Below are 42330 nucleotides of genomic sequence, written 5' to 3'. Positions count from 1 at the left end.
GGCGCTCGGTGGAAGAGCTCGTTCGCGAGAAGGACACGCTGCTGCGCGAACTCCAGCATCGGGTGAAGAACAACCTCCAGATGATCACGGCGTTGGCTTGCATGGGCGCGAATGCCGGTCCCGCCGCAGCGGCCAGCAGGAAGCTCCTCCGCGATATCGGGGCTTCACCAGACTTGCGTCTCCATGGGGCTCTCGCTCGCCAAGTAGTTAGCGGCGAGGCCGTGGCGGCAACACTGTCCAGAATAAACGCCAGGCGCCCCCAAACGATTGGTTGCCATGTCGCATTCAGCGCCATTGCTGGGAGCATCCCGGCTGCGGCAAGAATGCCGGAAGGGCTTTCCGTAAACCGCGGCAGCCATCCCACTGGTTCTGTTTCGAGCACCGTGCCGAAGGCGAGTTTTTTCTGTAGACGGCAATTGTCCGCTATGTCACCGTTTCGCCGTGTCAGAATCCCGCTCGTCGCGTCTGAGGAACTCGGTGGTGACCGTGCCGAGTCTGTTTTCCAGCCAATCAGCCATCGCCTCTTCTTCGCGCAGGTTCTCTTTGCACGCGCTTTGGGTTTCGGAATCGCCGACCTCGCCGGCTGCGGCAATGAGCATTTTATAGCTGGCGATTTCCATATGCTCGAACGTGTAGCTGGCCAGCGATCCTTTCATCACCTCGTCGCCTGCAAAAATGCCGCTGATGTTCTGTCCGAAGGCGATTAGCTTACCGCCGGCATCCTTCAGCGTCGAAGATCCGTCGCCAATCCGGTCGAGGCATTGTTCGAGACGTTTTGCCTGTTGTCTCGTTTCTTCGAGATGCGTGTTCATCCGGTCGCAAATCTCGGGATAGTTTTCCAGACGCTCGATTTGGCCGCTCAAAATGGTCTCGGCCTGTTCTTCCATGGCGTGAGCGTCGCGCAGCCACTGCACCAGACGTTCCTTGGGCTCTGTCATGTCCGTCTCCGTTGGTCAGCATAGTTTTGCTGCCATCGCAACGTCGCCGCAGACCGTTAGTTCCGTCGAGTGGATCGTGCCAAACACGATAATGAGCGCGCAATGATCCGGGCCGGCCGGCCGTTCTAGAGACTGCAGGAGAAGCCTTAAAGCTTCGGCCTTAGATCGCGGCGCAAGAGACGCGCTTCTCTCAGGATCGAGGCACGATCGACGCCGATGAGCGATGCAATGTCGCCTTACCTTTGGGCAGGATTCCGATGGTCGCTCCCAAGCGTCAGCGCCCATTGTGCGTGGCTGGCGGTCTCACATTGTACCGACTTGCATAGATGTTAGCCAGCTGGAAGCGTCTTCGCAGCCGTGAATGCCCTAGCCATCGAACTCGCCAAAGCTACGGGAACGGAATCGTCAGCAGGTTTCTCGACAAAAGTCCCGGCCTTGAAGGCCTCACATCGGCCCTCGATGTCCGTGGCGCTATAAATTATCAAAGGGGATATTGCGGGCCACGAGTTCTTCAGCAACCGAAGAGCTGACGCAGTCGCGCAAGAGCACGTCCAGGATAGGCGTGGGCGATCGCGAGCTGCGCCTCTCTCGGCGCGTCCAGCCGTCTCTAGCATGCAATCGACCATCGCTTGAAAGCTAGGCTCCATCGCCTCCTGACAGTTGAAGCTGGGCGAAATCGCGGGCGAACCAAGTATCGCGTAGGGGTGCCGGCACATCGCTCATTACCCGAACTCACCCCCAGGCGATTACTCGTGCAGAGGCAACTCAAAATTTGCGGCTCAAGTACGACGAGCCTGCCAGTCCGAACCGCCTCTCGAGATCGACAGCCTTGGAGATGCCGATCCGGCGTCCCGTCAAGATGGAACTGGCTCTCGCCTCTGGCGGCTGCTTGAACTGGAACGGAAGCTCGTCCAATGGCAGCCCGTCATAAGATGCATCGACAGCAAGCGCCTGGCAAAGGCGACCGGGTCCCGAACAAAGAAATCGAAGGTCATCAACGCCCCGATTGGCCCGCATCAGGTCGAGCTTTGATTGCGGTTCGATTGCGCGCACAAGGACAGCACTACCGGGAAGGCAGACGGCATTCAGGCACCAATGCAGACCATAGGAGCGATAGACGTATGCGCTCCCTGGGGCGCCGAACATTGCGCTGTTTCGCGAAGTCCGACCACAAAAACTATGTGAGGCGGGGTCATCGGCGCGATAGGCCTCCGTTTCGACGACGATCCCGCCCACGCCGTGCACAAGAAGCGTGGCGCCAATCATATCGCGAGCGACAACGCAGGCGTCCCGGGCAAAGAACTGGTGGTTCGTGATCAAAGCCTGCACCAGATCTCGACCGCGCCGAAACGTGGGGCGAACAAGAACATTCCCGCTCTGGGCGCAAAAGGCCAATCCACCAAGGCCAAACTCGCGATCATCAGCATCGCGGCGCTTCCTGCTGAACTCGGATAGGTCTGATCGCCTATGTATGAGGGTCGATTGGCTATTCAACAGCGCCTAGCCCAAGCGGTCGAAGTGATTGGAAGGTCGAAGTTCGCTGCCGGCGTAGAAAAGACAGAGCCGGAAGACCCTGCCTGCTGCCGCGTTTGCGATGCCGCGATGCGTTAGTGGCCCGTAGAAAATCCTCGTGCGCTGCTCGGGAGCAATACCACGAAGGAACGTGACAGGCTCTGCGACCGTTGAAAACTTTTGATCGAGCCATATCATGCCATCGACCTCGATACGAGAAATGGCCTACGATCCCGACAGCAGAATCCTCTCGGTATGGTTCGTCGCCAGCGGCAAACGATATGAGTTTGAGGACGTGCCGCCGGATACCTTTGCCGCGTTCAAAGCCGCCTTTGCCAAGGGCCGCTACTTCAACGAGCACATCCGAAATCACTTCCGGTATCGTCAGGTTGCGGCCGGCAACGACGCGGGATGACGGCAAGCTGTTGAGACATTCCAACTGCCGGTTGGTGGACGCAGCTCAGCCGGCGCGTAGGATTTTCTTACGATCCCCGCCCGCCCTGTGCAAACGACTGATAGCCCGCCGTGCCGAAAGGTGCGGCGGGCTTTTTTGTTGTCTGGGGGGAACACGATCTGGCGACAATCGTTCGGGCGCCAACAAAAGCGCCGTACAAGATCGAGGTACAACAATGCGGGAAAGGCAAGGCTTAACCGATAAAGAAAAATACGACCGACAGGAGCGCACGTCGGATGCTGCGCGGGCATTAACAGACATTGAGCGCGTCGCACGAGACGCAAAGACGGCTCGGCTGCGGGAGCAACGACTTAAAGCCGAGACTGCTCTCCCTGCTGCATCGGCACCGAAACCGAAGAGGAATTCGAAGACCAAGAAGTCGTAGATGGCACGCTGCACCTGCGCCCTACAATCAGCCGCGGTCCTCTCCGCAGGCCGCGTGAATCGACGGCCGATGTGCAAAGGTCGAGCGTGGAATGCTGTGCGATTTGGGGTGCGGGATTTTAGGCGCTTGATTACTGCTCAGCGTATCGTCTGCGGCAATGCGATCCAACAGCTTACGGGTGCCAGTATTAGGCGGCGGGTATCGTTTATCGTCTGGCGAAGATCATCGATATCTGCTCGCGCGCGACCCTCATTCAATCGAGCCGCTTCTATTCAAAATTGTCCCATATGGATAGCATTGTGAATGCTCCTAAGAGTCCGGCGGCTTCAGCCGGCTTTTCAGTAGCCGAGCTTCCCGAAGCAGTGATGCCCGATCGGTGCCGATCAACTCGATCAGCTCGCGCGCTTGAGCTTCAGTTATTCCGGCTTCCTTGGCGAGGAACTGCGCCTGGAAATCCGTCATTCGGTCGCGGTCGGACTTTTCTTCCTCGCCCATGGTGAGCCTTTTGCACTTGGATTGAACCGGAACGCCGGCGGGAGGGCTTTGTTGCGATCAATGGCGAAAACTTTCCAGGCATATTTCGCTTTCTCTGGAACACATGCTTGAGATGAATGTTCGGGAAGTGCAGCAATCTTGTTCCCTCCCAACGATGGGCTGCAGATCGGAGATGCACCGATCGGCCCGCGTCCTTTCCTCGTGGGGCGCGGGCTTTATTGTTCGCACTGAACACCAGGCGCATGCGTTTCGCCGGCATGAAGGCAACTGCTCAGCGAAATGGCCGCTTTTGCAGATCACGGTTGTTCTGGTTCCCCATGCCTCGCCGTCGCACTGCTTGTCTTTCAACGGTGATTGTCGTCGTTTCCCGGGCAGCATGGAACCGACGGGCGGAAACCTTCAGGCGCTATTTTCAAGACGCTACGCGCCGATCGGCGTAATGTGTTCTCATCGGCGATAGACAACGGGCATCGCTGGATGTGAGCGACCACCGCGCTTCCGCCCCAAATGGGAGCAAAGACATATGGTCAGCCTTAAGACTGCAAAGAGTGGCATTGCCTTTCCTAGTGACCTGACTTTGTTGAAGCAGGTCTTTGATCGTGTTCGCGTTGAGGAAGGTATTCCCGTCGGTAGCGAGCAGGCGGAGCGCCTGAGCGTGATCGCAATGGAACTTTTCTCAGATGGCGAATTTGACGAGGCAGTTCTTTACGAACGCCTTCGACTATATGCCCGATTGTAGCGCGGAAAGAAAAGCACATGACTTCCCACCATCAGGAAGTCCTGACGAGCCTTGTCGCTCGGTATGAAATCCTCGTGTCGATCCAAGACAGGATCGTTGAGCACGACCGGCGGTTCGGCCTGGCTTCCGAAGTGGACGAAGGCCTTTTAGAGCGGCTGTTCGACTCGCTGGGGAAGGCCCGCATCGCCGCGAGGTCGGCTAAAAGCCCGGTCTTCCGTTCACTGCACAGCTACTAGCGTCTGGTGTTCCGGCTCCGCATTGTTCACCCGCGACGTCGAGGTTCATCTTTGTTGGATGTCGGCGAGACGGCATTTACTCAAAAGGTTCGATCACCAGCGACAGGCTAAGCCTCAGAACCTTTCTGCCACTCTCGTCTCTGATATCCATGATGAGTTGCTGCCCATCGGGACCTTTCAGTTCGTCCTTTGCCAGCTCAGTCAATCCTTCGACGGCTGCATTGCGCGCTGCCTCAATCCCCTCGCATTCCAGACCCGTGTTGTCTTCCACGAGATGCTGGCTATCGCCGCTATCAAAGAAATATCTTGGCATATTGGCTTCCGTCATCAGAATGCCACGTCCGGGTGCTTCAGGTGCAGGTAAGTCGGATCGAAGTCCCCTGCCCGGACCAAACCCGGCCAATCGAGAGCACGCAACTTTGTACCTGACATGGCGATCAGCCCGTCACCTCGTAGCGCCTGAAGCGTGCGGTTCACGTGAACCGCGGACAAACCCACCGCATCACCAAATGCTGCCTGGGTGATCGGCAGATCCGCGACGTGGTCCTCAACGCGTCCAGCAAACCGCAACCGCACAATGAGTTCGCATAACATGTGGGCCGTACGAGCGTAGGCGTCCCGTCTCCCGACGTTGGTGACCCATTCCCGATAGATCGCAGCGTCAATCAGGGTCGATCGCCAGAACGCGGCTGCAACGCGCGGGCGCTGTTCGCAAATCGAGCGAAGAGCGCTGTGGCGGATTAAGCCCAATCTGCCCGGCGTCATGCTGGAGAAGCTGCAATCCATGACTGTGAGATGGATGCCGTGCAGATCCGGGAGATCGCCGGCGACAAAGAAGCTGGTGATCTGCCGCTTTCCCTCACCTGTGTGCTTGTATGAACATACTACGCCGTCCAAGACGACAAATGAGTTGGTTGGCCGATCGCCTTCTATGAGGATATCCCTGTTAGCCGGAACATCCTTCTCCTGAATCGTGAGGCCTCCTAAGGCTGCGGCGTCATCATCGCTGATATCAGCGATGCCACGCAGCTTGCGGATGAGCACGTCCGAGGAGAAAGCTGGACACAAGGACTTGGTTACCTCCGTGGGTGTTACCGGCCGAACTTGCATTCGCCTCAGATGTTCCACGCTGCTGATGCGGATAAGAGGTGGACACGCCCGAGATGAAGCTGCGCATCTGGCATCTGCGCGGCGATCGCGCTACTAGGCAGGCACCTCAACGCAACTAGCCTCGCGAGGCACGCCTGCCCTGCCTCCACAGCCTCCACCCGCCGACCAACATCAGCGCACCCCAAAGCAGGAAACCCAAATCCCAGTAGATCCATTGCTCCCGCGGGACGGTCTCGTTGACATGGTGGATGCCGAGGATCTGGTGATCCACCAGCCCTTCGACGAGGTTGAATAAGCCAAATCCGATGAGCATTGTGCCGACCAGCATCTTTCCCGACCACCAAAGCTGCGATTGATGCGCGGCGCGCCAGAGCAGGAGCAGCCCAAGCACAACGAACAGATAGGTGGCGGCGTGGAACAGACCATCGAGGAGCGTGTTGAATCGTAGGTTTTCGACGCTCTCTGCGGGATAGCCGGCGCTGGTTACCATGTGGTGCCACTGGAGCAGCTGATGAAAGACGATGCCGTCGAAAAAGCCGCCCAAACCAAGGCCAAACAGAATGCCTGCGAGCGTGGGAAACTGGCGGGGCTTCGCATCTAGGCTTGGCACAAGTTATTTCCTCCTCGGGCGAACAAGCGCAACGCCGACGACCAACTTTCGTTGCCGCGGCCGAGCGGAACCCGTTCCGTTCACTCTGGCTAATGTAGGCCGATCGCCGAGAATCGAATAAGAACACGAACAGGGCAAGGCCGCATTCGCCTTGCTGGCGGAGCCAGGCACGCAAAAGTATGTCGGTTCGGCCTTCATCACCCTGGGCCGCGACATGCGTGACCGACTATGGAAACGTGTCCAGGAACACGCCGATCCACCCCCCAAAGAGTTGAAGAAGCGGCCGGTTCCGTGCTGGGTATCAGCGACGAATAGGAGCCAAGGACGGAGTATTGGCGGGCTGAAAGGTGTGGTGGCTCTACATACGTCCTTGGCCCATGCACTTCACGTGTTCGGCGGCCGCTGCCGATGGCGCTCGGCTTCGGCCGTATGCCATTCTCGGTCCATGGAGCCTTCCTCAGCCTTGTGGAAGTACTGAGAGCATGCAAGCCAGCCTTTGAGCGGTCTTAGCAATGCAACACACGCGCCAACGGTGAGGGGTAAGGTTGTGATCACATGCATCCAATAGGACGGCTCATACGTGAGCTGAAACCATAGCGCGAAAGCCATCGCCGGGAATGCCACAATCGACATGGAAAAGAAGGCCGGGCCATCAGCCGGATCGGCGAACGAGAAATCCAATCCGCATACATCGCAATTCTGCGCCAGCTTGAGATAGCTGCTGAACAGATGCCCCTGTTGGCAGCGTGGGCAACGCCCCTTGATACCGGTTAGGACGGGGTTGGTCGTTTCATTGTAGTAGGTAGGCATCCTGCAAAACCACATCGTCCCGGCATTAGTTCCGAGGCAGGTTGCGTCCTTGTAGGATTTCGGCGACGAGGAGTAACGGTTTGCTCGCGCCAATGTCGCGTAGATAGCGCAAGCTTGAGGGAGCTACAGAACCCCTAGGTCCGCTCGCCGAACTCTGCCCCGTTTCCAGGCGTCGGGCGACGATCGTCGGGTGGAATCTGGATGACCTCCGCGTCAATGCGGCCAAACTCCCGGCCGATTTGAAATGCCGCATACAGCGCGCCAAGACCGATTAGGAATCGAAGCATTTGAGATCTCCTTCGGCGGTAGAACTACACGGTCGGCAGTTAGTTCCACAGGGGTGGAACCACAACGTTCAACATTCGTTGCGACTGACTGCGGGCGAAGGAGGACGCAACAGATGGCGGACAAGAGGACGAGCGACACGAGCCGAGTTAAGAAGGGTGCAGAACTCGAAGGTGAGCACCTGGCGGAGGTAACAGACGTAACGCCCAAACAGGCGCGGGCACTGCTTCGCAAGCACGGCGCAAACTGGCAGCGGCTGAAGGACGAAGCTGAAGTGAAGAAAGACGAATAGTCGGGTTGTCGATCTCCGGCCGGCGCGAGCGCCAGCTTTGCCGTGGAAGTGTGGGCGACCTGTGAAGTGTACGCCTTTTGAGACCAGTCGTGACTCAAATAGGCCGGCCCGGCAGTGATCATTGCACGCCTCGACCTTGGCGTGTTGTCGGCGGCGATCGGCCGGAGCGAGCGCATGATCTCCCGACGTACCCGTCCGGCATCCAGCATGCAGTCGACGATCGCATGACAGCCTGGCTCCATGTCTCTTGGCGCGATGTGTTTTCGCTCGCTTTAACAAATGAGCATGCACTCTGGTCCGACAGGCTTATGAAATTGGTGCCGTGGTGTCAGCGCACGTCGTGCTCCTGCCCAGCAAGGAGGAGCACATGAGAAAGCCACTAGCACTGATTGTTGAGGACGAGCCGATGATCGTCGTTGACATCGAGGCGTCCCTTAAACGGGCTGGCTTTGCGGTAGCCTCAGAGCCGAGTTGCGTTCGTGCAAGACAAATTTTGGCCCTGGTTGAGCCGGACGTCGTTATACTGGACGTGCTCTTGCAGGACGGCGTCAGCTCTTCGGTTGCTGAAGAACTCGTGGCCCGCAACATCCCCTTTGTCATTTATAGTGCCACGGACATCGAGGGCCGAGGTGAGGCCTTCAAGGCCGGAACTTTTGTCGAGAAACCTGCCGACGATTCCGTGCTCGTAGCTTTGGCGAGTTCGATGGCCAGGGCATCCGTGGCTGGCGAACACGCTTCCATCTGGATAAAATCTAGGCAAGTCGGTACAGTGTGAGATCGCCAGCCACGCACAATGGGCGCTGACGCTTGTGAGCGACCATCGGACTCCTGCCCCAAACGTAAGGCATTGTCTGATGGCAGAAGATTGCCGCATGCCCGAGCCTGCCGCGGGTGCACCGTCCCCGATGGCAAGTCCCGGCTAAAGCTGCAGATAGCAAGGTGACGCGTGATGCTGTGTGCCCCGTCGCCACATCCTGCGTTACGGTCAGCCGCCAGCAGTCTATTCTGGTCGACCAAGTCCTTTCTTTGTAGCGAGTTTTTGCTTTTCTTTCAGCAGCCGAACGATCGCGTCGACGGGCGGCGCAAGGGCTGCTGGCGACTTGCTGTTCGAGCGCCACAAGTATTCAAAGAAGGTTCTCAGTATGCGCATTGTCGTTACCTCCTGGACCACCAAACTTGGCTTGGGCGTTGTTGTTCCTGAACGGCAGGCTAAGCGCCGCTGTCCGAAGGCAAACTCATCCGTGGCAAGCAGGCACGGCTGCAGTCTGGACGGGATAGAAATCCTGGAACTCGTCCTCCAGAACTCAGCCGTGATCGCTCTCGGTTACAGACGCTCGTCCGTTCTTCCGACCTGGCATTCGGGGAGACGGTAGGCGGCTTGGCTGAAATCGAGCGAGGGCGGGTTCTGGCGGTGGGCTTGTATTCCGTGCGGGAACCTGGCCGAGCCAATGCGTTCGGGTCGTGCAGCACTTGCCCTAGTGCTGATCGGACTGCACCCTCTGATCAGGCCGCGTCCTTCCCATCCCCTCGGGCGCCGGTTTCATATTTCGTTCGGTGGCCAGTGGAGCGGCGCGGCTGAAGGCGCGGCGGGCCTTCCTTGTTTCCGTGTGGAACTTCGGCGCGGGCTGAAAGTTTTATTTGTGCAGCTGCGACATGGATGACTCCTGATGGGCCCGCGTCCTTTTTTCCCGAAGGGCGCGGGCTTTCTTTCGTGCACGGAACACCGGGGCGGGTTGCACGTTTCGCCGGTATCCAGCGAAATGGCCGCTTGCGCGCTGCCTCAATCCCTCGCATTCCAGGCCCGTGTAGGCGTGAGGCACTACTGAGGGGCGTTGCGGTTTGTTCGGTTACGTCCATGACGTCCAGGCACAGAGGATTGCCGATCGGGCCAAGGAACAAACAGCACCCACTTTGGTTAAAGCTGCGCGTGCCACCAGACACGCGTTTCTCACATTCGGAGACGACGATGGCTATGAAAAATGAATCGCAGAGCAAGGCCAAGGGCCTCGAAGATCTTTTCCACGACGGACTGAAGGACGTCTACTACGCTGAGCGCAAAATCCTGGCTGCGCTGAAGAAGATGGCCAAGGGTGCCGAATCTGACCAACTGACCGCCGCATTCGAAAAGCACCGCGACGAGACGGAGGCTCAGATCGAACGGCTGCAGCAGGTCTTCGAGATTTTCGGCAAACGGGCACAAGGAAAGACATGTCCCGCGATCGACGGCATCATTGAGGAAGGGCAGGAGATACTTGAGGAATTCAAGGAAGCTCCAGCTCTAGACGCTGGTCTTGTGGCGGCGGCGCAAGCGGTCGAACACTATGAGATCGCCCGCTACGGCACCCTGATCACCTGGGCCGGACTGCTCGGCCTAAAGGATGCCGTGCCGCTGCTCGAGGAGACGCTCGAAGAGGAAAGGGCGACTGACGAAGCGCTGACGCAGCTTGGTGAGACCAGCGTCAACGAGAGGGCGATGCAGGAAGCTGCCTAGGTAAATCGGCGCTTCGCAAGCAGGATCAATGAGCACGTCATCCTGAACAATAGAGAGAACGCGCCTCCGGACGACGGCGGCGCGCCCTTGTCATAGGCTGCACCCAGCTGGGTCTTGCCTCGCGACCTTGAACCGCGCGGACAGGGCTCAGGAATCGAACTCCAATCGAGTGTGACCAGGCTGTTCGTGCCAAATGACCTGTCGAAGATCACGCCGATCCACTGCCTGGCCGCAGGTTGGGCAGGAATAGAAATGCTCGCCCTCATGCTTCACGGCTTCGCCGTGTCGCGTGCCCGTGATCGGCGGCCCCAGGTCGGAGAGTTTCGTCATTGCCGGTCAACTTCGGCTCGGATGAAAGGTTCCTCCACTCCCGGCTGCACCCGGCCCTCATTTTTGTGATCAGCAGACTTAGGTCCACCTTTTCAGGGACCGAAGCCCAATCAAGGAACGTTTGAGTCCGTCTGAGGTTTTGAGCCTGGCGCGAAGACGATGCCGTTCAGCGAAACAGAACTCACGCAAAGCTAAGTCCCAGCAATGTCCCTCTCTCAAAGGCTTTCCTCGGTTGGTCTGACCTTCCAATGCCCGCAATGCAATTTCACCTTCATCAAGAACGGCAGCTGGTTCGGGGCGTTTCCCATTACAGGTGCGACGAATGTGGGCGCGAGATCCGGATTACCTATCCTGACAAGATTGCGATCTTCCATAAGCACGCGCACTTGGCCACGAGCCCGCCGGCGGCTGCGGAACCACGTTCCGTTCACTCTGGCCAATATAAGCCCGCCGCCTAGACTCTCTTAGGTGCGTAAAATTGTAAGTACCGGCTGTGCCTGTGATTAACGGATTCATCCTTGATCAGCCCAGTCCGCTTGAGTCTGCTTGCGAGGAATTATCCCGGTCCACGTCCCGCGAGGCTAATCATTGACGCCGCTATTGATCCGAGGATTTCGATAGCCGCATCCGGCCCACCACTGAGCGATCGGGGCACTAGGTTATAGTCGTATGCCTGGTCGATCGCGATCGTGCCAAACGACAGGGCAACGCCGGCCAGCACACAAGTGAGCGGGATGAACCAGAGTCCCGCACGCAGTCTGGAAAACCGCTGAAGCAAGCTCACAGGTGGCCCTCATTTGAGTGGAACTGATGCTCCAACGGGACGAGACGTGTCAAATGTCTGATCTCGATACACGAACATCGCGCTTGCTCTTATCAGCCATTTGGTCCTCCTCGTGGCTAATGTAAGTCGGTCGCCTAGAGTCGAATAAGTGCGTAAAGTTGTAAGTATCGGCGTCGGCCGGCTCGAGTTCATTCCACCGATGGAGCCCAAGCTGGTAACCAAGCCACCCGGTGGCGAGACTGGATTCACGAGATCAAGCTCGACGGCTACCGCTCCCAGGTCGTCATCAACAGTCCTGAGGATATTCGCGTCTTCACCAAAACCGGCGCGGACTGGACGAGCAATATGAGGGCTGGTCGAAGCCGCGCGGGAGCTCGAGGTCGAGAACGCGATCATCGACGGCGAGGCTGTCGTCACCAATGCGGCCGGGCTGCCGGATTTCGGCGCGCTCCACGGCCGTCCACAGCGATCCTTATGCCATGTATCTCGGCGCCTTCGACATCCTGCATCTGAACGGCCACGATCTGCGTGACATCGGCTGCAAGGGGCGCCGCGAAATCCTCTTCGGCATCATCAAGCCGAACAGCCGGATGCAGTTTAGCGACGAGATGCCCGGCGATGGCAACGCGGTGTTCTACCTAGCCGATCAGGCAGGACTTGAGGGAATCGTCTCGAAGCGCCGCGGCAGCAAGTACCGCAGCGGCCCGACGATCAACTGGCTTAAGACCAAGAGCTTCACGGTCGATGAATTCGAATTGCTAGGCGTTGAGCGTGAGCGGGGCAAAGCGGCATTCGCCTTGCTGGCCGAACCCGGCACGCGGAACTATGTGGGTTCTGCCGTCATCACGTTGGGCCATGATATGCGGGAACGACTGTGGAAGCGTGTCCAGGAACACGCCGGGCCGCCGCCCAAGGCCATGAAGAAGCGGCCGGCGACGCAATGGGTCGGGCCAGGGGTGAAGCTGCGCGTCAAGCATCTCCGCGGCGACCACAGCCACATACGCCATGCATCGCTGCTCGGTTTGAGTGACGAGGAGTAGGTTGGCTCACCTCCCGACTGTCCTACTGATCACTTCGGGTGGGTAGCAACAAAACCGTCCGGCCCGCGTTTTGCAGGTCAGGAGGTTGGAGATGGCCGACGACAGGGAGAAAGTGTTTGAGCGGATCAGAGCGAAAGCTAAGGGCGGGCCGACGCTCACCGACACGGTGAATGCCATTCGGAAACGGCCGCCGACGAATAACGAGGCGACTGGCTTCAAGGCGAAACGCCACGACGGCCAGGTGAAGGACGAACGCGAGCATTTCCAGATATGCCCCGTCTGCGGGCAGGAAATGGATATGCGCGACCTTGGCGAGGCGCTTTACCACGCCATGCCGAGCCACAAGCCTTTGAAGTACCCTGACTAGCGGGCTGAGCCCGCGTTCTGCGACTAGGAAACGATTAGTCTGGCCAAAGCTCCTGCTTGCGTTCTTCAAAGCCGAGCACGCGTTTGTTATCGGTCCACCGTGCGACCTCGCCCTCCATCCCATCCGGGTCCTTGAAGGTCACCAGACGGACCGCGCCGAAATCTGTATCGGTCCCATTCGAAGCGCCCGCCTTCACTAGACGTCGCCTGACTTCCTGCAAGCGCTCTTCATTGTCTACCTTCAGCGCGAGATGATCTATATGACCTCTCTTCCCCATCTGCATCGACCCGTCTTCATACCCCGTGGGTTCCGGCATTTGGAACGGATGAAGGGCAAAGTCACCTCCAACGTCGATAAGTGAGTGACGAAGAGTGCCGCCACCGGGACCGGGCTCGGATAGATCGAACCTCGTTTCCGCGTCGAAGATTTCTTCATAGAAGCGAATGAAACGGTCCATGTCGCGTGTGAACAAAGTGAGATGGTGCGCGCCAACGGTAACAGGCATACCGAACCTCCTTCCCGATAATATGAAGAGCATACCATTTCGCATTGAACCGGGCGACCTAGAGCCGCGATACATTACTGAACGCGAATGGCCGATTTGATGCCGCAAGCGTTTGTTCGATGCATCGGGACTGGATTTCCGCGTTCCACCCAGCTGTGACCAGCGAAATAGACTTGGTGCCCGCAATTCACAGCTAGGATTTTTCTTGTGAAATGGGCCTGATGACTAGTTCAGCTTCCCTGCACGCATCATCGCGCGGGCGATCACGAGCTGCGCCTCGACCTTGGCGTTTTCCTTTTGGGTCATGTTGTCGGCAGCGATCAGGCGCATAAGCCCCTTCCGTCTTCAGCGACCGCACCATCCGCACGACAACCGGATCGAAAGGGATTTTTTCGGCGCGGCTGTAATTAACGGTGAAGAAGGCGGCACGGTGGTTGCAGATGGCAATCGCGCGGACATATCGGATTTGGCCGCCCTTTGTGCCGGAATAGCTGGCCCATCTCGTGGTTGCGCGCCGATAGGTCAGCTTCCAGCCGTCCTTCTCGTCCTCGACCATGCGATGCCGATCTCGGTCCGAAAACTGGCCTTGCCCAGTCGCGCACCCCACACGGCCAAGAAGGCGTCGTTTTTGCCCTGAAAAGCCGCACCCTGGTCCGAATGCTGCGTCAGAACAAAGCTTGGGGGAACGTGGAAAGTGAAGCCATACTGCTTGATGCCGAGCGGCTGCCACGCTTGGCCAAGCGCAAGCGTGGCAAAAAAAGGGGTTAATACGAGGCTCAGCAGTAAACGGGCCATGGCGTTCACCAAGCTCCGCGTTATCCCCGCCACCAGGCAAGTCGGGGAGAAAGAAACGCTATGACGTCGTTTTGGAAGACGCTGCGGACCCTGGCAAACGATCGCGAACGGCTTCCTCGGTTTTGTTTGCAGTCCGTTTCACGACTTTGCCGACCTTATCTACCAACGTGTCGCCATGTCCACTCGAGGCTTGTCGGTCGGCCTCTTCCTTGACCGCTTCGTAGGCCTCAGCGGCGACTTGCTTCGCTTGCTCGAGGCCTTGTTCGAAAACCTCCTCGGCACTGTCGCGAAGTTTGTCGCGATAGCCGCCAAGCTGCTCGTCCTCTGTGGACGTGTGGGGCAGCATCACGCCGATAGCCGTGCCAACGGCTAGGCCGACTGCGGCTATCGCCAGCGGTTCGCGCTGGAAAAGGTCCTGCGCCGACTGCCGCACCCGTACCGTCATATCACTGGTGCTTGAACCGAGCCGCTCGGCAGTTCTTGTCAGACCCTCCTTGGCGCCAGACGCAGCATTGACTGCCGCTTCGGCCGCGCCGCTTGCAGCTGACGAAACCGAGCCGGCGGCATCGGAAAGCATTGTGCCCATGCCGGACCCTTCAACGGATTCATCACCATTCGAGCGCTGCCAACTGTCGCCGCCCCCGCCCCCGCTCTGCTCAGAGAACTTGCGATAAACAGGATCCCTCCCTGTCTGAGAGGCCCCGGCGGCTGAGCTAGTTGCTAACGTGCCGCTGCCGAGCATCAGCCAAGCCAAGCCGGCCCCAACCAACGTTAGCGGCAACGGGTTGTCTCTGACCTGCACCTTGAGATTGTCAAGCATGGCGGATCCGTCGCCGCCGGCAAACATTCCGGTGAACTCGTCTATCAATTGACCGGGTGTCATCTTGCTGCGGATCGAGTCCGCGGTGTCTGCGACTTTCGCACGTGCGATGTCGGCATCTCGTTCGAGTTCGGCTGCAGATTTCTCGCTCATCGTATTTGTTCCTTGATCACGCGCGCGTCGCGCTTGAGTTGGTCTTGAGTGCGATCGGGCGTCAATTCCGATGGCGCCATGGTCGCCGTGCCGGAGCGCAAGAGAATGACGCCCAGAACCGCCACGACGAGCCCGACCAGCAGGGAGGACCATCCCGCCCCCAACCCGGCTTTCGCCAAAGCAATCACCAGTGCTTGCAAAAGTATTATGAGGCCGGCGAGGAGGCATATCGCGCCGCCCAAAATCTCGACTGCCCCTGCGCCGGCTTTGCTAGCTTTCTCTGACATCTCAGTCCGAAGAAGCATGGCTTCGGTCTGAAGCAGAGTGGTGACTTGCTGTGCCAGATCGCTGACAAGCGTTGCGAGGCTGCGACTGTCCTGACCGTTGCTCATGGGTTCAGCTCCAGGCTTGCGTCGGCCCAGTCGTTTTTATTGGAGCCGGATTCATCGGGGCTGGTTGCGGAAGCACCACCGGTTTGCGAGCCGGCTCGCGTGTCGGCTGGGCCGGTCGGTGGCGAGCTCTTGATAAACCGGCCCAGCGCCAAGCCAGCCAAAACCGACCCGGCTATTAGCGCGCCTGAATTCTCGCGGCCAAACGACTGGATCTCGCCGAGAACTTCTTCGAACGGTTTGTCCTTCAATGACGACGAAAGGCGATCAAGTCCGCCCGCGGCATCAAGGACAAACTTCGAAGCTGTCCGTTGATCGCTATTGGCCAGATGCTCACTCGCGGCGCGCAACGCGCCGCCAAAGGCTTTCAGGTTAGCGCTGAGATCTCGCTGCGTTCCCTCCGCCTTGTCGAACAACGCCTGCTTCGTTTCCGATGCGTAGTCGGTGGCCTTCCGGGTGAGTTCCTCGCGAGCATCGTGTAGCGCCTCGCGAGCGCTCCGCGTTTCCTGCTCGATTCGTTCGGACACTTCGCTTTTTGCCGTCCGGAAATCAGCCGTCTTGCGGCCTTGATCGTCTTCGCCCTGCATAGTGTATCTCCTAATGGAGTCCGAGGAAGGAGAGGATCGCGAGCACGACGACGACGAGGCCGATGAGATAAATGACACTGTTCATGCGCAATCTCCTCCACTGCGCCTCCAACTTGCCTGCGGCCATCATGTTCCCTTTCGCCGATATTTTTCTCCAGCAGGCGAAACACCGCTGTATCCGAGCCCGCCTCAATCCGGCACCATGCCAGGTCCAGCGTGCCGTGATGCTCTTTCGTTATGAGGCCTGCCGAGGTCTCACCGTACTTTGCAGCGAAGTCATACGGCGCGGTCTGCCCTCCGATAACGGTGCGACTCCATGCCAACCAGGCGGGAGCGAACTCACCGCACCGTGCGTCTTCGACGCCCCAGGATAGCGAATGCTTCCGCGCCTAACATGGCGGCCGTCGCTTCAGCTTGTATCGAGTTGCCAAGTGGCTGGGATAGCTCGGCGAGACGCAGAACCTTTCGCAGATTAGCTTATCCGGTACGCCGTCCAAATATTGCAGCACCAGCGCCCGCGGCTTTCCATCACTCAAGCGAGGCATTTCCCACCTCCATTTGGGAAAACCAACGTCGGGCGGGATCATCAAGTTGCTTCGCCTTATTGAAAAACGCGCATCTTGGAGCGGACGCCAAGTGTCGAACCTGGCTCAGCGACGTGGAACGCCGTCATCTCTAGGAGCATTTCCGCGAAAATGTCGGGCTTGTTGCCTCCTGTTGGAGCGCCGCGCCCGCCGGTTTGCTCAGATAGCTAAATAGCGATAAATCCCGAAGACGCTGGGGCGCCGCGCCTTTATGCGTCGCGTCCAGCTTTCAATCAGCTCAAGTTCGGACTCTTCGGAACGAGTCGCTCACATGGCTGTTGATGGGCGCTAGGAGCAATTTCATGGCCCAGAACGTGACTTCTTCCAACTCCGTTAGTCTTGCTGCCAGGGCGCCAACGCGGCGTGCATCATCGGCAAAAATTCCACCATTCCGATCCGTTCAACTCGCCAAGTTAGTCGACAAGGTACCCACGGGCGAGAGGTGGATCCATGAGATAAAATACGACGGCTATCGTACGCTTGTTGCCATTGGGGGCGGGGCGGCGAAGGCATACACAAGGTCCGGGCTTGATTGGTCTCACCGCTTTGCGCCCTTGCTTCAGGAGGCTGCTACTCTTGTTGTTCGCTCCGCGCTGATCGATGGCGAGGCAGTGGTTGTCGACGAAGAGGGGCGATCCAGTTTCCAGAAATTGCAAACGGCACTCAAGGGTGATCCAGGCGCGATCGTGTATTACGGGTTTGATTTGCTTTCGCTTGATGGCGAGGATCTTACCAGCCTTCCTTTGATCGAACGCAAGGAGAAGCTGCGCTCAATTCTGCCGTTAGCATCCAGGCACATCCACTATTCCGACCACATCCGTGGAAGCGGCGAGCAGTTGCTCAACAAGTTCTGCGCCGCCGGGCTTGAAGGCGTAATTTCCAAGAAGGCGGACGAACCCTATGTAGGCTCCCGTGCCGGTGACTGGCTGAAAATCAAATGCATCAAGCGACAGGAATTCGTCATCGTAGGGTGGACCCCGTCCGACAAGGCGCGTGAATTGCGCTCCTTGCTGCTTGGGGTCAACGAAGACGGTAAACTGCGCTACTCGGGGAAGGTCGGTACGGGTTTCAACGACCGCGAGATGGCCAGCCTCCTTAATTTGATGAGACCGCTGGAAGTGATGGTGGCGACGGTCCAAGCACCCCGTGCGGCTGTCCGCGGCGCCCACTGGCTGAAGCCGCGCCTGGTCGCAGAGATCGCATATACGGAGATGACCGATGAGGGCGTGTTGCGCCATCCCACCTATTTGGGGTTGCGGGAGGATAAGCGGGCCGAGGCCGTTGTGATGGAGACAGAAAACCCCGTCCAAGAGGCTTCGGCGCCCGCGTCTAACAGCATCAAAATAAGCAACCGGGAGCGTGTGATCTATCCTGAATCGGGGATCACCAAAGGCCAACTCGCCGACTATTATGCAGCGATAGCGCCGGCGATGCTGCCTTGGGTTGGCAGTCGCCCGATTAGCCTGGTCCGTTGCCCGCAGGGTCGCGCAAAGAAGTGCTTCTTTCAAAAGCACGACGCAGGCAGCTTCGGCACGCACGTTCATCATGTCGCCATCCAGGAAAAGGACGGGCACGAAGAGCCTTATCTGTTTATCGACGATGCCGACGGGTTGCTGACCTGCGTCCAGATGGGCACGATTGAATTCCATGGCTGGGGCGCGCGCATCGAGGACGTCGAAAAGGCCGATCGCCTTGTCTTCGACCTCGATCCGGACGAAGGCCTCGACTTCGAGGCGGTCCGTAGTGCTGCCTTCCAGTTCCACGATATCCTGAACCAGATCGGCCTGGCCACATTCCCAATGGTCACGGGCGGCAAGGGGGTCCATGTGATCGCGCCGCTTACGCCGAAGGCCGAATGGCCAGAAGTGAAAGATTTCGCGCGCCGGCTCGCCATGGCGGTGGCCCAGATCGATCCAGCCAATTTCACGGCCGCCCTTCCCAAGGCGCAGCGCAAGGGCCGCATCTTCATCGATTATCTGCGTAATCAGCGGGGGGCGACTGCGGTCATGCCCTACGGCGTTCGCGCACGCCCCGAGGCACCGCTCGCGGCACCCATCACCTGGAAGGAGATGGAGACGATCGACAGGCCGTCACATTGGCATGTTGGCGACGCGGCCGAATTGGTGAAACGCGCTGGCTCGAAAGCGCTTGCCAACTGGGGGCGCGCCGATCAAGTCCTCCCGGATCTCTGAAGCGATGAAGATCGCGACCTACAACGTCAACGGCGTGAATGGCCGCCTGCCGGTCCTGCTTCGCTGGCTAGAAGAAGCTCGGCCGGACATAGTATGCCTGCAGGAGCTGAAAGCGACGCAGGAGAATTTTCCGATAGCAGCGATTCAGGGGGCGGGCTATGGCGCGATCTGGCACGGCCAAAAGAGTTGGAACGGCGTTGCCATACTGGCGCGTGGGATTGAGCCTCAAGAGACCCGTCGGGGGCTTCCTGGTGATCCCGACGACCTGCACAGCCGATACATTGAAGCTGCCGTCAAAGGAATCCTGATTGGCTGTCTTTACCTGCCCAACGGCAACCCGGCGCCCGGTCTCAAGTTCGAATACAAGCTGCGCTGGTTTGAACGCATCACTGCCCATGCGGCCGAACTACTTGCCTCTGGAGCGCCGGTGGTCCTGGCCGGCGACTACAACGTCATGCCGACCGAGCTCGACGTTTACAAACCCGAGCGCTGGCTTGACGATGCACTTTTTCGTCCAGAGGTCCGCGAAGCCTTTCGGCACCTGGTTGCCCAAGGTTGGACCGACGCATTGCGCCAACTCCATCCGGGCGAAAGGATTTACACTTTCTGGGACTATTTCAGGAACGCCTACGCCCGCGATGCAGGCCTTAGGATCGATCACCTCCTGCTCAGCCCCTCAATCGCTGGACGATTGCGCGGCGCCAAAGTAGATCGTCATGTCCGCGGTTGGGAAAAGACCAGTGACCACGCCCCAACCTGGATCGATCTTGGCAAAAAGACAAAGCCCCACATTGGCGGGCTGTAGGATGGGCGACCTTGTAGTTCGCCCAGCCGATCACATTGCTTCTTCGCAGGGCCCCGATCTTATGAGGAAGATCGGCAGCCCAATGTTGCGCTTTCAAGATCCTCGCCTTTCGGATCAGTGATGAGCGGTCTATGCCGATTGTGTCGACCAGGTCGCGTGCTTGCGCCTCCGTGATGCCTGTCTCGCGTGCGAGGAAACGGACCAGGAATTCCTCTTCCTCTTGCACCGCCCACGATTTCGTCGTCTTTCATCGAGCTCGGACAGAGGGACTCGCTGGCCCCTGACGTTGGGTTATCAATCCGCGTCCTCATCCTCATCCTTGACACGCAAGCCGGCTTCCTCTGCCGCGGCGAGAAAAGAGCGCCGCGCACCTTCCACGAGTTCGGCTGTCGCAAGCCGGCTTGTGCAGGCCTGAAGTGCTGCCCGATATCTCGGCCCATGCTCGTCAGGCCATTGTTCCATCAAGAAGACGGCGGCCTCAGACACGCTGACCAGCGTGCGAAATTCGCCGACGTTTGTCGTCTCAACGGTGACCGGACTTTTGAAAAAAGGATCGTGCATGAGGCATTCCGTCGCGTTGCCAGGCCGAACGAGGGAGCGGTGATTTTGTTCCGGCCAACGCGACGTGCCGAAACGGAGGGCATGCTATTTCCGCCCGTCGATTATGAGAGACTCCCATCGGCAGGAAACGAGGCGGAGTTTGGGGAGGCGACCTAAACGCGGTATTCCGGCGAGGCCGATCGTCATCAACTATCCAAGGCACGTTTCAGTTTGCCGCCATGGCGCGCGGCTCCGTGGAGAAGGTTGGATCCTGGTTCCTCTCCCTCTACCACCTTTCCCCACACTGCTTTGACGCCGTTGGGGAAGGCATTCTCGCCCAGGAGTGCCGTTAGACGCCCGGCGATCTCGACCTCGATTCCGCCGATCCTTGATGGATCGCGAATGACGTCGGTACGGTTTGGCGAAGCAATCATCCTCACTTTACTTTAATTTTTCGCCACTCGGCTCGCGGGGTATGATCAGCGGCGGCTGCGCTGTGTCCGACCCGATCGGTTTCTCGATCGGCGGCGGGGAAACATCGATGGGGGGATTCGCAGGCAGCCGAGGGGAAGCCTCCCATGCCGCGTTGAGGCCAACGGAAAGGAGCACCAGGACAACGGCTCCCACGGCAGCAGCAATCCCCCAAGGGCCGAGCAGGGCCAACAGGAAGGACAGGAGATTTGGGAAGGACGTCGGCGGCAGGCTGGGTTGTTCGGGTGCGTCCTCCTGAACAGATTCGACTTGGCCGAAATCCGACGCGCTCATTTGGAGAACGCTTCCGTCTTACGGTCAAGGACAGCTTCGCTCCCGTGGCCGGCCGCGCTCGACGTAGAGAAAAAAGGCTGATTGCCATAGGCGGGAAGCTCGTCAACTGTTGCACGCCCGGAAGGTTTGCCTGTGGCGGCCTGGCCCAGTAGCATCTCGGCAGCTGCGCGACCAAGAAGCATGAACCCAGCGGCGATCACCAGGCTGGGAAGCGATGCGATCAGATTTGCGACAGGGGACGTCAGCGCCTCCGGCTGGGTCACGAAGACGCCTCCGGTCCAAAAGTTTCCAGCTGCGAGATAGCCATAGATTGACCCGAGGAGTGCGATTGCGGCGAAAATGGAGCCCAGCACCACGAGATAGAAGAATGCCCTACGCTGTGCCTGTATCGCCAAGCCAATGGTCAGAGCCAGGATGGCGAGAGTGGTTCTCGTGGGCCTGTATAGTTCTCCCGTCGGCAACTGAACAAATGTGCCGACGGACACCCCGCCATCGCCGAAGCTGAGCACGACCGCCGCGACGATCACCAGGCCGAGTACGATCATGCTTACGGCCCATAGCGGCGAGTCCGTTCTTACGCGAAGCAACAGCTTGTTCAGCGGCACCGCGGCGAATGACAATGCCAGGTCGACCGCCTGGCCGGGCGTAAACCCTACAGTGATGTTGATGCCAGTGTCGGCAAGACCAAAGTTGAGTCTGCCGAACGGAAGGGCCGAGATGGCAAGGATGAGGCCGAGGGCGGCGAGTACCGGCAAGCGCGAAAGCCGCATAGCGCCGATCAGGACGAAGACGGCCGCACGCGCCACATCCGGAACGATCGCCATCATCACGTCGTTCGACCCGGGCCTACCGATCAAAGCCGGCGAAAGCACCAGCGCCAGGGCCAACACGAGCGTGAAGACAACGAAAGGGTTGGCGGGCCGGCGGCCGAAACCACCGCCAAAGCGAAGCAGGCGCAGCCCGGACGCAGGGTCACGCGCGAGGCGCAGCAACAGAACCACCAGCGGAACCATCCACACACCGCCTGGCGTCGAGGCAGGCAGGATCGTGACGGCCAGCAGGAATGGCAGCAGCCCGATCAAGATCGGCCGGTCGGCCGCATGCCCCATGCGCAGGCCGAGGCATAGCGCCACCGGCAAGGCGAGATAGGCAAGCGAGGTCCACGTCGAACCACCGAGCCAGAAAAGCACCTGCAGTGCCCAGATAAGCGCTCCGTTCAAAGAATCGATTGCGGAGAAACCTTCGGCGCCAAGCTTGCTGAGCGCTCCGATGTTCAACAGGTTGGCAGTCGAGAGCCAGTTGTGCAGCGACGCCGGCAAGATGGCGATCGCCCACAACGCTAAGGTCACCCACAACGGCGCTGCATACCACGGCCCTTCGGTCGAGCGGCGACGTTTTTCCGCAAAGTCCCCCCCACTGACGGTCGACGCCGGATAGATCCTCATCGTCAGGCGGCAAAGGACGTAGGAGGCGAGGAAGAGCGAAACCACCGCCGCGATCTGTGCAAGCAGTTGCGGGCTGGACTGCGAAACCAGGCCTGGCAGCCTCGGGAGGGTCTCTTGCAAGACTGTCTCCTCGTTGGATCCAAGAGACAAAACGATCAGGCCCACAACAGCGTTCGTAAGAAAGGCGACGACCGCGCCACTGAGGATGGCCTTTAGGAGAATACCGATCCAGACGGGCCTGAAGCTCCCGGCCGAGACCGGCTTCAAGAATCTCAGGAAATAGGCGCCCAGGCGAATTTCAAGACGGGGATTCCTCAGAAGCCAGAACCAAACGATCGCGCCAGCGATTGTTCCCAGGCCCAAATATGCGATAGCCGGCGTAGAGGCAAACGTGCGGTAATATAGGAAAGAGACAAGCAAGGCGGATACCGACGACCCGAATATAAATGTAATCCGCTCTAGCTTTCTACGCCATCCATCCGAGAATTGCAAATCGGCGAGAAGAGAGCACGAAAACGTGTAGAATGATGTTTGAACTAGATCAATATAGGTGCTTGAGATAAATTCGGAAATAACAACCTCAACAATCTCAAATGCTATATAGCACTGCCATATTACGCACAACGTATATACTAGTATCTTCACCTTCTCAACGTTTTTCGTTGCACATAACGAGAGCCCAATTGACGCGAGTAATCCGGAAGAAAAAACGTAAAATGAATCAAAAGACCTATCTATCGACACTGGCATCAATGAAAAAGAAACAGCAATCGAAGTAGAAACTACGATCGGATAGTATTTTGAAAAATATTCTGTTAAATGATTCTTGTTAATTGGAGAGATCAGTATGATAGATGCAACAACGATTGCCGGTATAGCAGAGTAAACTACAAAAAAAACGACAGACTCGTACTCAGATGATCCATAAGGTGCAATTGATGAAACAACTATATATTCTATTGCATATGTGATGACTGCGAGAATTACAGAAAGGAGACAAATAACGACCCATCTTAAACCGCTTCTATTCATTCTTATATTATAAATGTATTCTAGTGATACGTATATTCCAATTGCCGCCCCCGGCAAGCAAAGCGCCATCAAATACGATATTGCATTCTCGTCACCGCTTCTTGAGAGATCAAAAATCGCTCCTGCCCACGAGTAAGCCACTCTCAGCGCCCAGGGCGCGAACGCCGCCGCGACGAGCGCGGCCACGCCAAAGCCCAGCAGCGAAAGGCGCATTGCCGGCGTAAGACGCTCCGGCGCTGGAAGGTGGACGGCAAGCTCCGTATCGGCCACCTCGCCGCTCTCGAGAAAGGTCAGAAACAGGCGCTCTTCGACCAGCGCACGCGAGGCGGGATCGGCGTCCGACCGCAACACGCGCATTTGTGAAAGCAATTTCTCGAGAGAGGTCGACGGCCGATGGACCTCAAGGCCGAATGCGTCCGGTGATCTGACCAGGCACAGATTGGCAAAGACGGCCAGTTCGGTGCGCAAGGTCTTCCACCTGCCCGGCTGTTGCTCAGTCTCGCGCTGGAAGCAGCGGGCAAGATCGGAGCGGAACCAGTCCGGCATGCGCCCTGCCCGAAACCAGGGCAACCGCGCAAGCCGGGCGAGCCGGGCAGCACTCAGTGCATGCCCCGTCACGTGCTTCCACAGCGCAGGTGTGAATTGGGGATCGAGCTTGGGAAACAGGGCAAGCGCCGCCAGCGCGGCTCCGGCCCGCAACACGAAGTCGTCCGGTTGATAGGGATCGTCAGGCGGGTCAAACTCGTCCTCCTCGGCCTCGCCGATGCGCGCGCAGGCATAGGCGGTGACGCGTCGCGCCAGCCGCTCACGAAACGCGTTGTCCGGCGGCGGGATGTCGCTTGCGAATTCGGCGCGATCGAGCTCCAGCAGCAATGGATCATAGTTGGGTGTGGCATGTGCCATGACCCCGCGGTCGACCGCCTGCGGGCGCCGGTTGCCGACAACGGCCTCGACCGCGCTCTCCAGGCCGGCGTTAGAATTCTCGGCGGAGCCCAGGCTGATGACGGCAAAGCCGGCCTGCTGCAAGGCTCGCTCGGCCGGTCCCCAGCGATCGGGCGGGGACGGCGTCATCAGGATCGGCGGTTCACGAAAGGCAGGAAGGGCGCGCGGTGCTTGCCGCTGCTGGCGGTCGGCCACCTGATGATCGACCCACGGCAATTCTTCCGGCTCGCCGAAGAAGGGCTTGCCGAGCCGCAGTTTGTTGAGCTCATACGGCTCGAAGAAACCCCGGCCGGTGCCAACGATCACCACGCGCGCGCCCGGATGACGGCGCGCAAGAGCCGCAAGCGAGACCACCGGCTGGCCGCCGAAGCGCCGCCCTACGGCTTCAAGCACGTCGGGGAATATCCGGAATTCGTACCGCAGAAGATCGGCACCGCCATCGCGCAGCCGCTTTGCCAAAGCGTCGGCCAGCGCCGGCAGATGGTCGTCCCGGCCGATGCGCTCGACCAGCATGAGGCAGTCGGGAGCACGCGACTCCAGGCCCATTTCCAGTGTCGGGTAGCCGAAAGCCTCGATCGACGCTTCGACGCTGCGGCGGACATCGAGGCGGTGGCCGGCGACGCGCACCGGCCGGCGCAGCAGGCGGCCGGCCCGCCGCACCACTGCTGTGGGAAACAGGATCTCGCTGGCTTCGGGCGTCATCGTCGCGGCGACCAAGCCGTCCTTCCTGTCGCGCGCAAGCCGCTCTTCGCGACGATTGCTGACGTAGCTCCACCAAAGCGCGGCAAAGCAGGCCACCACGAGGACGGCGAAGAGACGATGCAGGATGTCGCGCATAAAAAGTTCGGCCAGCCATGGCCAGAACGTGGCCTGCGATGGCCCCGGCTGCGGGATGGTCGGAGGCGTCGGCGTGATTTCAACGGCAGCATGCGGCACCGCAAAAACGACGTACCCCACGCCGAGCACCATGACGGTGGTCAACACAGCGGCAAGCCATATGCGAAGACGCGCTTCGTTGAACCGCTTCTGCCACGGCATTTTCAAAGCCTTCTTGTCGGATTGCCGCGGACCCACCTCCACTCGCCCCCAGAAGGCGGCGATGGCGGCACGCCCCGCCAGTTGCGCTTCACCATTGATGGTGAGCAGCGGCATCATCACATCGGCGGCGTCGGCGGCGTTTCGGAAATATGCGCCGCGGTCGGCCAACGCCGCCAGCGCAACCCCGAGCCTTGTCATCCGGTCGACACCAAGCACCATGCCTGGAATCTTGGCCAGTTCCGACAGCAAAGCCTCGATCCGGCCGCCGCGACCGCCAAGCCTGTCCCAGTACCCCTGCAGCGGGTGGGATTCCGGCGTGGCGGTTTCGCGCGGGTCGGTCATCGCGTTGCGGACAATGACGGGAATATTTCGAGCGCCTTGCCGAGATCGTCGGCCGTCTTCACCAGCACGCCAAGCAGAGCCTTGATCAGTTCGGGTTGCGGCTTGCTGCCGCTGTCCATGGCCGTGCGGAACTCGGCAGCAGTAATCGGCGAGACATGGACGGCGCGCGCCAGAGCAATGTATTCGGCGGTGCCAGGCGCGCGCGACGAGCCTTTGATGCGCTTGGCCACCTGATCGCCGACAGCGAAAGCCGCGCTGGCCAAGTCATTCGCCTTGCCTTCATCGAGCTTGTCGATGGTCCTCAGATGTTCGAAGACGATCTTCTTGAGCTGCGCCTCTCCGGGCATCGCGATCTCGTGGAACACGCAGCGCCGGAGAAAGGCGTCGGGCAAATTGTTTTCGGCATTCGTGGTGGCGACGACGACGGGCCGCGAGCGGCGGCGCTCGGCATCGTCGTTGGCGGCATCCTTGGCGCCGATCTTCAATCCGAGCTCGTCTATCGTAAAGCGCATCGCCTCGAAGCTTTCGAGCAGATCGTTCGGCGTATCGCGCGGCGCCTTGTCGATTTCGTCGATCAGCACGACCGAAGACTGGGGTTTGTCGGGCGGACATTCCACGGGTTGAAAAAGGTCGCGCAGCAGCAAGGGGCCTGGCTCTCGCACCGCATCGCCGACAATAGCGGCGATGCGCGACGGCTCGGTGACCGGCTGGTCCGTGGCCGCGTCCAGCACCAGGGCACTGCTGCCGCAGGCGGTCGCGATGGCGCGTCCAAGCGCTTCGAAACGCAGGAGGCGCCGGAGCGGAATATCCTTGTCGTGGAAACGGGTCAGAAGGTCGAACTTGTAGAGCAGGTCGCGGCCGGTGGTCTGCGTGGTGACGGTGACGCGGATCGGCTCCTGGCCATCGCCGAACAGGCTGGAGGCGATGTGGTAGGCCGCACCGGTCTTGCCGACACCGGGCAGACCACTGAGCAGCAAGGGCTGTCCCAAAAGGACCGCGAGAGCCGCGGCTGTCGTCAAGCTGTCATCGGGCAGATATGGCCGTTTCTTGACACCCGTGGCGCGGCCACCGAAAGAGGCGCCGTCGAGCCTGTTTTTAAGAAGATGACCGTTAAGATCGAGGCCGAGCATGCTTGTCCCCAGTTCTATTTCAGAGCGTCGAGACGCTTCCAGATGGCGTTGAAGCGTAGCGTGCCGCCGGTGAATGGCGGCTCCATCGCGTTGCCGAGCGTGCCGGAGAAGTTGGCGGTGCGGAATTGCTGCGCGCACCAAGAGTTGAAGTCGGAGAATGAGATTTCGTCCAGTGGCTGGCCACAGACTTCGCAATGCATGCCTTCGGGCGACCCGCATTCGTTCTGGAACAGGGCGATGGTGCGCCGGGCCAGATCCTTGGCCTGTTTGAAGGCCTGGCGAGCCTCGCACGACGACGACACCTGGATCCGCAGAACCGCGACAAGAGGGTTTTCCCGCTGGTACGAAATACCGCCCTGCGGGGTCAGTTCCTGCTTTGCCCAGCCGGCGATTTCCAGCATCAACTGCCGCAGCATCGCGACTGCACCCTCCAGCCGCTCGCCGGTATCCTCATCGAACAGCCGGCACTCATCGACATCGAAAAGCAGCAGGCGCGGCCCGGCGCCGCTCGCAAGCCTGTCGGCGATGGACGGCTGGGCTGGACTCTCGCCGGGTGCCCGCGCCCCGATCTGCTTGGCAAGGGTCGTGAGCAGCCGGGGGCAGTCCGCTGCGCCATCCATATTCTGAATGGTGACCAATGGCGGATGCAAGGCAAAGGAGCTGTCGAAAAGCGGCTCGTCGCTATTTGTGCTCGCCTCCTGCAGCCGTTTGCACAGCGCGTCCGGACCGTCCCAACTCGTGGTGACGAAGACATAAAAATAACTGCGCGGGCGTTTGTTTCGAAAGCCGTCGAGATAAATCTGTACCGGCTCGGTCCGATCAAGCCGATGGATGACCTCCAAGGCATGCTGTCGGCAGTCATCCTCAACAAATGCCATGGCTTCCGGGACGAAAGACCAGAAACCGGTGGCAGACTGATTGACGTCGGGCTTTGGAATTGGCGCAACAGACAACAGACTTTGCGCGCCATCATTCGACAATGAGCGGTTGAGCACGCCGTAAATCTCGGCGTATTCGCCACCATCGTCCACGCGATAGACGGACGCGCCAGATATGCCAACCAATGGGTTCGGCCGCTCGGGCGTCGGCGGCCACACCTGGCTGGTGTAGAGAAAGACAAGTTTGCCCGCTGGCGGATCCGCGAGAGGGACAGTGCCGCCGATAGGCAGCAGCGGCGGAATATGTTCCTGGCCGATGGCCTTCTGCACCGTCTTCAGGGCCATTTCGCCAGCGAGAGGATAGCCCATGAAATTCACCTGCGGCGACCGATGCCCGGTGACACCGAGACGTATTCGTCTTGTGGCCTCTTCGAGAGGGTACCGCTTGATCAGATCTTTCGCGGCATCGACCCCGGCCACGGGCAAATAGCCGTCATCCCCTTCGTCCAGGCCGTCATTGTCGAGCGCCAAGAGCGCGATGTCGGAGAAGTCTCTCGATGCCGACGCGCCGGGGGGCGGCCATACCAGCCGCGCCGGGTAAAATTTCACAGCGGTTCCAGGCTCCAAGCTGGATGCAATCTCGAAACGGACAGAAAGCTTCAACAAAGGATGTGCCGGGACGACGCTATTTCCCCCGAAAGGACAAACCACATGCAGCGCGGTCATGACCAGGCGCGGCGTAATCAACAGGCCAGTCCCCGTCTCTTCGTCGCCGGCGGCAGTCCGGCGCCTGACAAACATGGTCAGGTCGACTATGGGATTACTTTTTGCCACCACGAACCGCCCCGACGCAGCCTATCGATTATGAGAACGATTGCCACCATGAGAATACCCTCAGAAATTCCCACTATCTGCACAACGATACTTTTCTTAATAAGGACTCATGGGGGCCAGCGCAGAGCATATACGTTGGAACCGACCTGTTCATTTCGCTTGAGGCGCCTGGACAAGACCATGGCCGACATCCTCTTGTCTGAACAGCGCCCCTAGACCCAGCGCCGTCCCTTTGATCTTGGCGATGACATTCGCGGCGCTGAACTGGTTGCTTTGGCTAAGTTGTTCGACCCACAGCGCGGCTATTCCGGCCACGTGCGGAGCGGCCATGCTGGTGCCGCTCATGGCGACAAGGCCGCCGCCGTTCCGGGCCGAGACTATTTCTTCCCCTGGAGCCGATACCGTCGCGCCTTCGTTGGAGAAGGGTGCGACGCGATATGTCTTGTCCTTGTTGCGGCCAAGTGCCGCCACGGACATGAACAGCTCACCAGTAGCCGGCGGCGCGACGATGATGGAATAGTCCGGCCGTTGGCTTTCATTGCCGGCGGCGGCCGTTACCACCGACCCGGCTATCAGACCGTCGTGGCCGACCATGCTGCGCGACAATTCGTCGAAGAGCCTTGTGTTGAGCCGGTAGCCCGCCAGCGCAAGCGACGTGGCCTGCGGCGCCTTGTAGCCGTATTCGGTCATCAACAATTGCTGGTAGCCGGGAAAATCCATGCCCAGCGACATCGAGACGACATGGGCGCCTTCGAGCTGTGCCCACTGGATCGCCTTAACGATCTGTTCGGACGAACCACCCCCTTTTCCCAGAACCTTGCCGATCAGCGCCCGCTTGACGCCTCTGGCAACACCGATCCGGCAATTGTCGACATCCCGGCCGAATATGGTGCCGGCGCAATGAGTCCCGTGCCCTTCGTCATCAGTCACATCCTGGAGGGAACCCCCGATAAAATTGCGGAGGACCAATTCGACACCGGCAAACGCCTTGTGATCCTTGTCTATGCCGGTATCCAGCACCGCCACCGTCACGCCGTCCCCGCTAAATGGGCTCGTCGAAGCGGCGACGGCTTCAATGCCCCAGCTAACGACGGGAGTGGCTTTCGGCGCGGGTTTGGCCGAAGGGAAGGCTCGAATGAGCGCGACCGGCATCCGCGGTGTGATCGACAGCACCGTCGGATCGGCGGAAATACGCTGGTGATCAGCGGCGCTCATTTCGTCCAGCTCGACTTCGATATCCTCGAAGCCGCGGGCGAACGGACGCACTCGCCTGGCCGAAACCAGCTGAGGATCCCGAGCTTGCGTGCTTTCGAGCACAGCCTCCAAACCACGCGGGGCGCGGCTGCGCAGCACCACCATTTCCAGCTTCATCTTCTTCATGCCATCCCCCTTGCCTTGCGGCTATGTTCGCCCTGAAAGCGCGTTCTAGATGCGCACGTCGCCCAGCACTCTGATCTCCGACGAAATGGACAGGCCGCCTTCGACATCTTCCTCGTTTGAAAACCCGTCGAAGTTGGCGAGGGAGCCAAAAGAGAGGCCGGAAAGCCCTTCGACGTGCTTGACGCTTCGCTGATAGATTTTGAAGGCGCCGAACGCCGCCTCCAGCTGACCAAGCTCCTTTTCCTGCTCGACCACATAGGCAGTGGCGGACGGGCGGCCGTCATCGGAGAGAAACGACACCACCTTCCAGAAGGCTTTCGGAACGAGTGCATCACGATACCGAAGGTCGGCGGCGCCGAAGACGGGCCCTGTGAACACAGAGCAGCGCTCGGCCCAGGCCCGTGCGTTCTTCAGGATGTAGTTCTCGAGTCCGAGCCAGGTCTTTTGGTTCACGATGTCCATCTGCGGCGCACAGTTGGTGAAGTGAAACGTATCCTCGTTGGCGACGAGAGCATTGTCGCCCCAGTTCGGATCCTCGCGCCTGACCAGGTGCCCTCTGTCAAGGCGATTGCCGGCATAAAGGTCTTCGCCGAGTTGCGCTTCGACCGGCAGGCGCCCGTCCAGCGACCATTTGTCATCCTCTCGTTCGATCGAGACGGAGCGGGCGCCTTCGATGTTGACGGCGGTCAACAGGGCCATGCGCCGCGACGCGGACATGACGACGGAAAAATTGCAATAATCGAGCCGGCCGCTGGCATCGCCGCCAACCGGCGTTACATCGCGGGAACGCTGGCCGTTTGGCTTGGGCAGGTCGACCGGAAAACCGGTCAGGAAAGTCCGATCGAAGCCGGCGCGGCCAGCAAAGGACTGAGGCGCCGAAATGCGCGGCCGAGCCGCGCGCTCGGCCACTGCACTCTCGCTGCGAATATGCGTTTCGAGAGCTGCCTCGGCCCCCGGCCCACGCAGGCGCCGCATATCGCGGAGCTGCGGTCGCCGATCCATCTTCACGGTTACAGGTTCAGTCGCAGACATGCGTTTTCTCCGATCGAAAAATGCCGCGCACGTCACACGGCGTTAAAAGAAATCTCCAAAGGCCTTCAGGTCGAGCAGTTGCTTGTCGCTGTCGACAGCACCGCGGATGCTGGCAAGATCGTGAGCGAGGTTCTGCCGCAATGTCTGCCCGCCAAAGTGCAGTCCGCCTATACCGTAGGGATTGCGCAAGCTGATGAGGGGAGCGCCCGAATTGCCGGCAAGGGTCGTTGCGTCATGGCTCAGAGCCCAGCGGAGCTGATCGCCGACCATTTCTCCCGGCTTGTTCACGATCTGGCCTGGACTAACATATTTGGTGCCGTACTCGTCGCCAAACAGCGCCCAGAAACGGTCCCATATCTCGGTCGAGACCTCGCCGGTGTCCGGGTCGATGGCAGCCGACAGGCTGGGCTTTGCCGGGTAGCCGACGGCAATAAATTTGGACCGCTCGGCCGATTCCATGAAAAGTGGACCCGAAGGTGCCGGCGCCGGCAGGCTGGCGCCGGCGGCGTTCGTCGTTTCCACTTCGAGGATTGCGATGTCCAGCTTGCCGATATCGGCGAACTGGCCGATCTGCCACGGTCCCGCCGTCAGCACGCTCTTGACTACGAACCGGCGGGTCTCGTCGATTGCCGCCTCGTCGAAGCAGATCGATACCGGGGCGCTGAGCAGAAACCGGTGCCGTCCGCCAGAGGACGGGACCGGCTCCGAAAACGCCTCGATGACGTGCCGGTTGGTCATCACAAGGCCCTTGGCGATCACTGTGCCGGTGCCGACATGCGAATGGCCGCCGGCCTCGTCGATGTCGATGCGGCCAACCGCGTCGATGAGCGGCTTGAGAACCTTTCTCGGTGGACCCAGATCACCTGCCCAGAACTCGAGCTGAGGATCCCTGGGATCGACCATCCCGGCCACGACCCGTAGAGCGGGACGGTCGGTTAGCCGCACGATCGCTTCCGCCGTCGCCCTTACGGCCCCGACCGATCCGGCATCGATAGTCTTGCCCTTCGCCCAAGCGTCGACGACCGCTTCGGCATGGGTCATGATCGCGCGGCCGGCGGCGCGGGCAGATTCGGTCGTGCCCGCACGCGCCCCGCGATTGCTCAGGACTTTCTCGATACGGTCGAGCACCTCCTTTTTTCCGGAACGGGCGAGCATCGTCTGCGCGGTGATGGGCGGCACCGCGCTTTGCGATGCCGAGCCCTTGCGCGGCTGCGAACCACCTGACGGCGTGCGTGGGCCGACGAAAGCGGTGAGCGGTCCCGATGGCCTCGGCAGCGTGGTGCGGTCGAGCAGCATGGCTGCCGCGCCAGCCGTGCCGATGGCTGCGGCAAGGGCCCGGCTGGGGCGCGGCGCCACTGCGCTTTCGAGTGCCCCGACACGCTTCGGATCCATGCGTTGGCGCCGATCGAGCGCCAGAAAACCTGCCTCTGCGACGAAGCGCTCGGGAGTGTGCGTGGCTTCAAGGATCGAGTGACCGGGGTGGGCGCTTTCCACGGAAGGGCCCAACGGAATTTCTGGAAGCGGCAACGCCAGCAACTGCTCCGCGTTGGCCACACCGGCGCCCATTGATCTGCTGGGCCAGTTCCTGGGCTTGCGCGCCGACTTCCTTACGGCGGCGCGGAACAATTCCTGAACGTGCACGCCGCGCCTGGCCGCCTCGGCCTTGATCGCGGCAGGAGAGTGCCTGGCCAGCCATAGCGCGGCGCAACCGGCTGTCAGGGCCACGGCAAAGGACGTGCCTTGACCCGGCTCGACAACGGATTTGTCGGCATCCGCGGGCCTTGCCCGCCGCCCCACATAAACATTCTCGGCAGGGGCGGAAACGTCGACTTTGGGACCGTGGGACGTTCCCTTCCAAGGTCGATCATTGATGTCGACGCCCGCCACGGCGATAACGTTGGCGTCCCAGGCGGGGTAGACGACCGTTGGTATGCAGTTGCCGGCCGCGGCGACCACGATCATGCCCGCCTTGACCGCCCTCTCGATCGCGCGCCGCAAATCAGCGCCTTCGAGCGGCCCGCCAAGGCTCATGGTGATGACGTGGCATTTTGCCAGACGGGCATGGTCGACGGCGGCCGCCACGGCGGCGCCACTGCCGATCACAACCGAATTGACGCAGCGGATTGGAACCAGTGTTGCTCCCGGCGCCGCCCCGACGATCGCCAATGAGGGGCGACTGACGACCGTGCTCGACGTTGCGGTGCCGTGACCGGGCGAGGACATTGACGAGGAGAGTGGATCGATTGGAAGACCGCCGCCGGCCAGAATGTCGGTGCCTTTTGCGAGATCAAGCGCACCGTCCAGTTCACGATGATCGGCGACGCCCGTATCCGGCTGGCCGATCAGAATCCCCTGGCCGGTGGTGTTGAACTTGGTCCACGCCCGGTCCGCCCGCACCGCCGAGACCGCCCAGCGCATGGTCGAGGGAACCGGGGCGCTCGACTTGCACAGCGTCCATACGATGCCACCCACCGATTCCGGTGCATTGCGGCCGAGCTCGTCGTCGGCGATCCAGCCCGGATCGACATCGGGAACGCACGAACGCAGGCCACAGTCGTCGATGAGATTTTGCGCGACATCGAAGAGGAAACCGGCCGACTGTTCGCGCCAGACATTTGGAAACTGCAGAATGTGGACGAGTGGATCCTCGCCCGGGGGCAACGGAAAGAAAGCGAAGCGATCGCTGCCGATGATGACACTCAGCTTCGCGCGCTCTGCCTGGAGATCGGGCGCCTTGGCGTATTCGAGAGTGAACCTGATAATGCCCGGCGCAAGCGTTTGCGAACTCGGATCATCGGTTGCGTCAGCGGCGGCCTTCAGGAATTGGCGGTACATGTCCTTACCCTTTCGCGTTCAGCGTCACGCCATCCGGGTCGAGCCTCACTTCGAAGTCCGCTATCGCCCTGTCGGCAAATGACCCGGTCCAGTTCCAGACCGGCTCCAGTTTTGTCGCGGTCATCTTTTCTGCGGTCGAGGCTGGCGTTTTGGTCGAGGCCGGCGTTTTCGCCACCGTGGCATCCTGCACGACGCGCGAAAGAGTGATCGCATAGGGTTTGCCCGACGGCACGCTGTAGCCACCGCTCGGCGGATAGCGCATCGGATCGCGCGAAAAGACTCGCTTCAGCCTTTCCTCAACACTGCGCCTGGCCAGTATGCCGAGCACGGAATTGCCGATCGATGAATGGTCAGCTTCGGCAAGGCCCACGGCATATTCGGTTTTCGGATCACCCCGCGGAGCGACAACCCTCACGGAGAACCACGCCGAGCCGGTCTGCGGCTTAGGCGCCTCTTCGGGGGTGGAGGGACCGCGTAAGCCAAGGTTGACCAGGAGAGAATTCACGCCGGCGCTTCCGCCCGCGATTATCAATGCCGACAAGGTGGTGGTCAGCGTCGTTGTCGATATGTTGGCCGGCGCCTGCTGGGTGCCGTTGGCAAAGCCGATGATGTTGCTGACCGGATCATATCCGGAAACACCGACGAACAGGCCGGCGATGACCAGCATCACCAGCGTCTTCATGGCACGTGCGGAAAAGAATTCCTGATAAAGCCGCCAGTTGAAGATTGCAGCGAACGCCTGCTCGAACACGGCGGCAATCAAAAGCACCTTCATCAATTCGGTGAGTATGTGCGAGGCGTTCGGGATGTCGTTGCCCTGCGCAAATGCTTGCTGGGTCGAAACGATGAGAATTGGAAGAATGCATGGAAAAACCCAGCGCCCGACTGCGGTGGGCGACCTGGCGCCCACCGCATGCCCGAAACACCCCTCGCCCCCCTTGCGAGCCCCCGCGGTTTCGGACTTGACGTCGATCAAAATGCGTCTGTTCTTCATCGCAGCCCCCCAACCGTTGCGACAATTGAGCAGAGCCAGCGTGAAGTGAGCGTGAAATCAGCCCCGGCCCGGCCGAAGCCTTCAGATGAAGAGCGGCGTCCGCCGCCCAAGATCGCGACGTCCGTATGTCGGCTGCCAGCCACGCTGCAGCGGCAATGCCCAGAGCCGGTCACAACCCAGCCGTGGCTTGAAGTGCGCGAGACCGATGCAGATCGCCTTGACCACCGGGATTGCGAATGCTGGCCGCTGCAGGTCCGCAAACCATAAACTGCCGCCGCTCACCGTCATTAGCTCTTCAATCAGGCCCAGCAGTGTCCCTGCTTGGCCTGATTGCATTGTCGGCACGGGATCGGAGCCCACCAGAAAGCCCGTTGTGTCCAGATTTACCTGCTGCAGCCACGTCGCAACGCGACGGTCTGCTGGGGACGTCGGCGCATCGTGGTTGGTTGCGACCCGCACCTCATAGGCATCGAACGCAAGCTCGGTCTGGATCATTTCAAGGAACGCAGCCTTGGCCGCCGCCTGCAAGTCGAAGGCTGCCGCAAATCCCAGGGCCACGCGGCGGCCGTCTCCGTCGCACGATACCGTTGCTGCTACGCGCGCGTTTTGGAAGGTGGAAATGTCCAGGAACCAGACGCGCCGGTCGGTCTCGGCAGCGTGTTCCTTCAGGGCCGCGGTCAGCGCGGTATCCTCCCCGCTCGGAGAGAAGCGTCTACGCCTGCACCCTCGCCACCACCATATGCCGGTTGCGTCCCGTTCAACGATCTCAAGCACAGCGCGCGACATCGCGGCGTCGAGCGTGCTCCCGGCTGCGCAGCCATTGGAATCGGCGTTTAGGCTACTGTCTCCATAAACGGCTTCGCCAAAGCCACCAAAGCACAGGAATGCGGGGCACAGCGCTGTGTGCGAACCGGTAAAATCGCGTACAAGCGCCAACATTTGCGGATCGCGCATTTGCCGAACTGGCGGGATCGCATCCCAGCCATCCCATAGGCGATTGAGACGACGGCGCTGCTTTGTCTGGCGCCTGGAAAAGCCGATGACTGCTTCGGCCGCAAGGATACAGCCCTCTCCGGCATTCCCGGCCGCGATAAGCTTGTGCTCGTCCGAGGCCTGGTACATCCAACTGTCGACTTCGACGGCTTCGCCGAGGCACCCCAGCAGGGCTTGTGCCCGACTGTATCCCTTTCCGCTTACCGTGACTTGGCGGGAACCGTCACCTCCGGGCAGGCCGAGGTTTGCCGCAGCCAGAATACCCCCCGGCACCTCGAATAGATCGACGGTCAGATCGTGCTGGGAAGCGCAGCCGTACAGACGCCGACGGTCGGAAGCATCAATGTCCTTTTCCGGTCGATCCGCCAATCCCGCGAACCGAATGTCGCGTCTTATGGTATTCGACACGCCCTCGTCAGCTGCCTGCCAAGAGTCGGCAGCGGCATGCGACTGTGCGCAAAGTACTTCCCAATGCCTTTTTTCGAGGCGCATTCTTCAATCTTCACTTAACTCAAGTTCGGTTCTGGTATTAAATGATCGAGGGGGGTTGGGTCGATCATGTCAGTAACCCTGATTCAGAGGCAAAGAGAAAGGGGCTCTTCCGGGAAAAGCCTCGAAATCAAACTTGTCGGCAATTTTGAGATACGCAGCCTCGACAAGGTTTACGCTCTCGACAAGCGCAAAGCTTGCGCGATCTTGGCCTATCTCATTTTGTCCGAACAGACACGCGAAACGCGCGGGCGGTTGTCAGCACTGCTGTGGAGCGACAGCGATGAGGAACATGCACGCGCCTCGCTGAGGCAATCCATACGCGACCTGAAGCACATCGAGCTGCAGACGGGCGTGAGCTTTCTGGTGCTCGACAAGCTCTCCGTCGGCATCGACCACAATGCCCTGCGAACGGATATCGCCGATCTGCGTCATGCGCTCAAGAATCGGGACTTCCTGACCGTCGATCGCATCCTTGCGCGAAGCGGAAATTCGCTCTGCATCGGTCTTCAGGATTGCGATCCGGTGTTCGACAACTGGATCGGGATGACCTCGACCCAGTGGTCGGACAATCTGATCCATCAACTCTCGGGATCGCTCAACAAACAAGCTCTGACACTGGCGGATCGCAAGGCGATCGCCGTCTGCATCTTGCGTCTCGATCCTTTCCACGAGCCGGCGGTAATCGGGATGCTGAGCGCCCTGCATCGGGAAGGCGGTTACGCTAGGGCTCGCGTTTTCTTCGAACGCTACGCCGGTGATCTGAGATCGGAACTCGACCTCGCGCCAACGCGCGAAATCGTCCAGCAACTGGAACGGTTCAAGACAAGCGCTTCGGATGCAGCAGCCGCGCGGCCGCATGCCGCCGTTGACACCACGGCTCCCCGGGATTCTATCGAAAGACCGACGATCGTCCTTGTCACGGAAAAATACAGGACCGCCGACACGCACGTTCAATTCGCTTTGGTCAGCGAACTGTCCGCCACCCTCTCGCGCTTCAGGCATTGGACCGCAATCCACGCCGAACTGGATCGCGATACGGTGCGGTCAGGGTCGGTTGAGGCGCTTCGCGCCGCGTTGGGGGAAAGCGCAGACCTTGCAGTGATAATATCCGCCTCCGACGACGGGGAACCGCATTTCGATATCACATGCCGGGCAATGGCAACGGGCGTGTTGCAGTTCACCACCACCGCGCCTCGCGAGCCAGCCGCCTGGAGAACTGTGTTCAATGAAATCTGCGCGCGGGTCGCCTCACGCCTTCAGCTCGTAATTTCCACCACGCGTCTCCACCGTATCGATGAGCAATCGCCAAACTACATCTCGGCCTATGACAGCTGGCTCGACGGACAGCGGCTTTCCACGCTGTGGCGCAACGACACTGAAGCGGCGGCGATCGCGCGCTACGAAGAAGCCATCCGCCAGGATCCGACACTGGCATGCGCCTATTCGAGCCTAGCGGCGATCCTAAACTCGCGGTGGATCGTGCTGCCTGGTTATCCGGTCGACAGTGCGGACCTCGACCGCGCCTTCGATCTGGCCAAAGAGGCAGTCACGCTCGATCCTCTCGATCACCGCAATCAGGTCAACCTCGCCTGGTGCCACCTTCTGGCCCGGCGATGGGAACTGGCGGATTTCCACTTCGGGTTGGCGCACGACCTCAATGCCGCCAATCCAGCGACCCTTATCGCCTATTCACTTGCCAGCGCGTTCATCGGAAACCATCAGCGAGCGGTTAGCCTGTCGCTGCGGTCATTCGAACTCAATCCTCTCCATGATCCTCATTATCATGGCTACTACGCGACCGTTGCGTTCCTGGCCGGCGACCTGCAGGGCTGCGCTAAAGCTGTCGAAAAAAGCGATGGCCTGTTTGCGGATATCAGGGGATGGTCGGCTGCCGCCCATGCCCTCATGGGCAACGAAGCAAAAGCCGGGGCCGACTTCAGACTCTTTTTGAAAGGCATCTCGGCCGCATGGCATAATGGCGAGCGTCCGAGCCGGCGAATGGCGATCGACTGGTTCAAGAACGTCTTTCCGATCCGCCTGGAGGCCGACCGAACTAGACTTAGCGAGGGCATCGACCGCGCCGCACGGCTGGCATGACGCGGTGATCTCGGGCGAATGCTATTTGCAACGCGACATTACATAATCGCCAAGCCGGCTTCGATAGCCCCGAAGCCGGTTTGCCTTCTTCTCCTCAGGCGTCGCGCCTGCGTTCGGGTCGAATTTGTAGTGGTCAGGGAAAGGATAGTCCAATCCCGGGCCCGCGTCGGGCGCGATCTCGCGGACGGTCTCCTCCACGTCTTCGGTGAAGGGAAAGGCAATGTTCACGACGTTTTCCTCGTCGAAATGCGCGATTATGGTGATCTCGTCCCAACTCTTGCCGCGCGGGTTCATGAAACCCTTGAGAAGGTTTTTCTTCTCATCCTGCGTGCCGTTCTTGAATATCTCCATGGCGGCAGGGTCCCTGATAGTCTTTTGAATGAAGGCACCCAGCGCTTCAAACTGCACATTCTCGAACTTGGCCATATCTCTGCTCCGTATGTTCAGGTTGCGACGTTGCCGGTTCTTCGGTAGGTCCGCCCCGGCATATCGAGGTGAACCGACCGCTGGAAGTATTCGTAGAGCTGGTCGTCCGAAACCAGCCTGTTATCCGCCAACCTCAGAAGGCCGGCAAGATTGTCGGGTTCGGCCGACGATTGGGACAGCGGCGTCTGGATTTCGCTGTCCACGGCATTGAACAGTGCGGCCGCGACGATGGCCGCGACAATGAAGGAGCCAGTTGGCCCCAAACGGTCGCCGTCATCGCCGAGAACCGAAGCTTCCTGCATCACATAATAGGACAGCGGCGTTTCGACGAGGAACTGAGGATAGGCTCGCAGCGTCCTTTCAAGCTCGCCCGCCTGGAAGCTGTAGCGCTCCCTGCACTTATCCGTCGGCAGCATATCCGCATCGGAAAGCACCGGCACATCCACGGCAAGCGCAACAGCGACAGCGGCGGCGATGGTCTGACCTGGGGCGATTCCGAGTTCATAACAGCGCCAGCAGTCCATGAAGGCAATGGACCGAGGTGCCCCGTCAAAGTCGGCAGTGTGCTGGACCGTCGCCATTTCATAAGTGAGAAAGGGGCTGATACGGCGTGCCTTCAGAAGCCTTGCGGCATTGCCCGATTCGGTGAAACGGCTCCAGTCGACGGCCCAATTGACGCGGACGGGGACGTCGCCGTTCGCGCGCTGGCTGGAAAACGCCAGAATCTCGCGCAATGTGGCAGGAGTCTGATCGAACGTGTCGTTGACGGTGTAGCGGTCGCGGATCATCGAGTGCGCAAACCGCGAGGCGCCATATGTAAATTCCATAGGCAAATCCGCCAGCGGCCTGAGCGAGGCGACGCCAGGTCCGCGAAACTCCTTGCCATCAAAGAAATGCTCCCAGACCTTTGGCCAAAGAATTCGCCGCAGATAGTCGTCGACCACGACGCGACGATAGACGCTGGTCAGGTAAAGACGCGCCTGCTCGAAAGCAGTTTGCGGCGATGCGGCGTGGCGCGCCATCTGTAAATCGACAAGACGGTTATGCACCTGCATCAACGTGCACTGGAGCTGGGAAAGAATGAGGTTATCGTCGTTCCTGGGGTCGCCGATAAGGGGGCGATACGGCGTCTTCTGTCCACAGACGCTCAGAAACCCGCTGGAAGCGTCGATGCGCGGAACGTCGCGTGCCCTTTCGATCGCGCCGTCGATGGGGAGCTTGACCTCCTTGTCGCTAACGCCGGGCAAGCCTATGGGGAACCGACAAAGGGTGGTGTCGCCTTCCGATGCCGAGTCGTAGAGGTGGGCATCCACAACCAAACCGCGTCCATATAGGCCCGACAAATCTAGGCTGCCTGAGGCAGCGTTTCTCAAGGTGCGCCCAGCTGGATCGCTTGGCTTGCCAAACACGCGGCTGAAAACGATATCATGAAAAGCGAACTGCCCGAAATAGGTGTAGGCTGCGGGATTGCCGCTCAGGTCGAAGGAATCGTTGGGACCGAGCATACAGTTCGATATGGCCGAAATCGCTTGCTGCGTAGTCTCGGTCATGGAGCTGTTTTTTCCAGCTGGCATGAAGTTTATGGGCTTGTCGGCAAGATCAGGAAACAGGAGGAGGCGTCGGAGAACATCGCCAGAGCCTGCGTCCGTGGCCTCGACGGTGGGACCGCCGTCCGTTCTTGCATTGTTGAACGCCTGGCGATGGTTCACCAAGGCTTCGTATGCCGCATACTCGCCGTGTCGCATCGCCGCCTCTTCGCCGTCAAAGATCCCATCGGCACCCGGCCAGCGATGCCTACCGGATCATAATTTGCGCGCTGTCGACCGGCACCAGTCCAAAGGCGAGACGGATTTCATGGGAGGCCAAATCCGTCCCGCTGCTGGCACGACCGGCCGCCAACATACGGTGTTCGGGCCGTTCAATCACCCAGCACAACAGGTCTGAAGGTCGGCCGGAGCAAGTTTGCCCATCGGGGTCACGCCAGCAATCATCGACGACACCGATTCCGTGACGGCGGGCGACAAAACCAACTGGCGAAAACGGATCCAGTCGAAGTCGGTCCCGGGATCAGTCCGGCGTTGCGGATCGAGCGCGGCATGCGAAACGATCGTCTTGAGGTTCGGGTACTTGGCCCAGCAGTAGCGGACAACTCTCGCCGTCACTTCGACCTGCCAGTCCGAGAACGGATCCGCGACCTGCGTGTTGACAACTTCGATACCAAGGCTCCAGTGGTTGATGCGCTTGGCGCCGCCATTGACCTGCGGATGACTCTTGTCGTTCCTCACATGCCAAGCCGCCCGTGCCTCCGGCGCGCACGCCCAAACGACATGCCCATGCTGACTTTCGTTCTCGTCGGGAACCAACCAGTGGAAACTGGCGGTGCCGGCCTGCATCACAGACATTGCCCCGGCCGAGCTGGCGCCGGCGGTCGCATGAATGACCACCGCCTTGATGCCCAGGATCGGATCGAAAATCCGCGACGAGGTTGAGCCGGCCCAGAAGCTTTGAACGTTGGGGTACCACACCTCGGGAATCGCAAAGGGTTCTGGCCTGCCTCGGGCCGGTAGATCAAACAGATATGTCTTTGGATCTGGCATTGCTTCCTCCTACAAAGCTCACGTTTTCATGATCTCTGCATCGCAGGGCCAGCGTGAAACGAGCGTGAACCATCTCCGGCGCCTGGGGGGTAATGGATTCAGCGAGGCTTGCCACCTAAGCGTCTCACTCACATGGTGTGCCTATGCTAACGTTCCTGCGCTGTCCCGTTCACCGTCCGCGGCGGGGCGAATTTCTTCCGTCCTACGCGCGACAACCGTCCCCGGTTGCGGACGGGCAGGACTACGGTTTATTCGCCGTCCTTTCTTGAGGATGGCTTTCAAGCCGCATCCGGATTTGCCGTCAAGCCTTTACACCAGTGCCGTTCGGCGTGACGTCGAGGTTCTCTTCGCGCAGCCGCAGCAGCGAAGCCGGAACTCGTAGTCGGTTGAGTGTGGGGAAGGTGGTAGGCGCGCTCCCGCTACCACTTGATCAATAAGATCAATCGGTTACCTGAACATCCGCTACCATCGACCGCAGGAGTACTACTCTTACAGACGTCGATAGCGCTCACTTCGACCCGCCTAGCCGCCCAATAGCCTCTCATAGGGCCGCCAAACGCCCTCTGGCGAAATCAGGTGGAACTCCAGCAGCCAGTATCGCGAAAAAATCACCCAGGCGAAAGGGTTAGCAGGAGAATGCCAGCCAGCGTTACGAGAAAAGCAGTCCTTGCCGCGACGATGTGTGATCCTACATGCGACAAAGGTTTTGTCAGTCTTTCTTTAAAAAGCGCAGCCTCTAAGTGTCTGAATCAAAACGACTGGTGCAATTTCAAGGTCTTGCGAGGCGACGCGTGAGCAGGCGGATGTGGGCGATGAAGACCCAGGCTTCG

General features: G+C 59.9%; 39 protein-coding genes and 1 pseudogene. 13 read left to right on the top strand and 27 right to left on the bottom strand.

What is annotated here, in order from left to right; genetic code table 11:
* Positions 1–95: pseudogene (locus NKH12_RS17910) on the top strand (histidine kinase dimerization/phosphoacceptor domain -containing protein); the annotation flags it as partial.
* 333 nt (positions 96–428) lie between these two features.
* On the opposite strand, the gene NKH12_RS17905 reads toward NKH12_RS17910, so the two are convergent.
* Complete coding sequence (locus NKH12_RS17905) at positions 429–938, bottom strand: ferritin-like domain-containing protein (RefSeq protein WP_352954351.1); 510 nt, start codon at positions 936–938, stop codon at positions 429–431.
* 765 nt (positions 939–1703) lie between these two features.
* Complete coding sequence (locus NKH12_RS17900) at positions 1704–2204, bottom strand: DNA-3-methyladenine glycosylase (RefSeq protein WP_352954353.1); 501 nt, start codon at positions 2202–2204, stop codon at positions 1704–1706.
* Between NKH12_RS17900 and NKH12_RS17895 the strand changes: the two genes are divergently transcribed.
* Entirely contained in the window at positions 2178–2393 is a 216-nt protein-coding gene (locus NKH12_RS17895; RefSeq protein WP_352954354.1) for a hypothetical protein, read from the top strand. The two genes, NKH12_RS17900 and NKH12_RS17895, sit on opposite strands and share 27 nt — an antisense overlap.
* 253 nt (positions 2394–2646) lie before the next feature.
* Positions 2647–2865 carry a KTSC domain-containing protein gene (locus NKH12_RS17890; protein WP_352954350.1) on the top strand — a complete coding sequence of 73 codons (219 nt, stop codon included), beginning with the start codon at positions 2647–2649 and terminating at the stop codon, positions 2863–2865.
* Between the two features lie 733 nt (positions 2866–3598).
* Here the strand turns inward: NKH12_RS17890 and NKH12_RS17885 are convergent.
* Positions 3599–3784 carry a hypothetical protein gene (locus tag NKH12_RS17885; RefSeq protein ID WP_128186764.1) on the bottom strand — a complete coding sequence of 62 codons (186 nt, stop codon included), beginning with the start codon at positions 3782–3784 and terminating at the stop codon, positions 3599–3601.
* A gap of 523 nt (positions 3785–4307) precedes the next feature.
* Between NKH12_RS17885 and NKH12_RS17880 the strand changes: the two genes are divergently transcribed.
* Positions 4308–4523, top strand: coding sequence for a hypothetical protein (locus tag NKH12_RS17880; protein WP_023803428.1), 216 nt, complete (start codon positions 4308–4310; stop codon positions 4521–4523).
* Positions 4524–4540: 17 nt separating this feature from the next.
* Entirely contained in the window at positions 4541–4759 is a 219-nt protein-coding gene (locus NKH12_RS17875; RefSeq protein WP_352954349.1) for a hypothetical protein, read from the top strand.
* 76 nt (positions 4760–4835) lie between these two features.
* On the opposite strand, the gene NKH12_RS17870 is transcribed toward NKH12_RS17875, so the two are convergent.
* The 4 genes from NKH12_RS17870 to NKH12_RS17855 form a co-directional block, all read right to left on the bottom strand.
* Positions 4836–5087 carry a DUF6894 family protein gene (locus NKH12_RS17870; RefSeq protein WP_352954348.1) on the bottom strand — a complete coding sequence of 84 codons (252 nt, stop codon included), beginning with the start codon at positions 5085–5087 and terminating at the stop codon, positions 4836–4838.
* Positions 5087–5869 carry a Crp/Fnr family transcriptional regulator gene (locus NKH12_RS17865; protein WP_352954347.1) on the bottom strand — a complete coding sequence of 261 codons (783 nt, stop codon included), beginning with the start codon at positions 5867–5869 and terminating at the stop codon, positions 5087–5089. The genes NKH12_RS17870 and NKH12_RS17865 overlap by 1 nt, the downstream gene beginning before the upstream one ends.
* Before the next feature lie 115 nt (positions 5870–5984).
* Positions 5985–6479 (bottom strand): DUF2243 domain-containing protein, encoded by a 495-nt coding sequence (locus NKH12_RS17860; RefSeq protein WP_352954346.1) that lies wholly within the window; start codon positions 6477–6479, stop codon positions 5985–5987.
* 384 nt (positions 6480–6863) lie between these two features.
* The gene (locus tag NKH12_RS17855; RefSeq protein ID WP_352954345.1) at positions 6864–7289 is read right to left on the bottom strand and encodes a DUF983 domain-containing protein; all 426 of its coding nucleotides are present in this window, start codon (positions 7287–7289) and stop codon (positions 6864–6866) included.
* A gap of 400 nt (positions 7290–7689) precedes the next feature.
* Between NKH12_RS17855 and NKH12_RS17850 the strand changes: the two genes are divergently transcribed.
* Positions 7690–7866: a hypothetical protein gene (locus tag NKH12_RS17850; protein ID WP_352954344.1), complete on the top strand. Its 177-nt coding sequence runs from the start codon at positions 7690–7692 to the stop codon at positions 7864–7866.
* Positions 7867–8233: 367 nt separating this feature from the next.
* Complete coding sequence (locus NKH12_RS17845; RefSeq protein ID WP_352954343.1) at positions 8234–8641, top strand: response regulator; 408 nt, start codon at positions 8234–8236, stop codon at positions 8639–8641.
* 225 nt (positions 8642–8866) lie between these two features.
* Here NKH12_RS17845 and NKH12_RS17840 read toward each other — a convergent pair whose 3' ends face one another.
* Positions 8867–9016, bottom strand: a complete 150-nt coding sequence (locus tag NKH12_RS17840) for a hypothetical protein (RefSeq protein ID WP_156942635.1) — start codon at positions 9014–9016, stop codon at positions 8867–8869.
* Between the two features lie 816 nt (positions 9017–9832).
* On the opposite strand from NKH12_RS17840, the gene NKH12_RS17835 reads away from it, so the two are divergent.
* Complete coding sequence (locus tag NKH12_RS17835) at positions 9833–10357, top strand: YciE/YciF ferroxidase family protein (protein WP_352954342.1); 525 nt, start codon at positions 9833–9835, stop codon at positions 10355–10357.
* An 886-nt stretch (positions 10358–11243) separates the two neighbouring features.
* Here NKH12_RS17835 and NKH12_RS17830 read toward each other — a convergent pair.
* Positions 11244–11471 carry a DUF2254 family protein gene (locus NKH12_RS17830; RefSeq protein WP_352954341.1) on the bottom strand — a complete coding sequence of 76 codons (228 nt, stop codon included), beginning with the start codon at positions 11469–11471 and terminating at the stop codon, positions 11244–11246.
* Positions 11472–11950: 479 nt separating this feature from the next.
* On the opposite strand from NKH12_RS17830, the gene NKH12_RS17825 reads away from it, so the two are divergent.
* Together NKH12_RS17825 and NKH12_RS17820 are read left to right on the top strand one after the other, a co-directional pair.
* The gene (locus NKH12_RS17825) at positions 11951–12511 is read left to right on the top strand and encodes an ATP-dependent DNA ligase (protein WP_352954340.1); all 561 of its coding nucleotides are present in this window, start codon (positions 11951–11953) and stop codon (positions 12509–12511) included.
* A 91-nt stretch (positions 12512–12602) separates the two neighbouring features.
* Positions 12603–12878 carry a hypothetical protein gene (locus NKH12_RS17820; protein ID WP_352954339.1) on the top strand — a complete coding sequence of 92 codons (276 nt, stop codon included), beginning with the start codon at positions 12603–12605 and terminating at the stop codon, positions 12876–12878.
* 34 nt (positions 12879–12912) lie between these two features.
* Here NKH12_RS17820 and NKH12_RS17815 read toward each other — a convergent pair whose 3' ends face one another.
* The 5 genes from NKH12_RS17815 to NKH12_RS17795 form a co-directional block, all read right to left on the bottom strand.
* Positions 12913–13383, bottom strand: coding sequence for a VOC family protein (locus NKH12_RS17815; protein WP_352954338.1), 471 nt, complete (start codon positions 13381–13383; stop codon positions 12913–12915).
* 522 nt (positions 13384–13905) lie between these two features.
* Positions 13906–14178 carry a hypothetical protein gene (locus NKH12_RS17810; RefSeq protein WP_352954337.1) on the bottom strand — a complete coding sequence of 91 codons (273 nt, stop codon included), beginning with the start codon at positions 14176–14178 and terminating at the stop codon, positions 13906–13908.
* 58 nt (positions 14179–14236) lie between these two features.
* Complete coding sequence (locus NKH12_RS17805) at positions 14237–15151, bottom strand: hypothetical protein (protein WP_352954336.1); 915 nt, start codon at positions 15149–15151, stop codon at positions 14237–14239.
* Positions 15148–15543, bottom strand: a complete 396-nt coding sequence (locus NKH12_RS17800; protein WP_352954335.1) for a phage holin family protein — start codon at positions 15541–15543, stop codon at positions 15148–15150. Before NKH12_RS17800 ends, NKH12_RS17805 begins: the two co-directional genes overlap by 4 nt.
* Positions 15540–16127: a hypothetical protein gene (locus tag NKH12_RS17795; protein WP_352954334.1), complete on the bottom strand. Its 588-nt coding sequence runs from the start codon at positions 16125–16127 to the stop codon at positions 15540–15542. Before NKH12_RS17795 ends, NKH12_RS17800 begins: the two co-directional genes overlap by 4 nt.
* Before the next feature lie 886 nt (positions 16128–17013).
* Here NKH12_RS17795 and ligD point away from each other — a divergent pair.
* Together ligD and xth are read left to right on the top strand one after the other, a co-directional pair.
* Positions 17014–18903, top strand: a complete 1890-nt coding sequence (gene ligD, locus NKH12_RS17785) for a DNA ligase D (protein ID WP_352954333.1) — start codon at positions 17014–17016, stop codon at positions 18901–18903.
* Between the two features lie 4 nt (positions 18904–18907).
* Positions 18908–19708 carry an exodeoxyribonuclease III gene (xth, locus tag NKH12_RS17780; protein ID WP_352954332.1) on the top strand — a complete coding sequence of 267 codons (801 nt, stop codon included), beginning with the start codon at positions 18908–18910 and terminating at the stop codon, positions 19706–19708.
* Between the two features lie 294 nt (positions 19709–20002).
* Here xth and NKH12_RS17775 read toward each other — a convergent pair whose 3' ends face one another.
* The 10 genes from NKH12_RS17775 to NKH12_RS17730 form a co-directional block, all read right to left on the bottom strand.
* The gene (locus NKH12_RS17775; RefSeq protein ID WP_352954331.1) at positions 20003–20269 is read right to left on the bottom strand and encodes a DUF982 domain-containing protein; all 267 of its coding nucleotides are present in this window, start codon (positions 20267–20269) and stop codon (positions 20003–20005) included.
* 420 nt (positions 20270–20689) lie between these two features.
* Positions 20690–21013 carry a hypothetical protein gene (locus tag NKH12_RS17770; protein WP_352954330.1) on the bottom strand — a complete coding sequence of 108 codons (324 nt, stop codon included), beginning with the start codon at positions 21011–21013 and terminating at the stop codon, positions 20690–20692.
* Positions 21010–25812: a hypothetical protein gene (locus NKH12_RS17765; RefSeq protein WP_352954329.1), complete on the bottom strand. Its 4803-nt coding sequence runs from the start codon at positions 25810–25812 to the stop codon at positions 21010–21012. Before NKH12_RS17765 ends, NKH12_RS17770 begins: the two co-directional genes overlap by 4 nt.
* Positions 25809–26942: an AAA family ATPase gene (locus tag NKH12_RS17760; protein ID WP_352954328.1), complete on the bottom strand. Its 1134-nt coding sequence runs from the start codon at positions 26940–26942 to the stop codon at positions 25809–25811. The genes NKH12_RS17765 and NKH12_RS17760 overlap by 4 nt, the downstream gene beginning before the upstream one ends.
* A 14-nt stretch (positions 26943–26956) precedes the next feature.
* Positions 26957–28654: a trypsin-like serine peptidase gene (locus tag NKH12_RS17755; RefSeq protein WP_352954327.1), complete on the bottom strand. Its 1698-nt coding sequence runs from the start codon at positions 28652–28654 to the stop codon at positions 26957–26959.
* A gap of 150 nt (positions 28655–28804) precedes the next feature.
* The gene (locus NKH12_RS17750) at positions 28805–30013 is read right to left on the bottom strand and encodes a S8 family peptidase (RefSeq protein WP_352954326.1); all 1209 of its coding nucleotides are present in this window, start codon (positions 30011–30013) and stop codon (positions 28805–28807) included.
* A 66-nt stretch (positions 30014–30079) separates the two neighbouring features.
* The gene (locus NKH12_RS17745; RefSeq protein WP_352954325.1) at positions 30080–31066 is read right to left on the bottom strand and encodes a DNA/RNA non-specific endonuclease; all 987 of its coding nucleotides are present in this window, start codon (positions 31064–31066) and stop codon (positions 30080–30082) included.
* A gap of 42 nt (positions 31067–31108) precedes the next feature.
* Positions 31109–33901, bottom strand: coding sequence for a S8 family serine peptidase (locus tag NKH12_RS17740; RefSeq protein WP_352954324.1), 2793 nt, complete (start codon positions 33899–33901; stop codon positions 31109–31111).
* 4 nt (positions 33902–33905) lie between these two features.
* Positions 33906–34895, bottom strand: a complete 990-nt coding sequence (locus NKH12_RS17735; protein ID WP_352954323.1) for a hypothetical protein — start codon at positions 34893–34895, stop codon at positions 33906–33908.
* Positions 34896–34976: 81 nt separating this feature from the next.
* The gene (locus tag NKH12_RS17730; RefSeq protein ID WP_352954322.1) at positions 34977–36380 is read right to left on the bottom strand and encodes a YcaO-like family protein; all 1404 of its coding nucleotides are present in this window, start codon (positions 36378–36380) and stop codon (positions 34977–34979) included.
* A 351-nt stretch (positions 36381–36731) separates the two neighbouring features.
* Here NKH12_RS17730 and NKH12_RS17725 point away from each other — a divergent pair, with 351 nt between their 5' ends.
* Positions 36732–38477: a hypothetical protein gene (locus tag NKH12_RS17725; protein ID WP_352954321.1), complete on the top strand. Its 1746-nt coding sequence runs from the start codon at positions 36732–36734 to the stop codon at positions 38475–38477.
* 21 nt (positions 38478–38498) lie between these two features.
* Here NKH12_RS17725 and NKH12_RS17720 read toward each other — a convergent pair whose 3' ends face one another.
* From NKH12_RS17720 to NKH12_RS17710, 3 genes are all read right to left on the bottom strand, one after another.
* Entirely contained in the window at positions 38499–38903 is a 405-nt protein-coding gene (locus NKH12_RS17720) for a hypothetical protein (protein WP_352954320.1), read from the bottom strand.
* A 17-nt stretch (positions 38904–38920) separates the two neighbouring features.
* Positions 38921–40648 (bottom strand): peroxidase family protein, encoded by a 1728-nt coding sequence (locus tag NKH12_RS17715; RefSeq protein ID WP_352954319.1) that lies wholly within the window; start codon positions 40646–40648, stop codon positions 38921–38923.
* 177 nt (positions 40649–40825) lie between these two features.
* The gene (locus NKH12_RS17710; RefSeq protein WP_352954318.1) at positions 40826–41500 is read right to left on the bottom strand and encodes an N-acetylmuramoyl-L-alanine amidase; all 675 of its coding nucleotides are present in this window, start codon (positions 41498–41500) and stop codon (positions 40826–40828) included.
* Between the last annotated feature and the right edge of the window lie 830 nt (positions 41501–42330).

Origin of the sequence: Mesorhizobium sp. M1322 (assembly GCF_040318085.1) — a bacterium.
In the GTDB taxonomy this organism is placed as follows: Bacteria; Pseudomonadota; Alphaproteobacteria; order Rhizobiales; family Rhizobiaceae; genus Mesorhizobium.
The sequence above is the reverse complement of the archived record's forward strand: the minus strand, read 5'-3'. Positions and strand labels throughout refer to the sequence as shown.

Coding starts and splice junctions, on each gene's coding strand:
- NKH12_RS17905 (WP_352954351.1), bottom strand. CDS start 938: ATGACAGAGCCCAAGGAACGTCTGGTGCAGTGGCTGCGCGACGCTCAC.
- NKH12_RS17900 (WP_352954353.1), bottom strand. CDS start 2,204: ATGATTGGCGCCACGCTTCTTGTGCACGGCGTGGGCGGGATCGTCGTC.
- NKH12_RS17890 (WP_352954350.1), top strand. CDS start 2,647: ATGCCATCGACCTCGATACGAGAAATGGCCTACGATCCCGACAGCAGA.
- NKH12_RS17885 (WP_128186764.1), bottom strand. CDS start 3,784: ATGGGCGAGGAAGAAAAGTCCGACCGCGACCGAATGACGGATTTCCAG.
- NKH12_RS17880 (WP_023803428.1), top strand. CDS start 4,308: ATGGTCAGCCTTAAGACTGCAAAGAGTGGCATTGCCTTTCCTAGTGAC.
- NKH12_RS17875 (WP_352954349.1), top strand. CDS start 4,541: ATGACTTCCCACCATCAGGAAGTCCTGACGAGCCTTGTCGCTCGGTAT.
- NKH12_RS17870 (WP_352954348.1), bottom strand. CDS start 5,087: ATGACGGAAGCCAATATGCCAAGATATTTCTTTGATAGCGGCGATAGC.
- NKH12_RS17865 (WP_352954347.1), bottom strand. CDS start 5,869: ATGCAAGTTCGGCCGGTAACACCCACGGAGGTAACCAAGTCCTTGTGT.
- NKH12_RS17855 (WP_352954345.1), bottom strand. CDS start 7,289: ATGCCTACCTACTACAATGAAACGACCAACCCCGTCCTAACCGGTATC.
- NKH12_RS17850 (WP_352954344.1), top strand. CDS start 7,690: ATGGCGGACAAGAGGACGAGCGACACGAGCCGAGTTAAGAAGGGTGCA.
- NKH12_RS17845 (WP_352954343.1), top strand. CDS start 8,234: ATGAGAAAGCCACTAGCACTGATTGTTGAGGACGAGCCGATGATCGTC.
- NKH12_RS17840 (WP_156942635.1), bottom strand. CDS start 9,016: ATGCGCATACTGAGAACCTTCTTTGAATACTTGTGGCGCTCGAACAGC.
- NKH12_RS17835 (WP_352954342.1), top strand. CDS start 9,833: ATGGCTATGAAAAATGAATCGCAGAGCAAGGCCAAGGGCCTCGAAGAT.
- NKH12_RS17825 (WP_352954340.1), top strand. CDS start 11,951: ATGTATCTCGGCGCCTTCGACATCCTGCATCTGAACGGCCACGATCTG.
- NKH12_RS17820 (WP_352954339.1), top strand. CDS start 12,603: ATGGCCGACGACAGGGAGAAAGTGTTTGAGCGGATCAGAGCGAAAGCT.
- NKH12_RS17815 (WP_352954338.1), bottom strand. CDS start 13,383: ATGCCTGTTACCGTTGGCGCGCACCATCTCACTTTGTTCACACGCGAC.
- NKH12_RS17810 (WP_352954337.1), bottom strand. CDS start 14,178: ATGGCCCGTTTACTGCTGAGCCTCGTATTAACCCCTTTTTTTGCCACG.
- NKH12_RS17805 (WP_352954336.1), bottom strand. CDS start 15,151: ATGAGCGAGAAATCTGCAGCCGAACTCGAACGAGATGCCGACATCGCA.
- NKH12_RS17800 (WP_352954335.1), bottom strand. CDS start 15,543: ATGAGCAACGGTCAGGACAGTCGCAGCCTCGCAACGCTTGTCAGCGAT.
- NKH12_RS17795 (WP_352954334.1), bottom strand. CDS start 16,127: ATGCAGGGCGAAGACGATCAAGGCCGCAAGACGGCTGATTTCCGGACG.
- ligD (WP_352954333.1), top strand. CDS start 17,014: ATGGCCCAGAACGTGACTTCTTCCAACTCCGTTAGTCTTGCTGCCAGG.
- xth (WP_352954332.1), top strand. CDS start 18,908: ATGAAGATCGCGACCTACAACGTCAACGGCGTGAATGGCCGCCTGCCG.
- NKH12_RS17775 (WP_352954331.1), bottom strand. CDS start 20,269: ATGCACGATCCTTTTTTCAAAAGTCCGGTCACCGTTGAGACGACAAAC.
- NKH12_RS17770 (WP_352954330.1), bottom strand. CDS start 21,013: ATGAGCGCGTCGGATTTCGGCCAAGTCGAATCTGTTCAGGAGGACGCA.
- NKH12_RS17765 (WP_352954329.1), bottom strand. CDS start 25,812: ATGACCGACCCGCGCGAAACCGCCACGCCGGAATCCCACCCGCTGCAG.
- NKH12_RS17760 (WP_352954328.1), bottom strand. CDS start 26,942: ATGCTCGGCCTCGATCTTAACGGTCATCTTCTTAAAAACAGGCTCGAC.
- NKH12_RS17750 (WP_352954326.1), bottom strand. CDS start 30,013: ATGGTGGTGCTGCGCAGCCGCGCCCCGCGTGGTTTGGAGGCTGTGCTC.
- NKH12_RS17745 (WP_352954325.1), bottom strand. CDS start 31,066: ATGTCTGCGACTGAACCTGTAACCGTGAAGATGGATCGGCGACCGCAG.
- NKH12_RS17740 (WP_352954324.1), bottom strand. CDS start 33,901: ATGTACCGCCAATTCCTGAAGGCCGCCGCTGACGCAACCGATGATCCG.
- NKH12_RS17735 (WP_352954323.1), bottom strand. CDS start 34,895: ATGAAGAACAGACGCATTTTGATCGACGTCAAGTCCGAAACCGCGGGG.
- NKH12_RS17730 (WP_352954322.1), bottom strand. CDS start 36,380: ATGCGCCTCGAAAAAAGGCATTGGGAAGTACTTTGCGCACAGTCGCAT.
- NKH12_RS17720 (WP_352954320.1), bottom strand. CDS start 38,903: ATGGCCAAGTTCGAGAATGTGCAGTTTGAAGCGCTGGGTGCCTTCATT.
- NKH12_RS17715 (WP_352954319.1), bottom strand. CDS start 40,648: ATGCGACACGGCGAGTATGCGGCATACGAAGCCTTGGTGAACCATCGC.
- NKH12_RS17710 (WP_352954318.1), bottom strand. CDS start 41,500: ATGCCAGATCCAAAGACATATCTGTTTGATCTACCGGCCCGAGGCAGG.